Origin of the sequence: Flavobacterium soyae (assembly GCF_021245985.1) — a bacterium.
Taxonomy (GTDB): domain Bacteria; phylum Bacteroidota; class Bacteroidia; order Flavobacteriales; family Flavobacteriaceae; genus Flavobacterium; species Flavobacterium soyae.
This window is the reverse complement of the sequence record NZ_JAJQXA010000012.1, coordinates 1-57671: the sequence shown is the minus strand read 5'-3', so window position 1 is coordinate 57671 and position 57671 is coordinate 1. Positions and strand designations below refer to the sequence as shown.

At 33.8% G+C, this 57671-nt stretch carries 47 protein-coding genes (1 of these 47 running past the window's edge); 38 read left to right on the top strand and 9 right to left on the bottom strand.

Annotated elements, in window-relative coordinates; translation table 11 throughout:
• Together LUU93_RS15600 and LUU93_RS15595 are read right to left on the bottom strand one after the other, a co-directional pair.
• A protein-coding gene (locus LUU93_RS15600) for a GNAT family N-acetyltransferase (protein WP_232682102.1) crosses the window boundary here: on the bottom strand, positions 1-478 show its 5' portion. It extends 71 nt beyond the left edge of the window; the window shows 478 of its 549 coding nt (coding positions 1-478); the start codon lies at positions 476-478; its stop codon lies off the left edge, out of view.
• A gap of 6 nt (positions 479-484) precedes the next feature.
• On the bottom strand, positions 485-1336 hold the full coding sequence (locus LUU93_RS15595) for an aldose 1-epimerase family protein (RefSeq protein ID WP_232682101.1): 852 nt from the start codon (positions 1334-1336) through the stop codon (positions 485-487).
• Positions 1337-1523: 187 nt separating this feature from the next.
• Between LUU93_RS15595 and LUU93_RS15590 the strand changes: the two genes are divergently transcribed.
• The 11 genes from LUU93_RS15590 (at position 1524) to argH (ending at position 15435) form a co-directional block, all read left to right on the top strand.
• Positions 1524-3794 carry a M1 family metallopeptidase gene (locus tag LUU93_RS15590; RefSeq protein ID WP_232682100.1) on the top strand — a complete coding sequence of 757 codons (2271 nt, stop codon included), beginning with the start codon at positions 1524-1526 and terminating at the stop codon, positions 3792-3794.
• Positions 3795-4340: 546 nt separating this feature from the next.
• Complete coding sequence (locus LUU93_RS15585; RefSeq protein WP_232682098.1) at positions 4341-4988, top strand: GNAT family N-acetyltransferase; 648 nt, start codon at positions 4341-4343, stop codon at positions 4986-4988.
• A 55-nt stretch (positions 4989-5043) separates the two neighbouring features.
• Positions 5044-6237 carry an argininosuccinate synthase gene (locus tag LUU93_RS15580; RefSeq protein WP_232682097.1) on the top strand — a complete coding sequence of 398 codons (1194 nt, stop codon included), beginning with the start codon at positions 5044-5046 and terminating at the stop codon, positions 6235-6237.
• Entirely contained in the window at positions 6230-7207 is a 978-nt protein-coding gene (argC, locus tag LUU93_RS15575) for an N-acetyl-gamma-glutamyl-phosphate reductase (RefSeq protein ID WP_232682096.1), read from the top strand. The genes LUU93_RS15580 and argC overlap by 8 nt, the downstream gene beginning before the upstream one ends.
• Positions 7208-7286: 79 nt before the next feature.
• Entirely contained in the window at positions 7287-8420 is a 1134-nt protein-coding gene (locus tag LUU93_RS15570) for an aspartate aminotransferase family protein (protein ID WP_232682095.1), read from the top strand.
• Positions 8421-8517: 97 nt separating this feature from the next.
• Positions 8518-9711, top strand: a complete 1194-nt coding sequence (locus LUU93_RS15565) for a glutamate-5-semialdehyde dehydrogenase (protein WP_232682094.1) — start codon at positions 8518-8520, stop codon at positions 9709-9711.
• A gap of 184 nt (positions 9712-9895) precedes the next feature.
• On the top strand, positions 9896-10657 hold the full coding sequence (gene proB, locus LUU93_RS15560) for a glutamate 5-kinase (protein WP_232682093.1): 762 nt from the start codon (positions 9896-9898) through the stop codon (positions 10655-10657).
• A 131-nt stretch (positions 10658-10788) separates the two neighbouring features.
• Positions 10789-11736, top strand: coding sequence for an N-acetylornithine carbamoyltransferase (locus tag LUU93_RS15555; protein WP_232682092.1), 948 nt, complete (start codon positions 10789-10791; stop codon positions 11734-11736).
• Between the two features lie 102 nt (positions 11737-11838).
• The gene (gene argB / locus LUU93_RS15550; protein WP_232682091.1) at positions 11839-12612 is read left to right on the top strand and encodes an acetylglutamate kinase; all 774 of its coding nucleotides are present in this window, start codon (positions 11839-11841) and stop codon (positions 12610-12612) included.
• 289 nt (positions 12613-12901) lie between these two features.
• Positions 12902-13972, top strand: coding sequence for a M20 family metallo-hydrolase (locus tag LUU93_RS15545; protein WP_232682090.1), 1071 nt, complete (start codon positions 12902-12904; stop codon positions 13970-13972).
• A gap of 182 nt (positions 13973-14154) precedes the next feature.
• Positions 14155-15435, top strand: a complete 1281-nt coding sequence (gene argH / locus LUU93_RS15540; RefSeq protein ID WP_232682089.1) for an argininosuccinate lyase — start codon at positions 14155-14157, stop codon at positions 15433-15435.
• A 64-nt stretch (positions 15436-15499) separates the two neighbouring features.
• Here argH and LUU93_RS15535 read toward each other — a convergent pair whose 3' ends face one another.
• On the bottom strand, positions 15500-16816 hold the full coding sequence (locus tag LUU93_RS15535; protein ID WP_232682088.1) for a T9SS type A sorting domain-containing protein: 1317 nt from the start codon (positions 16814-16816) through the stop codon (positions 15500-15502).
• A gap of 256 nt (positions 16817-17072) precedes the next feature.
• On the opposite strand from LUU93_RS15535, the gene LUU93_RS15530 reads away from it, so the two are divergent.
• Both LUU93_RS15530 and LUU93_RS15525 read left to right on the top strand, forming a co-directional pair.
• Complete coding sequence (locus LUU93_RS15530) at positions 17073-18068, top strand: DUF2157 domain-containing protein (protein ID WP_232682087.1); 996 nt, start codon at positions 17073-17075, stop codon at positions 18066-18068.
• Positions 18068-19240 (top strand): hypothetical protein, encoded by a 1173-nt coding sequence (locus tag LUU93_RS15525; protein WP_232682086.1) that lies wholly within the window; start codon positions 18068-18070, stop codon positions 19238-19240. The genes LUU93_RS15530 and LUU93_RS15525 overlap by 1 nt, the downstream gene beginning before the upstream one ends.
• Positions 19241-19397: 157 nt before the next feature.
• Here LUU93_RS15525 and ytxJ read toward each other — a convergent pair whose 3' ends face one another.
• The gene (ytxJ, locus tag LUU93_RS15520) at positions 19398-19787 is read right to left on the bottom strand and encodes a bacillithiol system redox-active protein YtxJ (protein WP_232682085.1); all 390 of its coding nucleotides are present in this window, start codon (positions 19785-19787) and stop codon (positions 19398-19400) included.
• Positions 19788-19994: 207 nt separating this feature from the next.
• On the opposite strand from ytxJ, the gene clpB reads away from it, so the two are divergent.
• The 6 genes from clpB to LUU93_RS15490 all read left to right on the top strand — a co-directional run bounded on the left by clpB (position 19995) and on the right by LUU93_RS15490 (position 26839).
• The gene (gene clpB / locus LUU93_RS15515) at positions 19995-22598 is read left to right on the top strand and encodes an ATP-dependent chaperone ClpB (RefSeq protein WP_232682084.1); all 2604 of its coding nucleotides are present in this window, start codon (positions 19995-19997) and stop codon (positions 22596-22598) included.
• A gap of 373 nt (positions 22599-22971) precedes the next feature.
• Positions 22972-23853 (top strand): DUF808 domain-containing protein, encoded by an 882-nt coding sequence (locus LUU93_RS15510; protein ID WP_232682083.1) that lies wholly within the window; start codon positions 22972-22974, stop codon positions 23851-23853.
• Positions 23854-23998: 145 nt separating this feature from the next.
• Entirely contained in the window at positions 23999-24412 is a 414-nt protein-coding gene (locus LUU93_RS15505; RefSeq protein WP_232682082.1) for a hypothetical protein, read from the top strand.
• A gap of 362 nt (positions 24413-24774) precedes the next feature.
• Positions 24775-25188 (top strand): hypothetical protein, encoded by a 414-nt coding sequence (locus tag LUU93_RS15500; protein WP_232682080.1) that lies wholly within the window; start codon positions 24775-24777, stop codon positions 25186-25188.
• Positions 25189-25317: 129 nt separating this feature from the next.
• Positions 25318-25563, top strand: a complete 246-nt coding sequence (locus LUU93_RS15495) for a hypothetical protein (RefSeq protein WP_232682079.1) — start codon at positions 25318-25320, stop codon at positions 25561-25563.
• Positions 25564-25948: 385 nt separating this feature from the next.
• Positions 25949-26839, top strand: a complete 891-nt coding sequence (locus tag LUU93_RS15490; protein ID WP_232682078.1) for a carbon-nitrogen hydrolase — start codon at positions 25949-25951, stop codon at positions 26837-26839.
• A gap of 74 nt (positions 26840-26913) precedes the next feature.
• Here the strand turns inward: LUU93_RS15490 and LUU93_RS15485 are convergent, their stop codons facing one another.
• Positions 26914-28434 carry a choice-of-anchor I family protein gene (locus tag LUU93_RS15485; RefSeq protein ID WP_232682077.1) on the bottom strand — a complete coding sequence of 507 codons (1521 nt, stop codon included), beginning with the start codon at positions 28432-28434 and terminating at the stop codon, positions 26914-26916.
• A 187-nt stretch (positions 28435-28621) separates the two neighbouring features.
• On the opposite strand from LUU93_RS15485, the gene LUU93_RS15480 reads away from it, so the two are divergent.
• Complete coding sequence (locus LUU93_RS15480) at positions 28622-29662, top strand: agmatine deiminase family protein (protein ID WP_232682076.1); 1041 nt, start codon at positions 28622-28624, stop codon at positions 29660-29662.
• 370 nt (positions 29663-30032) lie between these two features.
• On the opposite strand, the gene fahA is transcribed toward LUU93_RS15480, so the two are convergent.
• Entirely contained in the window at positions 30033-31316 is a 1284-nt protein-coding gene (gene fahA / locus LUU93_RS15475; protein ID WP_232682075.1) for a fumarylacetoacetase, read from the bottom strand.
• A gap of 109 nt (positions 31317-31425) precedes the next feature.
• On the opposite strand from fahA, the gene glyA reads away from it, so the two are divergent.
• The 4 genes from glyA (at position 31426) to LUU93_RS15455 (ending at position 35260) form a co-directional block, all read left to right on the top strand.
• Entirely contained in the window at positions 31426-32700 is a 1275-nt protein-coding gene (glyA, locus tag LUU93_RS15470) for a serine hydroxymethyltransferase (RefSeq protein ID WP_053472193.1), read from the top strand.
• Between the two features lie 147 nt (positions 32701-32847).
• Entirely contained in the window at positions 32848-33441 is a 594-nt protein-coding gene (locus LUU93_RS15465; protein WP_053472194.1) for a MiaE family protein, read from the top strand.
• 261 nt (positions 33442-33702) lie between these two features.
• Positions 33703-34743: a GMP reductase gene (locus LUU93_RS15460; protein ID WP_232682074.1), complete on the top strand. Its 1041-nt coding sequence runs from the start codon at positions 33703-33705 to the stop codon at positions 34741-34743.
• A gap of 19 nt (positions 34744-34762) precedes the next feature.
• Positions 34763-35260 (top strand): GNAT family N-acetyltransferase, encoded by a 498-nt coding sequence (locus LUU93_RS15455; protein WP_232682072.1) that lies wholly within the window; start codon positions 34763-34765, stop codon positions 35258-35260.
• A 144-nt stretch (positions 35261-35404) separates the two neighbouring features.
• Here LUU93_RS15455 and LUU93_RS15450 read toward each other — a convergent pair whose 3' ends face one another.
• Positions 35405-35983: a pentapeptide repeat-containing protein gene (locus LUU93_RS15450; RefSeq protein ID WP_232682070.1), complete on the bottom strand. Its 579-nt coding sequence runs from the start codon at positions 35981-35983 to the stop codon at positions 35405-35407.
• Positions 35984-36118: 135 nt separating this feature from the next.
• Between LUU93_RS15450 and aspA the strand changes: the two genes are divergently transcribed.
• The 8 genes from aspA (at position 36119) to LUU93_RS15410 (ending at position 45133) form a co-directional block, all read left to right on the top strand.
• Positions 36119-37528 carry an aspartate ammonia-lyase gene (aspA, locus tag LUU93_RS15445; protein ID WP_232682069.1) on the top strand — a complete coding sequence of 470 codons (1410 nt, stop codon included), beginning with the start codon at positions 36119-36121 and terminating at the stop codon, positions 37526-37528.
• Between the two features lie 304 nt (positions 37529-37832).
• Entirely contained in the window at positions 37833-38450 is a 618-nt protein-coding gene (locus tag LUU93_RS15440) for an outer membrane beta-barrel protein (protein ID WP_232682068.1), read from the top strand.
• A 214-nt stretch (positions 38451-38664) separates the two neighbouring features.
• Positions 38665-39942 carry a BamA/TamA family outer membrane protein gene (locus LUU93_RS15435; RefSeq protein ID WP_232682067.1) on the top strand — a complete coding sequence of 426 codons (1278 nt, stop codon included), beginning with the start codon at positions 38665-38667 and terminating at the stop codon, positions 39940-39942.
• A gap of 111 nt (positions 39943-40053) precedes the next feature.
• Positions 40054-40674, top strand: coding sequence for an outer membrane beta-barrel protein (locus LUU93_RS15430; protein WP_232682066.1), 621 nt, complete (start codon positions 40054-40056; stop codon positions 40672-40674).
• A 563-nt stretch (positions 40675-41237) separates the two neighbouring features.
• The gene (locus tag LUU93_RS15425) at positions 41238-41912 is read left to right on the top strand and encodes a response regulator transcription factor (protein WP_232682065.1); all 675 of its coding nucleotides are present in this window, start codon (positions 41238-41240) and stop codon (positions 41910-41912) included.
• A gap of 1 nt (position 41913) precedes the next feature.
• Positions 41914-43317 (top strand): sensor histidine kinase, encoded by a 1404-nt coding sequence (locus tag LUU93_RS15420; protein ID WP_232682064.1) that lies wholly within the window; start codon positions 41914-41916, stop codon positions 43315-43317.
• Between the two features lie 77 nt (positions 43318-43394).
• The gene (locus LUU93_RS15415; protein WP_232682063.1) at positions 43395-44114 is read left to right on the top strand and encodes an adenine nucleotide alpha hydrolase family protein; all 720 of its coding nucleotides are present in this window, start codon (positions 43395-43397) and stop codon (positions 44112-44114) included.
• Between the two features lie 71 nt (positions 44115-44185).
• Positions 44186-45133, top strand: coding sequence for a bestrophin family protein (locus LUU93_RS15410; RefSeq protein WP_311202634.1), 948 nt, complete (start codon positions 44186-44188; stop codon positions 45131-45133).
• A 255-nt stretch (positions 45134-45388) separates the two neighbouring features.
• Here the strand turns inward: LUU93_RS15410 and LUU93_RS15405 are convergent, their stop codons facing one another.
• Positions 45389-46813 (bottom strand): aminotransferase-like domain-containing protein, encoded by a 1425-nt coding sequence (locus LUU93_RS15405; protein ID WP_232682060.1) that lies wholly within the window; start codon positions 46811-46813, stop codon positions 45389-45391.
• Between the two features lie 100 nt (positions 46814-46913).
• Between LUU93_RS15405 and LUU93_RS15400 the strand changes: the two genes are divergently transcribed.
• Together LUU93_RS15400 and LUU93_RS15395 are read left to right on the top strand one after the other, a co-directional pair.
• On the top strand, positions 46914-47831 hold the full coding sequence (locus LUU93_RS15400; protein WP_232682059.1) for an EamA family transporter: 918 nt from the start codon (positions 46914-46916) through the stop codon (positions 47829-47831).
• A gap of 321 nt (positions 47832-48152) precedes the next feature.
• Positions 48153-50411, top strand: coding sequence for an acyl-CoA dehydrogenase family protein (locus LUU93_RS15395; protein ID WP_232682058.1), 2259 nt, complete (start codon positions 48153-48155; stop codon positions 50409-50411).
• A 288-nt stretch (positions 50412-50699) separates the two neighbouring features.
• Here the strand turns inward: LUU93_RS15395 and LUU93_RS15390 are convergent, their stop codons facing one another.
• Positions 50700-51044: a 5-carboxymethyl-2-hydroxymuconate Delta-isomerase gene (locus LUU93_RS15390; RefSeq protein ID WP_232682057.1), complete on the bottom strand. Its 345-nt coding sequence runs from the start codon at positions 51042-51044 to the stop codon at positions 50700-50702.
• A 146-nt stretch (positions 51045-51190) separates the two neighbouring features.
• Between LUU93_RS15390 and susR the strand changes: the two genes are divergently transcribed.
• The 4 genes from susR (at position 51191) to LUU93_RS15370 (ending at position 57231) form a co-directional block, all read left to right on the top strand.
• The gene (gene susR / locus LUU93_RS15385; RefSeq protein WP_232682056.1) at positions 51191-52834 is read left to right on the top strand and encodes a SusR family glycan utilization regulator; all 1644 of its coding nucleotides are present in this window, start codon (positions 51191-51193) and stop codon (positions 52832-52834) included.
• A gap of 206 nt (positions 52835-53040) precedes the next feature.
• Positions 53041-55257, top strand: coding sequence for a glycoside hydrolase family 3 C-terminal domain-containing protein (locus tag LUU93_RS15380; RefSeq protein WP_232682055.1), 2217 nt, complete (start codon positions 53041-53043; stop codon positions 55255-55257).
• Positions 55258-55386: 129 nt separating this feature from the next.
• A complete protein-coding gene (locus tag LUU93_RS15375; protein WP_232682054.1) occupies positions 55387-56031 on the top strand; it encodes a DUF1349 domain-containing protein in 645 nt (214 codons plus the stop codon).
• Positions 56032-56094: 63 nt separating this feature from the next.
• Positions 56095-57231 carry an acyltransferase family protein gene (locus LUU93_RS15370; protein ID WP_232682053.1) on the top strand — a complete coding sequence of 379 codons (1137 nt, stop codon included), beginning with the start codon at positions 56095-56097 and terminating at the stop codon, positions 57229-57231.
• Positions 57232-57671 lie beyond the last annotated feature (440 nt).

The window sequence follows — 57671 nt, the reverse complement described above, 5'->3', positions numbered from 1 at the left end:
GAGCTTCCTTAACAAAACCACATTTTTGTAATACCTTTTCAGATGCATAGTTTTCTGGATCAATTACTGCTTCGATCGAATGCAGTTTTAAATCCTCAAAACCATATTGTATTAATCTATTTACAGCTTCAGGAATAAATCCTTTTCCATGAAAATCAGGCGACAGTATATAACCAATTTCTGCACGATGATTTTCAGGCTGCATTCTGTAATAACCAATAATTCCTAAAAGTTTAGGGTTATCTTTTAGTGTAATTCCCCAATTAATTCCAACATTAGTTTCTATTTTTTCCTCAATCATAGCAATATGTTCTAAAGCATCTTCATTATTTTTAACTAATGGCCTTGGAATATATTTCATAGTTTCAGGATTCGAACGTAATTCAAAAACTTCATTTACATCGTTGTTTGTAATTCTTCTTAATAGTAAACGTTCTGTTTCGATTACCGGAAATGGGTGAAAGTTAAATTCTAACATCTTAAATTAAACTATTTTAATACTAAATTTTGAATGAAATGACTGGTCAACTTCTAAAATCAAAATCCCTTCTTTTTTAAATAAATCGCCAGAATTATCTGCCGTGTCCGAATATCCAAACCAAGGTTCGATACATACAAAAGGAGCCTGGTCTTTTGTCCAGATTCCTAAACTCGGAAAATCTTCAAATTCAACTTGAACATAAGGTTTTGAATTTTCAAGAATGGTTAGCGAATTCGATTCTAAAGTTTTAAAAACCAAAGCATCATTCTCGAAAAGTTTATAATTTAACGGAATTACATTTTCGGTAGTTTTTAAAGTTTCGGTTTTATTCGAAATCAAATCATTTTCAAGAAGATTATATTTTAAAGGTTCTGTTTTTTCAAACTTAAAAGCGTAGTTTTCAAACTTTTCAGGAAGCGCAATCGCCGGATGCGCACCAATTGAAAAAGGCATTTTTGATTCATTTTTATTTATAACCACATATTCTATATTTAATGTAGTATTTTCTAACGTATAAATAAGCTGCAGTTCAAATTCAAACGGATATTTTTTTAAAGTTTCGGCATTTGATTCTAAAGAAAAAACAGCGCTGTTACCTGTTTTTTCAGTCAGTTGAAATTCCATATCTCTTGCAAAACCATGTCTTGGCAATTGATATTCTTTTTTATCAATAGTGTAAGTATTGTTTTTTAATGTGCCGACAATTGGAAAAAGAACAGGAGAGTGTTTGCCCCAAAAATCCGGATTTCCTTCCCAGATATATTCCTTATTTTGATTGTCTTTTAAAGAGAACAATTCTGCCCCGGCATTTTTGATCGAAGCCTTAAGTGTTGAATTTGATATAGTTGTGTTCAAAATGTTATAATTGAAAAGAATTAGTCTTAAATCTTGATGTAAATATATTTTATAAATTTTATTTTTTTAGGAAAATGCTTAGAATTATTTTTTTAATAAAATTTTACTAAAATTAAATTTATCCTTTTCGTTTTCTCTGTAAATAGCTTTTTTTTTCATTAATTTGCTAGATAAACAGCTAAAAAATATGAAAAAACAATCTTCAAAAGCCTTATTGACCATGGCTTTATTTGTTGGGATTTCTTCAGTTTGGGCGCAGCAGACTCCGCCGGCGACGACAGCAAATCCAGTAAATAATTATAATTATCATGATGCATTTGCACCACATTTTTATACTAAAAACGGTACTTCTACCCGTACTGCAAGCGGTCAGCCGGGAGTTGAATACTGGCAGAACAGAGCCGATTATCAAATAACGGCAAAATTAAACGGAACTACAAATGAAATTGTAGGTACAGATGAAATTACATATACAAATAATAGTCCTGACAAACTTGAATTTCTTTGGCTGAATTTAGATCAAAATTTATTTAAAGAAGATTCCAGAGGAAATGCTGTTGTGCCTTTAACGGGAAGCCGTAACGGGGCTCAAGGTCAGGTTTTTGACGGAGGTAATAAAATTAAATCAGTAAAAGTAATTTCTGGCGGAAAAACCAAAACAGAAGTTGAGGCAAAATATATCGTTACAGATACCAGAATGCAGATTTTTCTTCCACAGGAATTAGCGGCAAAAGGAGCTTCTGTAAAAATTAAAATAGAATTTTCATTCATTGCACCATTTGAAGGTTCAGACAGAATGGGAGTTTTAGAAACTAAAAACGGAAAAATATTCACAATTGCACAATGGTATCCGCGTATGTGTGTTTATGATGACGTAAGAGGCTGGAATACGGCGCCATATTTAGGAGCTTCTGAGTTTTATTTAGAATATGGAGATTTTGATGTAAAATTGACAGTTCCTGCAAATCACTATGTTGTAGGTTCTGGAGAATTAGTAAACGGAGCAGAAGTTTTTTCTGCAGAACAATTGAAAAGATACAAAGACGCTTCTCAAAGTGATAAAACCGTTATAATTCGCTCTGCAGACGAAGTAGCGGCAACAGCAAACAGCAATGCTTTGGCACAAAAAACCTGGCATTATAAAATTAAAAATGCACGTGATTTTTCTTGGGCATCTTCTCCGGCTTTTATTTTAGATGGAGCAAAAATAAACTTACCAAGCGGAAAAAAATCATTAGCATTATCTGCATATCCTGTTGAAAGTTCAGGAAATGATGCCTGGGGACGTTCTACAGAATACACTAAAGCGTCTATCGAAAATTATTCTAAAAGATGGTTCGAATATCCTTATCCTGCAGCTACAAACGTAGCAGGAAATGAGGGCGGAATGGAATATCCCGGAATTGTTTTCTGCGGATGGAAATCTAAAGGAGATGATTTATGGGGAGTTACAGATCACGAATTTGGACATATTTGGTTCCCAATGATTGTAGGTTCAAACGAGCGTTATTTTGCCTGGATGGATGAAGGTTTCAATACATTTATCAACTCTGTAAGTTCTTATGATTTTAATAATGGCGAATACAAACAGCCGGCAAGTAATTTGCATGAAGAAGCAGAATATTTTACAGACCCAAAATTAGAAACTATTATGAGTTCTCCTGATAATATGAAGGAAGCTAATATTGGTGTTTTATGTTATGCTAAACCAAGTGCAGGTTTAGTTATTTTAAGAGAGCAGGTTTTAGGACAAGAGCGTTTTGATAAAGCATTGCGTACTTATGTAGAACGCTGGGCTTACAAACATCCAACTCCGGACGATTTCTTTAGAACAATTGAAAATGTTGCCGGCGAAGATTTAAGCTGGTTCTGGAGAAGCTGGTTTGTAAATAACTGGCGTTTTGATCAAGGAATCAATTGGATTAAATATGTGAAAAATGATCCGGCAAAAGGTGTTGTAATCAATGTGGAGAATTTTGACAAAATGCCAATGCCAATTGTATTAGACGTTAAAACAAAAAGCGGAAAAGTAACCAGAGTTAAGCTTCCGGTAGAAATTTGGCAGCGAAATAATGAGTGGTCTTTCAAACACAATTCAACAGAAGAAATTGAAAGTATTACATTAGACCCTGATAATGCATTTCCGGATTATAACGATAGTAATAATGTTTGGAAAGCGGGAAACGGAAAAATTGAAAAAGATATTATTCTGGATGGTTATGTAGGGAATTATGTTACTGCAAGGTCACCTTTAACAATTGAGTTGACAGAGAAAAACAGTATTTTAAACGCAGAACTTCCAAACTATCCAAAATTTACTTTAACTCCTGTAGCAAATGAAAAAGATACATTTGAATCAAAAAGAGCAGGATTAAAATTTAAATTTAATGAAGCCAAAACAGGTTTCGATATGACACTTATAGATAATGGACAAGTAATACCATTTACGAAAAAGTAATAATTCAAAAATAGAAATATTTAAAAACCCGATAATTAGAAATAGTTATCGGGTTTTGTTTTTTGTTTCAAGTTTCAGGTTTCAGTTTTGCGCCCAGATTTAAAACCTTAGTTCCTCAGAGCCTTTGAACCTTTGCAACTTCCTAAAAATAACTTTTCATTAAAAAAATGTTAGAATTTTAATTTTTTGTTTTGTGAATTAAAAAATAGTGTACTTTTGCACCGATGAATAAAATAAGTTTACATACAACTTCTTTGTCACGGACAAACCTGCCAGGTACTTCTCCCGAAGTACGGATGCTATCTCTATAGTATTCACAGAGTTTTTCGCCGTATATTTATTCATATCCATTTTTCATTTTGAAATCACATAATTTGTCCATTGGACAAACATATCCTAAAAGTATTTATTATTTTGTAAATTTTCTTAATCAATCTTTTGATTTTGAAGATGTTACTTCTATTTTGCTTAATTTTATTGGATTCAATTCTGGATTTCAAACTAAACAATATGCTTTAATTTTTAACTTTAACTTCAATTATTGAAATGAAGATCTCTATTGTTGTTACTCAGGAAGAACACTTCAAATTCGCACAAGAAATCTGCGATACGATAGAATCATCTGCCTTGTTAAGAGGTACGGGGATTGCTAAAAGAACTCCTGAGTATATTCAGAAAAAAATGTCGAATGGTGATGCAATGATTGCTCTGGCAGACGGGAAATTTGCAGGTTTTTGTTATATCGAAAGCTGGCAGCACGGAAAATTCGTGGCACATTCCGGATTAATTGTACATCCTGACTACAGAAGTTTAGGTTTGGCTAAAAAGATAAAATCTAAAGTTTTTGATTATTCTTTAAAGAGATTTCCAGATGCTAAAATATTTGGAATCACAACTGGTTTGGCTGTTATGAAAATCAACTCAGAGCTAGGTTACAAACCAGTTCCGTTCTCAGAACTTACAACAGATCCGAGTTTTTGGGCAGGCTGTAAAACCTGTACCAATTATCAAATCCTGCAAAGCAAAGAAAACAAAATGTGCCTTTGTACCGGAATGTTATACGACCCAAAAGAAAAACAAAAAACACCGCCAAGACATCCTTTTAACGAAGCTGTTTTAAGCAGACTTAAAAAAATTAAACAGGCTTTATTCTTGAATAAATTATTGTCATTTATTTTTTTATTTAAAATTTAACCCAAAAGAAATCTCAAACTGCTAAATACGAAAGTATTAGCCAAAATTATAAAAAATGAAAAAAGTAGTATTAGCTTATAGCGGAGGATTAGATACCTCGTATTGTTTGAAATATTTAAAAAATGAAAAAGGATACGAAGTTCACACTGTACTTGTAGATACAGGAGGATTTGACGCAGAAGAATTATCAGCCATTGAAAAAAGAGCTTACGAATTAGGAAGTGCACAGCACGCAAACCTTACAATCGTAGACAAATATTATGATAAAGCTATAAAATATTTGATTTTCGGAAACGTATTAAAAAACAATACATATCCATTATCAGTAAGTGCAGAGCGTGTTTTCCAGGCAATTGAAGCTATAAAATATGCTAAAAAAGTTGGAGCAAGCGCGATCGCACACGGAAGTACAGGTGCAGGAAATGACCAAATTCGTTTTGATTTAATTTTCCAAACGATTGCTCCAGAAATTGAAATTATTACTCCAATTAGAGATTTAAAACTTTCAAGACAAGAAGAAGTAGAATATCTTCAAAAAAACGGCGTAAGTTATTCTTGGGAAAAAGCACAATATTCTATCAATAAAGGGCTTTGGGGAACAAGTGTAGGGGGAAAAGAAACCCTAACTTCCAGCCAGCCGTTACCAAGTGAAGCATATCCTTCTCAATTGAAAAAAGAAGGCGAAGAAAAAGTAACGCTTCATTTTGAGCAAGGAGAATTAGTTGGAATAAATGGTAAAACTGATAAACCATCTAACAATATTGTGGCGTTAGAAAAACTAGCAAATGCTTACGCAATTGGAAGGGATATTCACGTTGGAGATACGATTATCGGAATTAAAGGAAGAGTTGGTTTTGAAGCTGCTGCTCCGTTAATTATCATCAAAGCGCACCATTTATTAGAGAAACATACTCTTGGAAAATGGCAGCAATACTGGAAAGAGCAATTAGGAAACTGGTACGGAATGTTATTTCACGAAGGTCAGTTCTTAGATCCAGTTATGAGAAATATTGAAACTTTCCTCCAAGATACACAGAAAACAGTAAACGGAACTGTAACAGTTTCATTAAAACCATATCATTTCTCACTTGACGGAATCGAATCTAAAAATGATTTGATGAACACAGGTTTTGGTCAATACGGAGAAATGAACAACGCATGGACATCTGATGATGCAAAAGGATTTATCAAAATTCTTGGAAATGCACAAAACATATTTTCATCTGTAAATCAATTAGATCATGATTAATGTCGGAATAATTGGTGGTTCGGGCTACACGGCCGGAGAACTCATCAGAATTTTAATGTATCACCCAAAAGTAAACATCGATTTTGTTTACAGTACAACAAATGCAGGAAAACCACTTTCTGTGGCGCACCACGATTTGATGGGTGACATCGAAATGAATTTTACTGATATAATAAATCCTAACGTAAATGTGGTTTTTTTATGTTTAGGCCACGGAAAATCAATTTCATTTTTACAGGAAAATGCATTTGCAAGCCACACTAAAATCATTGATTTAGGAAATGATTTTAGATTGAATAAAGACGCACATTTTCAAGGAAAAGATTTTATTTACGGTTTACCTGAATTGAATAAAGCAGAAATCAAAAAAGCAAATTGCATCGCTAACCCTGGTTGTTTTGCTACGGCTATTCAATTGGCTTTATTGCCATTAGCTAAAAATAATCTGCTAAACAATGACGTTCATATTAACGCAACAACCGGAAGCACAGGTGCGGGTGTAAGCCTTGCCGAAACATCCCATTTTAGCTGGAGAAACAACAATATGTCACATTATAAAGCTTTTGAACACCAGCATTTGGGTGAAATTTCAGAAAGCTTAGTTCAGCTGCAAGACGATTTTGACAGTGAATTGCTTTTTATTCCGAATAGAGGAGATTTTCCAAGAGGAATTTTCGCAACCTTGTACACATTATGCGATGATAGTTTGGAACAATTGGTTGCTAAATACGAAGATTTCTATAAAAATGAACCCTTCGTAACTGTTACAACCACAAATATCAACCTGAAACAAGTGGTGCAGACGAATAAATGTATTATTAGTTTATTGAAAAAAGGAAACCGGGTTCTCATAACATCAATTATAGATAACTTAACCAAAGGTGCTTCGGGACAAGCAATTCAAAACATGAATTTAATGTTCGGATTAGAAGAAACCACAGGTTTACTTTTGAGACCAAGCGGATTTTAGATTGTTGGTTAACCGTTTAATCGTTAATTCGGTTAATCGATTAAACAAATCAACGATTAAACAATTAAACAAAACAAAAATGAACTTATTCAACGTTTACCCATTATACAACATAACTCCAGTAAAAGCAGTCGACTGTACCATTATTGACGATAAAGGAGTAGAATACTTAGATTTATACAGCGGACATGGTGTGATTTCTATTGGACACACGCAGCCGGATTATGTAGCAAAATTGAAGAATCAGATAGATAATTTAGGTTTTTATTCGAATGCGATTCAGAATCCTTTGCAGGTGGAATTGGCACAGAAATTAGGAAAACTTTCTGGTCTTGAAGATTACGAATTGTTTTTATGCAGTTCTGGAGCTGAAGCAAACGAAAATGCTTTAAAATTAGCCTCTTTTCACAACGGAAAATCAAGAGTTGTTGCTTTTGATAATTCTTTCCACGGAAGAACTTCTGCAGCAGTTGCTGTTACAGATAACAAAAAAATCGTTGCACCAATTAATGCGCAACAAGTCGTTACTTTTTTACCTTTAAACCAAATCGAATTAGTTGAAGTAGAACTAGCTAAAGGTGATGTAACAGCAGTAATTATCGAAGGAATTCAGGGAGTTGGAGGTTTAGACCAAGGAACAACTGAGTTTTTTCAGGCTTTAGAAAAAGCATGTAAAAAACACGATGTTGTATTGATTTTAGACGAAGTACAATCTGGATATGGAAGAAGCGGAAAATTCTTCGCATTCCAACATCACGGAATCAACGCTGATATTATTTCAGTTGCAAAAGGAATGGGGAACGGTTTCCCTGTTGGAGCGATTTTGATTTCTCCAAAATTTGAAGCAAGTTTCGGATTATTAGGAACTACTTTCGGCGGAAGCCATTTGTCTTGTGCAGCGGGAATTGCGGTTCTTGATGTAATTGAAAAACTTGATTTACAAAAGAATGTAAACGAAGTTTATGAGTATTTCTTAGAAAAAATTAAAGAAGTTGACGGAATTAAACAAGTAAAAGGAAAAGGATTAATGCTTGGAGTAGAGTTTGATTTTGACGTAGCAGCTTTGAGAAAGAAATTAATTATCGAAAAACACATTTTTACGGGAAGCGCCAATAATAAAAATCTATTAAGAATTTTACCGCCTTTAACTGTGAAAAAAGCTGACATTGATACGTTTGTAAAAGCATTAAAAGAAAGTTTAGAAGAGCTATAATGTTAATTTGTTTAATCGTTTAACTGATTAATCGATTAAACGAATTAATGGTTAAGCAAATTAACGATTAAACCAACTAACCAATTAAACCAAAAAAATGAATCCATTATCAATTGAAAAACGCAATGCAGTTTTGCGGTCTATGGCAAAGCTGGTCGAGCAGGAGCGGAGTCAGATAATCTTGACCAATCAGGAAGACCTTGCTGATTATGACGGCTCAGATTTAGCGATGGAAGAACGGCTGAAAGTAGATGATAAAAAAGTCGATGAGATGATTTTATCATTAAACCAATTGGCATCTCAGGAAGATCCCGTTGGAGTTGAGCGTTTTCATTTTACTCATGATAATGGAATAAAAGTGGTGAATAAAACCGCTGCTTTTGGAACGATTTTAATTATTTACGAATCCCGTCCCGATGTTACAATCGAAGCTGGAGGAATTGCTTTTAAATCCGGAAATAAGATTTTATTAAAAGGAGGAAAAGAGTCTTTAAAATCAAATTTGAAAATCGTAAGTCTTTGGCATAAAGCTTTAGAAGAAAACGGAGTTTCAAAAGACTGGGTAGAATATCTGAATTATAACCGAGCAGAAACTCAGGCATTTTTAGAAAAACCAACTCAAAAAGTTGATTTAATAGTTCCAAGAGGCGGAGAAAAACTTATTGAGTTTGTAAAAGCGCACGCGACTTGCCCAGTAATAGTAAGCGGACGAGGAAATAATTTTGTTTACGTTCATGAAAAAGCTGATACAGATTTAGCCTTAAAAGTTATTTTAAATGCTAAAACATCTAAAATTTCAGCTTGCAATGCTTTGGATAAAGTTTTAATAGATTCTAAACTGCCCAATTTTGAAGGTTTCACAGCAATGTTAATCGAAGCTTTAGTAGAATCAAAAGTGGAAGTTATTGTCGATAAATCTTTAGAGAATTTCGAAAATACCAAAACAATCGAAAACGAAGATATTTGGTACGAAGAATTTCTGGATTATAAAATTGTAATCGGAACCATAGATTCTCAGAATCATGCAATTGATATGATTAATAAATACTGTGGAGGACATTCTGCAGCAATTATTACAAGAGATAACGAAGCCGCACAACAGTTTATGGAATCAATAGATGCAGCAGCAGTTTATCAAAATGCCTCAACCCGTTTTACAGACGGCGGACAATTTGGCCTGGGCGGAGAATTAGCCATAAGCACAGATAAATTGCATCAGCGCGGTCCAATTGGTCTTCAACATCTTGTTACCAATAAATGGTACGTGTACGGAGAAGGACAAATTAGATAGTTAAACTTCTTAGAATTTTAGATTGATGATTAACGATTTTTGATTTCTTGTTTTTTGGAATTTAACGATAGATAAAGCTTTGCGAACTTAGCGTTTGTAAACACAAAGAATATAAAAAAAACCTGCGCCCTTTGCGTTAAAAATAACTTAGTGCCTTAGCGCCTTCGTGGCAAAAACAAAAGACATGGCAAAAAAACGGATTTTATTAAAAATAGGAAGTAATACTTTAACCAAAGAAACCAATCATATTTCGCGGGGAAAGATTGAAGACCTTGGAATACAGATTGCAGCTTTAAATGACGAATATGAATTTATCATAGTAAGTTCAGGAGCAATTGCAGCAGCAAAGCAGTTTGTGAAGCTGGATAATCAAGATAAAGATGTTTTTGTAAAACAGGCTTTAGCTTCTATCGGTCAGCCACATTTAATGCGGATTTACAATGAAAACTTTAAGGATTTAGGATTAAATACGTCGCAGTGTTTACTTTCTTATTCTGATTTTGAAAAAGAGCAGACCAAAAAGAACATTGTAAATACCATTAATGTATTAGTTAAAAACAATTATATTCCGATCATCAATGAAAATGATACCGTTGCCACAGACGAGATTCGGTTTGGAGATAATGATAAATTAGCGGCTTTAACGGCAGTGCTGCTAAATGTTGATATTCTGATTATTGCCACTAATACAAATGGAATTTATACGAAAGAATCAATTCATGATGAAGTTCCGGAAACAATAAAACTAGTAAATGATTTAAAATCGCTCGAGAAAGAAATCGGAGATTCAAAATCATCACACGGAACAGGAGGGATGCAGTCTAAAATAGAAGCAGCTGCGATTTCAAAAGCGGCCAACATCGAAACCTGGATTGTCAATGGACTGAATGATAATTTTATTCTAAAGGCATTAAAAGATGAAATTCCTTTTACGAAAATCGTTTAATTGTTTAATCGTTAATTCGGTTAATCGATTAAAAACTAAATATAAAAACACAGAAAATGGATAAAAGTTAGATTTGTTTAAGTAGCAAACCGATTAAACAAATTAACGATTAACCGATTAAACAAAAAGACATGAACTACATCTCAATAAAAGACATCAACTCATTATCAAAATGGGTGAAACAAGCGATTAAAATCAAAAAGAATCCACTTAAAAATCAAAGTTTAGGAAAGAATAAAACTCTTGGAATGTTATTCTTCAATCCGAGTTTAAGAACGCGTTTGAGTACTCAAAAAGCGGCTTTAAACTTAGGAATGAACGTTATGGTAATGAATTTTACCAACGAAGGATGGACATTAGAATTTGAAGACGGAGCAGTAATGAATTCTGGTGCATCAGAACATATCAAAGAAGCGGCAGAAGTAGTTTCTCAATACTGTGATATTATCGCAATCCGTGCTTTTGCAGGTTTGGTTGACAAAGAAAAAGATTATCAGGAAACCGTAATTTCAGGATTCTTGAAATACGCTACAGTGCCAATTGTAAATATGGAAAGCGCTGTTCGTCACCCATTGCAGTCTTTAGCAGATGCGATTACAATGGAAGAATTCAAGACAAAACACAAACCAAAAGTAGTGCTTTCATGGGCGCCGCATCCAAAAGCTTTACCACAGGCAGTTGCGAATTCATTTGTAGAAATGATGCAGATGCAGAAAGATATGGATTTTGTAATCACACACCCAGAAGGTTACGAACTAAGCCCAGAAATTACAAAAAACTGTAAAATCGAATACGATCAAAACAAAGCTTTTGAAAATGCCGATTTCGTTTACGTTAAAAACTGGAGTAATTTCAACGATTACGGAAAAGTAACCAACAGCGATCCAAATTGGACAGTTACAGCCGAAAAAATGGCCTTAACCAACAACGGAAAATTCATGCACTGTCTTCCAGTTCGAAGAAATGTAATCGTAAGCGATGAAGTTTTAGACGGAGAAAATTCAATCGTAATCGAACAGGCAAATAATAGAACATATTCAGCACAATTAGTTTTACAAAAGATTCTTAAGAAATTGTAAATTTAGGTGCAAAGGTCCAAAGTGGCAAAGGTTCAGAGGTTTTACAGCCTTGAGAAAAACCTTTGAACCTTTGTACCTCTGCCTCTTTGAACCTTGAAAGAAATGAACGTATCAGTAATAAAAATAGGTGGAAACATCATTGACAATCCAGCAGAATTAGAACAATTCTTAACCGATTTTTCTAAAATTGAAGGATATAAAGTTTTAGTTCACGGCGGAGGAAAATCGGCTACAAAAATGGCGCAGAGTATCGGATTGGTTCCGCAGATGATTGATGGACGCCGAATTACAGATGCTCCAATGCTTGATGTTGTGGTAATGATTTATGCAGGTCAGATCAACAAACATATTGTAGCGCAATTACAAGCGAAAGACAATAATGCAGTTGGTTTTTCTGGAGCAGATGGAAATTTAATTCAGTCCACAAAAAGAAATCACCCAACAATTGATTACGGATTTGTAGGCGATGTAAAACAAGTCAACACCAAGTTACTGGCAACTTTATTAGAAGCTGGAGTTGTTCCTGTTTTCTGTGCCATCACACACGATAAAAATGGACAATTACTAAATACAAATGCTGATACAATTGCAAGCGAATTGTCAATTGCATTATCTGAAGTTTTTGATGTGACGCTGACTTACTGTTTTGAAAAACAAGGTGTTTTAATGGATTCAGAAGACGATTCCTCTGTAATAACAGAAATTAACGAAGCATTATATAATAAACTAAAAGAAGAAAAAGTAATCCATTCTGGTATGATTCCAAAATTGGATAACTGCTTCAATAGTTTATCACGAGGTGTGCAGAAAATCAAAATTGGACATCACAGAATGCTTGAAAATTCAGATATTCCACATACAACGATTACGTTGTAAAGATATAGCCACGAATTGCACGAATTGACACTAATTTTTTCCTGCTTAAAAAAGAGAAAATAGTTTTAAATGGACATTAAAAAGTCTATTTTGATTTTAAATCTAAAACAAAAAGATAATTTGTGAAAACTCGTGCAATTAGTGGCAAAAAAACAGAACTGCGCAGTACTTTTAAATATTATTTTAAGAAATTTGCGCAAATTAAAAATGTCGCATATTATTTAGTTAAGAAAGTAAAAGCTTAAAGAAACTTAGCGACTTAGCGCCTTTGTGGCAAGAGCACAACAAAATGAAAAATATAGATACGCTTACCCAGGAAGCAATTAGTTTATTAAAAAGCTTAATCGAAACTCCTTCATTTTCAAGTGAAGAAGATCAAACGGCTTTGTTAATCGAAAATTGGTTCAATCAAAATGAGATTCCTTTTAAGAGAGAAAACAACAATGTGTGGGCTTTCAACAAGTATTTCGACGAAAATAAACCAACACTTTTACTAAACTCACATCACGATACAGTACGTCCAAATCAAGCTTACACCAACGATCCGTTTAAAGCGATTGAAAAAGATGGAAAATTATTCGGTTTAGGGAGTAATGACGCAGGAGGATGTTTAGTTTCATTGCTAGCAACTTTTGTGCATTTTTATGAAAATCAAAACCTTTCTCACAATATTGTAATTGTGGCTTCCGCGGAAGAAGAAAGCAGTGGAAAAAACGGTTTAAACAGTGTTTTAAAAAGTTTGCCAGAACTGGATTGTGCTATTGTTGGAGAACCAACATTAATGCAGTTAGCAGTTGCCGAAAAAGGTTTATTGGTTCTTGATGTAAAAGTAAAAGGAACCGCAAGTCACGCTGCACATCAAAACGATGATAATGCATTATACAAATCAATTCCGGTAATGGAATGGTTTAAAAACTATAAATTCGACAAAATATCAGACGTTTTAGGTCCGGTAAAAATGACTGTAACACAAATTAGTGCAGGAAAACAACATAATGTGGTACCGTCAGAATGTGATTTGGTTGTTGACATTCGAGTAACAGATTGTTATACAAATGCTGAAATTTTAGAAGTTGTAAAAGCAAATGTAAATGCCGAAGTAACGCCAAGATCAATGCATTTAAATGCTTCGTCTATACCAGTTACACACGGTTTAGTTCAGGCAGGAATTGCTTTAGGAAGAACAACTTATGGTTCGCCAACACTTTCAGATCAATCGGTTTTGAGCTGTCAGTCTTTAAAACTAGGGCCGGGAGAAACGCTGCGGTCACATTCAGCAGACGAATTTATTTTTGTAAATGAAATTGTAGAAGGAATCGACTTGTATATCAAAATACTAACTGATTTCTTTAAATTATAATATTTTTTAGGAGCTAATCCCGCTATCCGTTCCAATCTTTTGTGCCGAACCCCGGCACAAAAGGATTTCCACTACTATCGGGGCTAGGACACTCAGGAACTTAGAAACATTAAGTAAAAAAGAAACTTTGTGAATCTCTGAGAACCTTTGAGTATCTCTGTGAAACAAAAAACATACACCTTATGAAACTTTGGGAAAAAGGAATACCAACAGATAAACAAATCGAACATTTCACAGTAGGGAATGATCGTGAACTTGATTTGGTTTTAGCAAAATACGATGCTTTAGGCTCTATAGCACACGCCAAAATGCTTGGGCAAATTGGTTTATTAACTGCTGAAGAAACAACTTCTTTAGTTGATGCCTTAAACGAAATCATTGCTGATATTGTAGTCGGTAATTTTGAAATCGAAGACAGTTTTGAAGACGTACATTCTAAAATAGAATATTTACTAACCGTAAAACTAGGCGATGCAGGAAAGAAAATCCACACGGCGCGTTCTCGTAACGATCAGGTTTTGGTTGATGTTCATTTGTATTTAAAAGACGAATTAAAAGCAATAAAAGAACAAGTAAAAACTTTGTTTGACTTGTTGATGGAATCTGCAGAAAAACATCAAAATGTTTTATTGCCTGGTTATACGCATTTGCAAATTGCTATGCCATCGTCATTCGGAATGTGGTTTTCTGCTTATGCTGAAAGTTTAATTGATGATATTACAATGTTGAACGCAGCTTCTAAAATTGTAGATCAGAATCCGTTAGGTTCTGCTGCGGGTTACGGAAGTTCATTTCCAATCAACAGAACGTTTACAACAAAAGAATTAGGTTTTGAAACCTTAAAATACAATGCCGTTGCCGCACAAATGAGTCGCGGAAAAGCAGAAAAAACAGTTGCTTTTGCCATGACAAGTGTTGCAGGAACATTGTCAAAATTTGCAATGGACGTTTGTTTGTATATGAGCCAGAATTTTGATTTTATTGGTCTTCCTGCTCATCTTACAACAGGTTCAAGCATTATGCCTCATAAAAAGAACCCAGATGTTTTTGAATTAATCAGAGGGAAATGCAATAAGATTCAGGCGCTTCCGTATGAAATCACTTTAATTACGAATAATCTTCCAAGCGGTTATCACAGAGACTTACAGCTTTTAAAAGAAGGTTTGTTTCCGGCGATTCAAAACTTAAAAGCTTGTTTAGATATCGCTATATTTTCAATAAAAGATATTACAGTTAAAGATCATATTCTGGAAGATAAAAAATACGATTATTTGTTTACGGTTGATACTTTAAACGAAATGGTTGTAGAAGGAATGCCTTTTAGAGATGCTTACAAAGCCGTTGCAGAACAATTGGAAGCTGGGACATACAAATCTCCAAAACAAACAAAACACACGCATGAAGGAAGTATTAATAACTTATGCCTTGATGCGATTAAAGATAAAATGAAAGCAGCTTTTTAAAAATATTTCACTCAATAATAAAAAACCGATTTGCATTTAATGCAAATCGGTTTTTATTTGAAATTTAGTTTTTAATTACTTTAAATGTTTTAATTCTATTTTCAATCTGAATTTTACAGATATAAGTCCCTTTAGCAAGGTTTCCTATATTTAGTTGTAAATTCTCATCTGATACAATACTTTTTGAATTTGCATAGACCTTAGCACCATTTGAAGAAAAGATACTTATAAAAGCACTGCCATTTTCATGGCTTGAAAATTTGATATTTAATATACTATCAATAATTGTTGGATAATATTTAAGATCTAAATCAGCAGTTATATTATTAATTCCTAAATTGCTGCAAGAAGAGCTTATTTTGCCGTCTGCAGCAACTTGAAGTGTTGCACCCGCACCGCATGTGGTATTGGTAATATAGTCAGCAGTTTCTGCCGCTGGAAAAGCAGAGTATGTATAAGAAGGTTTGGTAACCGCATTTCCGTAATCATCCGGAGCTTTAAGACAGTCTGAAAAAGTAACTCCAATGGTTCCTCCATCAGTACTGATATAATTTTTGAAAGCTGTTCCTATTTTTGCAAAATCTGTACCTTCAACATAGCAGGTTGTATTGTTTTGACCTCCTCCTAAACCAATTGCCAGTGAACCGGATACTGAAGTATTGTAATAACAATTAAGAACATGAAGTTCTGCATTTCTTCCACGCGGCATACGTTCTCTGCAGCCTTCTGCCCAATAACAGTTTTTAAAAGTAATGCTGTAATGACCATCAGCAGGAGCATCAGTTTTTGAAGAGCCTACTAAATCTGAAAAACGATGATCATCTGTACCGCCGGATCCTCCTGCTTTAGGCGTTTTTAAATAGGTAAATTTAGACCATGAGACAGTAACATTATCAGCAGTTCCTTTATTATCAAAATTACCATCCATTCCGTCTTGAAATTCACAATGATCTACCCAAATATTGGCAGCTTCAGATGTTAAATTATCATGACCGTCAACATCATAAGCTCCCGGGCCTTCAAAAATCAAATTTCTTATGATAATATTATTTGAGCCGGGTTTTAAATTAAGAATTCCAGATCCAGCTGCGGTTTGATCAGTATTAACTAATCTTGCTCCGGTCAATCCAATAATCGTTTTATCATTAACCAATAAACTTGTATAACTGCAATTTATAGTTCCGGAAATCAGGATTACCTGAGGAGAAGTTAATTTTAGTTTTGCTATTAAATCGGCATAGGTAGAAACGGTTACTGGTGCCGCAGTTCCGCCGCCTGAAGCCGCCGCACCATATCCTTCAGGTGCAGTCATATAATAATTTTGCGAATAAATTGCAGAAAAGCTTAAAAACAAGATTAATAAGAACAGATTTCTTTTCATTTTGAGTAATAATTTAGGTTTATAAAAGTTATTTAGGGCTTGTTGTAATCGATTACTCGAATGTAATTAATTTTGAATATTTTCAATAATCTTTTTCATTTTTTTTAGTGAATTTTAAATTTAACAGGTAATATTTATATGATTTACGGATAGTAACCTCGTTTTTATTTCAATTAAAGGAAGGCTTTGTTTACAAATTAGATTTTATTGATAACAAAAAAGACTATTTTTGGTTAACATTTTTTAAAAGTAAAATATGAATAAATTTAATGCTAAAGCTTCTGAAGCGCTTCTGGATAAAAATCTAATCACCGAAAATCAGTTTCAGGAAATTAAAGAGTATAGAAGTCTGAATATTTTCTCTTTAAATGTAGAGCTGAAACTATTGCTTTCGATTTCGGTTTTAATGTTTACTTCCGGAATTGGAATTCTCATTTACGATAATATTGACAGTATTGGACACATTGCGCTGCTATCTATTTTGTTTGCCATTACCTGCGGTTGTTTTTATTACTGTTTTAAAAACTCTAAAGGTTTTCAGAAAACAGAAGCTGCAACAGAAAGTCATTTTCTGGAATATGTGGTTATAACAGCAAATGTTCTCACCTGCATTTTTATTGGATATCTTCAATTTCAATATGAAGCATTTGGAACGCATTATGGTTTAGCAACTTTAATTCCAACCATTGTCAGCTTTGTTTGTGCTTATTATTTTGACAATAAAAGTGTTTTAACAATTGCTGTAACCGGCTTGGCCGCTTATATAGGATTTTCGGTAACGCCGCAGGAGATTTTCAACGATAACAATAACTTTTATGCTAATGAGAGTTTAAGTTATTCGGCTGTTATGTTTGGGATTTTATTGATATTATGGACAATTTACAGTTTCAGGATTAATTTAAAAACTCATTTTGCTTTCATCTATCTTACTTTTGCGCTCCATATTATTAGTATTGCGTCAATAAGTAATCTATATCGTTATGACATAATCTGGTTTCTTTTTGCCGTTGTTTTAGCTGTTTCATCTTACTATTTTTATAAAATAAGTCATCAGCTTAAAGCGATTTCCCTTTATGTTTTTATGATTATTTACGCCTATATTGGAATTAATATTTTTTTGTTCAGAATTTTTGAGAATATCGATTTCTCTGACATTTGGGAGCTTTTTATTCTTTTATTGCCGGCATATTTTATTGGCTCGATTATATTATTTATAAAACTGATTAAAAATTTTAATAAAGAAACAGCGTAATGATAGTACACGATAAAAATTTATTAAACAATTTAGCTTTAATTGAAGAAGCAGATTTGCTGGAAAATGCAGGTTTTATAAGTAAAGAACAAAAAAAGATAATTAAGAACGAATTACCTTCTTTTAAAGTTCAAAATAATATCTTAGTTCGTTTAGGATTCTTTTTACTGGGAGCATTTTTGTATTTATCGATTTGTGGTGTTATCTCATTAATGGGGTTAACATCTTCTGAAAGTGCTTTTTTAAACATATGCTGTTATCTTTTTGCGGTTGTAGGTATTGTTGGCGCTGAACTATTATCAAATCAAACGTACTATAGACATGGCTTAGACGATGCATTTATTTTAGGAATACTTTTAAACATTGGGGTTGGCGTTTTTATTTCTACAGAAAATTTTGAGACAGGATTAATACCGGCTGTTTTTGTGGCGATTGCTTCTTTCTTAACTTACAGAAGATATTTACATTTATTATCTGTACTTGTTTTTTGTATGGCTTGTTCAGCAGTTTTATTTTTCGGGATGTTTGAAATTGGAGATATTGGTAAAACAATTTTACCATTTGCTGGAATGCTGGTTTCGGCAGGATTTTATTTCTTTACTAAAAAAAGAATTAAGAGCCTAAAAGAGGTTTATTATTATAACGGATTGTTATTAGCCAATAGTTTCTGCTTGATTTTATTTTATCTCTCTTGTAATTATTTAGTTGTAAGAGAACTTTCTTCAGAACTTTTAGGAGCTGAGATACAGCCGGGACAGGATATTCCGTTTGCTTATTTCTTTTACGCTTTTACATTTATAGTTCCGGTTGTGTATTTGGTTCAGGCTTTAAAAACCAAAGACAGAATCATGCTTTGGATAAGTTTTGCTGTAATAGCTTTTACTGTTTTCACAATCCGATTTTATTATTCAGTCTTACCAATTGAAGCAGCGTTAACGATTGGGGGTTTAGTAATGTCTGCAATTGCTTATTTTTCAATTCAGAAATTAAAAAACAAAGAATCAGGATTGACTTTTAAACCAGACAGAATCAATAATTCAACAGCATTTTTAGATGCTCAGACTTTAATCGCAGCTTCAGCTTTTGGCATGAAACCAGAAGTTAAAACTGAGTCGCCAATGGATTTTGGAGGAGGAGGATTTAGCGGCGGCGGATCTGGAGAGAATTTTTAGATTGATATATTAGCCGCAGATTATAATGATTAAAATGATTTTCTAATCTTTGTCAAGCCGCCACGAATTACACGAATTTACACAAATCAATTCGTGAAAATTCGTGTAATTCGTGGCAGAAAAAATCATTTTAATCATTATAATCTGTGGCAAAAAACTATACTTTACTTTTTAGTGCTTCTGCATCGATATCACTATGCGAAACATTATAAACTGCTTTTCCGTTTTTGACTAAAATCAATTGTGGAGACTCATGATAAACATCAAATCTGTCTGCAATTTCATTAGAAATGTCTCTATACGTAATTAGATCAAGAAAATAAGCATCGACAGCTTCTTCAAGATCAAACTCTCTTTCAAATTGTTTCAGCGCCATTCGGCTGATACTGCATCTTGTACTATGCTTAAAAATTACGACAGGTTTTTCGTTAGATACTGCTTCGATTTCCATTAATTGATGAATATCGGTCAATTCAGTCCAGTTAACTTTACTTTTTGGAGAATCTGAGTTCTCTGAACTCCCGAAGATTGAATTAAAAAAACTCATAATTTGGCTTGTTTTATGACTTTTTGACATTTAAAACTGATTAAAATCAGAGTTTTTGCGTCATTTTGTCTTTGTTTTTACTGTGGAATATAATTTGAATATTCGACAGCAAAGTTAAATCTTTTGAGTTAAAAATTTATCTCGATAAGTTGTAACTTTAATGTAACCAAAATATTTAAAACAAAAAATCAATCAAATCATAAAAATATGAATATAAATAAATTTACCATTAAATCGCAGGAAGCCATTCAGTTGTCGCAACAATTAGCACAGCGTTATGGCCAGCAGCAAATTGAAAATGAACACATTTTTAAAGCAATCTTTGAAGTTGATGAAAATGTAGCGCCATTTATTTTAAAGAAATTAAATGTAAATGTGCCCTTGTTTTTACAAATTTTAGACAGTACAATTCAGAGTTTTCCAAAAGTTTCAGGAGGCGATATTCTGCTTTCAAGAGACGCAAACAAAGCTTTGAACGAAGCCGAGATCATTGCACAAAAAATGAACGACGAATATGTTTCGATCGAGCATTTAATTTTAGCAATTTTTGATTCAAAAAGTAAAGTTTCACAAATTTTAAAAGATCAGGGTGTTACCGGAAAAGGTTTAAAAGCTGCAATCGAAGAACTTCGCAAAGGAGAAAGAGTAACATCGGCTTCTGCCGAAGAAACGTATAATTCATTGAATAAATATGCTAAAAATTTAAATGAATTAGCACGTACCGGTAAACTAGACCCAGTAATTGGCCGTGATGAAGAAATCCGCCGTGTATTGCAGATTTTGACGCGCAGAACAAAAAATAACCCAATGCTTATTGGTGAACCCGGAGTTGGTAAAACTGCAATTGCAGAAGGTTTAGCGCATAGAATTGTTGACGGAGATGTTCCTGAAAACTTAAAAGAAAAAATTGTTTTCTCATTAGATATGGGTGCATTGATTGCCGGAGCAAAATTCAAAGGAGAATTTGAAGAGCGTTTAAAATCGGTTGTAAAAGAAGTTACTTCTGCCGAAGGTGATATCGTATTGTTTATTGATGAAATTCACACACTTGTAGGAGCGGGTGGAGGAGAAGGTGCAATGGATGCAGCTAATATCCTGAAACCAGCTTTGGCCCGTGGAGAATTAAGAGCAATTGGTGCTACGACTTTAGATGAATATCAAAAATATTTTGAAAAAGATAAAGCCCTCGAAAGACGTTTTCAAAAAGTGCTGATCGATGAGCCGGATACTGAAAGTGCGATTTCAATTTTACGTGGGATCAAAGAAAAATACGAAACGCATCATAAAGTGCAGATTAAAGATGAGGCTATTATTGCCGCCGTTGAACTTTCACAGCGTTATATTACAAATCGTTTTTTACCAGATAAAGCGATTGACTTAATGGACGAAGCGGCCTCTAAACTGCGTATGGAAATCAATTCAAAACCAGAAGAATTAGATGTTTTGGATCGTAAAATCATGCAGTTGGAAATTGAGATTGAAGCTATCAAACGTGAGAAAGAAGAAAGCAAACTTAAAATTTTGCATTTAGATTTAGCGAACTTGAAAGAAGAACGAAACGAAATTTATGCAAGATGGAAATCTGAAAAAGATATTGTTGATGGAATTCAGGCTGTAAAATTAGAAATCGAAGATTTTAAATACGAAGCTGAACGTGCAGAACGTGACGGAGATTACGGAAAAGTAGCCGAAATTCGTTACGGAAAAATAAAAGAAGCACAAGAACGCCAGGATGCATTGCAAAAACAATTGCTGGAATTTCAATCAGGCCATTCTTTAATTAAAGAAGAAGTAACTCGTGAAGATATTGCTGAGGTTGTAGCAAAATGGACTGGAATTCCGGTTATGAAAATGCTTCAGACAGAAAGAGAAAAACTATTGCATCTTGAAGATGAATTGCATAAACGTGTTGTTGGTCAGGAAGAAGCTATAGAAGCTGTGAGTGATGCCGTTCGCAGAAGCCGTGCCGGTTTACAGGACATGAAAAAACCAGTTGGAACATTCTTGTTTTTAGGAACAACTGGAGTTGGTAAAACGGAATTAGCAAAAGCCTTGGCAGAATATCTTTTTGATGATGAAAATGCCATGACGCGTATCGATATGAGTGAGTATCAGGAACGTCACAGTGTGAGCCGTTTGGTTGGGGCGCCTCCGGGATATGTAGGTTATGATGAGGGAGGTCAATTGACTGAAGCCGTTCGTAGAAAACCGTATTCTGTAATTTTGTTAGACGAGATCGAAAAAGCACATCCGGACACTTTCAATATTTTATTGCAGGTTTTAGATGAAGGACGATTAACAGATAACAAAGGCCGTCTTGCCGATTTCAAAAACACGATTATTATTATGACCTCAAATATGGGAAGTCATATTATTCAGGAAAAGTTTGAAAATCTAAAAGGAAGCGTTGAAGCAGCGACAGAAGCTGCTAAAAATGAAGTTTTAGGATTGTTGAAACAAACCGTTCGTCCTGAATTTATAAACCGTATTGATGAAATCGTAATGTTTACACCGCTTACAGTTGATAATATTTCAAAAATTGTGAGCCTGCAATTGAAGAGTGTTACAAAAATGCTGGCTTTGCAAGGTATTACGATGGATGCGACGCCAGAAGCAATTGATTACCTGTCAGATAAAGGTTATGATCCTCATTTTGGTGCAAGACCTGTTAAACGTGTAGTTCAGAGAGAAGTTTTAAATCAATTGTCAAAAGAAATCCTGGCAGGAAATATAACAACAGACAGTATCATCTTGCTGGATGCCTTCGATGGGAAATTGGTTTTTAGAAACCAAACCCAGGAAGTAAAATAATTGTAGAGACACACTATGTAGAGGCACATAGCAGTGCGTCTTTCCTAGTAAAAAGAAAACATCAGCAGAAATGCTGGTGTTTTTTGTTTATATCAGTAAATAATGAAACTTTTTTCAAAAGTCATATAAACAGAAATTCTGATTTAGTTCTCAAATTTACTATAACACAAAATTAATTATCATGAACAATATATTTAGAGGATTAATAGCCGGATACGGTGCGAAAAAATTAGGCAGCGGATGTTTTGGCACTATACTGGTGTTTGTAATTATCTGGCTGTTACTAGGTCAGTGCAGCTAAAAATTAAATACCAGTAATCATTAAAAACATCAGGATAAAAAGTCTTAAATTCGCACAATTAAATAAAATATAATGGCATCAGGTTTTTTCGTACTACTAGACGACATAGCAGCAATTATGGACGACGTTGCGGTAATGAGTAAAGTTGCAGCAAAAAAAACGGCAGGTATTCTGGGCGATGATTTAGCGGTTAATGCCGAGAAAGCTTCTGGATTCGCTTCATCGAGAGAACTTCCTGTATTGTGGGCAATAAGTAAAGGTTCACTTCTTAACAAAATCATTATTTTACCTGTTGCTTTTTTATTAAGTGCATTTTTTCCTATTGCAATTATTGTAATTCTGGTTCTTGGCGGACTTTTTCTTGCCTATGAAGGAGCCGAAAAAATTTACGAATTTATTTTTCCTCATGCACACGAAGAATCAGAAGGAATTACCGAAGAAACCCTTACAGAAGAGCAAATCTTGGAAGTCGAAAAAGACAAAATAAAATCAGCAATCGTAACCGATTTTATATTATCTGTCGAAATAGTAATTATAGCGCTGGGAACAGTCATAGGAAAACCTATTATGCAGCAAATTATTGTAACTTCAATAATAGCCTTAATAGCAACCATAGGAGTGTATGGTATTGTAGCTCTTATTGTAAGGATGGATGAAGCAGGTTATAAACTTATTAAATTTAGTAAAAGAGATAAAAGCATCTCAAAATTCATTGGAAACATTTTGGTTAAAGCCCTTCCATTGGTCATAAAAAGTTTAACCGTAATTGGTACAATAGCTTTAATATTAGTTGCCGGAGGTATCTTTGTGCACTACATTCCATATTTTCATCATTTAGCTGCTGAAATTAATATTCCATCAATTATAAAAGAATTTGTAATTGGACTTGCTTTAGGACTTATCGTTTTATTACTTGTGAATCTTTTCAAAAAATTATTCAGAAAAAAATCATAACAAGACATACTTTTTTGGCATTTTTTTTGTTAAGATATTTATTTATAACTAATTAGTGATTTGTTTGAAAAAATTTAACATTTTTAGAAGCAACTATAATCATTTATTAGTATCTATGTACAAATAAGAACAAATTAATTATTCTATGAAAAACTTTAAATTACAATCAATTGCATTAATGTTATTATTCATTACAGCATTAACTTCTTGCAGCAGCGATAATGATTCTCCAACTGAAGATGTTGTTTACAAAAGTGCTTATGCAACAGAAGTTTCAGGACCATTAACTGGAAAAGTAGGACAGGAACTTAGCTACGCCATCACTTTTCAAGTAGAAAACGGGTGCGGTGAATTTAATAAATTAGTAGATGTTGAATTTAATAAAGTGCCGGGATACCAGGTAGAAGTAAAATATCCAAAAGCGACTTGTAATAGACCAGATCCTGAAAACAGAGTAACGATATACAAAATTACTACGTCTAAAGCAGGAACTTATTACTTAAGACTTGCTAAATCTGAAACAGAGTATATAGTAACAGAAGTAGTTATAACAGATTAATTTTAATCTTTTTAAATATTCAAAGCCGTTTTACAATCGTAAAGCGGTTTTTTTATTTTGTAATATATCGAAACTTTGTTTCCTGGAGTACGAAATCAAAATTTAAAATTACGATTAGTCCCGCTATCCGCTATATCTTTTGCCTGCTAAAGAAGCAGACAAAAGGATGCCGTTTCTATCGGGGCTGCACGAGAAAAAATTATTTTCATAAGATATTACGGTTCTTTTTGAAATTATTTTTATCGAATAAGTTTCTCAATTACAAAAGATTAATCTTTTTATTGTCCAAATTAACATTTAAACAAAGCAACCATTTTATTTATCCCGCATCTTCATATTATAACAATTAATTATTATTTTATATGAAAAGTTTTAAATTAAAATCAGTTTTAGTAGTTTTATTCTTGTCAATTGTATTTATTTCATGCAATAATGACGACGACGAGAAACCAGTAGATAATCCAGTTTCAAAAGCAGCATTGGTAACAGAAATTAAAGGACCTTCGACAGGAAAAGTAAACGTAGAACTTAGTTACGATGTAACTTTTGTAGTAGACAATGCTTGCGGAGAATTTGATAAAATAAGCGATGTAACGATTAATTCAGTAAAAGGACTGCAGGTTGTGGCAAAATACCCTTCAGGAGTTTGTACACAGCAAGTTCCAGATCCTAAAAAGACAGTTTACAAATTCAAATCAGCAGTAAAAGGAACTTTTGAAATCAAATTCAAAAAATCAGAAACTGAATTTCTGATTCAGAAAGTGATTATAGATTAATACTCTTTAAGTGATATATTTTTAGGTCAAAACCATTTTGCAGATGTTTAAGTTTTAAGCTGATGTGAAATGGTTTTTTATTAAATAAGCAGAAATAGTTATCTTTGAATAATTAAAAAGAAATATGATATGGGAGCCTTGGAATTGAGAGATAGTGTTTTAGAATATATCAATACTGCTGATGAACGTCTTTTAAAAGTCGTTAAGGCGGTTATTGAAAGTTATCAAGAGGAAGAAATAGTTGCTTTTTATGTTGATGGAAAACCTATTACAAGAGCTGCTAATAAAACTGAATTAGCAAATGCTGAATTAGAGATTAAAAACGGTAAGATAATTTCGCAGGAAGATTTAGAAAAAGAATCTGAGAACTGGTAATGGGTGAAGTTCAAAAAAATGTCTGGACTAATACAGCCAAGATCAACTAAAAACGATCTATAATTATTACAAAGAAAAATCTGTTCAAGGAGCAAATAATGTAAAAGGATGATATTTTGAATGCTGCTAAAAAAATAAATTTTAGTGAACAATTTCAAAGAGATGAGATAGAATCTGAGTATAGAAGAATTATTATAAGAGATTACAAATTACTGTACAAAGAAGAAAATCAAGTAGTTTTTATTGTAAAGATATTTTCTCTTAAACGAGATTCTTCCGCACAATTATAGAAGAGCTGTTTAGCTCTTTTTTTATGCATTGTTAAAAGAGTATACTTTTGCCATTCCTCTAAAAATTACTATTTTTGCACTCTAAATTTTATGTCATGTCGAAAAGAAAATATAAAATATCGGTAATTCAGTTAAACCTGAATGATGTAGCCGAAAATAATCTTAAAAAATGTATCAGCTGGGTAAGAGATGCTGCAAGCCAAGGTGCAGAAGTTATTTTACTTCCAGAATTATATAGCAGTCATTATTTCTGCCAAAGCGAAGATGTAGAAAATTTTGCATTAGCAGAACCGCTTTACAGCACTTCATTTATTGCTTTCAGCGAATTGGCAAAAGAACTTGGAGTAGTAATTATTGTTCCTTTCTTCGAAAAAAGAATGGCAGGAATTTACCATAACAGCGCTTATATCATTGATACAGATGGTACAGAAGCTGGTTTATATCGTAAAATGCACATTCCGGATGATCCGCATTTCTACGAAAAATTCTATTTCACTCCAGGTGATTTAGGTTTTCAGGCAATAAAAACTAAAAAAGGAACTGTTGGAACATTAATCTGCTGGGATCAATGGTATCCTGAAGCAGCTCGTATTACAGCATTAAAAGGAGCCGAGGTTTTGTTTTATCCAACAGCAATAGGATGGCATCCAAAAGAAAAAGAACAATACGGAGAAAACCAATACGGAGCATGGATGAATGTAATGAAAGGCCATGCAGTTGCAAATGGTATTTTCGTTGCCGCAGCAAATAGAATTGGTCTTGAAAAATATATTGAAGGAACAGAAGGAATTCAATTTTGGGGAGCATCATTTATTGCTGGGCCGCAAGGAGAAATTTTAGCTCAGGCTTCTCACGATAAAGAAGAAATTTTAATTGCCGAAGTTGATTTGGATTTACAAGAAAATGTGCGTCAGAACTGGCCATTTTTCAGAGACAGAAGAATTGATGCTTTTGGAGACATTACAAAAAGAGCCATTGATAGATAATTAAATTTCTATTTATAAAGTAAAAGGCGGTTTCAATAATTTGAAACTGCCTTTTTTATTATTTAAAATACTGGTTATTTTAAATTTGGCTGAAAGATTTTTATAGTTCCGTCACCTTCGCTGCTTACTACTAATAAACTTCTTTTAGTAGGGCTTTTTGCAGCCGGAATAAAAAGAACACCTTCTGGAGCGTCTCCTGTTTTTACTGTTTGTAAATATTGTGGCGAAGCAGGATTGGTAACATCATAAGTCATAAAAGCATCAGATCTTTCAAGACCAACAAACAAAATATTTTGAGTTCCCATTTTAACAGCAACTACAGCTTCTGGTTCAGAACCTTTATCATCACTGCGTTTGTCATCATAAGTACCTAATTCATTTGTTTTTTTGTCAACATCATTTTTACTGTCATAAACAATTTTGCCAGTGTTTCCATTCCAAATAGCGAATGACCTTGCACCAAAACTTACCATTTCGTCTAAATCTCCATCACCATCAGTATCTCCCATATCAGTAATAAGGTTAAGCCTTCCTAAATTAGCGTCTAGCTTTAAAGTAGTAGCATCAGGAAAAACTGTTGCATCAAGATTCAGGCTTTTCATGCGTTTAATGTCGGTATAGGCAGTATATTCTCTTGCATCCCCTTCATTTGCAGTTACAAAATATGGAACATTATTAGAAGAAAAATGACTGATAGCATCCGGCATATACAATCCTTTTACTTTCCAAGGATTAAAAGCTATTTTAGTGTCACTATCGCTTACATCAATAGCATTTTCAGCAGTATTGTAGTCTTTTAATCCTAAAGGATAAATAGCAGTAATGGTTTTTGAAGTTAAATCAACTTTTGCAACACCATTATTTTCCTGCAAAGTTACCCATGCCGTTTTTGAATCGTCAGAAATTGTAACATATTCTGGTTCAATATCCTGAACAAAGCTTTTTGCAAACTTAGAAATTCTGACCCCATCTTTAGCCAATGCCGCCGCCTGATTGCTAAAAGAAGCAAAATCAAGAGTTGTAACAGCATAAGTACTTGTTTCAATTATAGAAATAGTTCCGTTTGGATCTTGTGAATAATCTGCATTAGGCTCACCTTCGTTAGCAGTCATAATATATTTTCCATCAGCAGAAAATGTAATCATGTCTGGCAATGCACCAACTGTGACTTGCTTTATTAAGCTGTAATCGCTGGTATTAAAAACAACAACTTTTCCATTTCCTTGTTTATTAACAGTTGATTCTAAAGCTGCTGCCAGTTTCCCATCATAAACAGAAACGCTGTTTGATGCACCTTCATAAGCAGCTAAATCAATTTTACCAATTTTTACCGGTTTTGTCGGGTCAGCTAAATCAATAACATCAATTTGATTAGTTCCACTGTTATTTACCGTAAAAAGTCTTTTTGTTTTTTCGCAGTAAGCAGAGATTTCTGCAGCAGCTTCTCCGCCAATTGTAATCGAACCAATTTCTTTAAAAGCGGCAGGATCTTCATTTACAACAACTTCTGGTTCTTCGTTGTTTGGATTTTCATCGTTATTACAGCTTACCATTAAAAATAAAGCTGCTAATAATGAAAGAGTTACTTTTTTCATTTGTTAGTTTTTTAGTTTTACCAAATGTAATTACCTCATTTTGGTAAAATATTAAGCCTTTATTATTTAATCTTTAACTTAATTTTTGGAAGATATTATTTGTGAAATTACAGATGATTTTGAATCAGATGTTTTAAAATCCTGATGAATGCTTATCTTTGTACACTTTTAAAAATTAGAACCTTTTATGGCAGCAAATAATAGAAGATTTCCGGCAGAGTGGGAAAAACAACAAGGAATTGTATTATGTTTTCCGCATAATGGTAACGACTGGCCGGGAAAATATGAAGCAATTCAATGGGCTTTTGTAGAATTTATAAAAAAAGCAGCCGCTTTTGAAACTGTTTTTTTGGTCGTAGCCGATGAGAAACTAAAAGAAAAAGTAGCCGAAATGCTTGAAAGAGCCCGTGTAAATATCAAAAATGTTTCCTATATAATACATAAAACCAACAGAAGCTGGATGCGTGATTCCGGGCCGATTATTGTAAAAAATGGCTCTAAAAGAGAAGCATTAAACTTTAATTTTAACGGCTGGGCAAAATATAAAAACTATCAATTAGATAAATTTGTTCCGGGTAAAGTGGCTGATTTTATTGATGTGCCGTTAACTCAGGTTACTTATAAAGGAAAACCGGTAATTGTTGAAGGCGGTGCAATTGACGTAAACGGAAAAGGAACTTTATTGACTTCTGAAGAATGTTTAATGCACCCAGCAGTTCAGGTTAGAAATCAAGGTTTTACTAAAGAAGATTACGAAGCAGTTTTTAAAGAATACCTTGGGGTTACCAATGTTATCTGGCTTGGAGACGGAATTGAAGGTGATGATACGCACGGACACATCGATGATTTATGCCGATTTGTAAACGAAGATACTATCGTAACTATTGTGGAAACAGATAAAAACGATTCAAACTATAAACCTTTGCAGGATAATTTGAAACGTTTGCAAAATGCAAAACTAGAAAACGGAAAATCGCCTGTTATTGTAGCATTGCCGATGCCAAAACGTGTAGATTTTGAAGATTTAAGATTACCGGCAAGCTATGCTAATTTCTTAATTCTGAATAATTGTGTTTTAGTACCGACATTTAATGACAGTAACGATCGCGTAGCTTTAAATATACTTTCAGAATGTTTCCCTGACAGAGAAGTAATTGGAATTAGCTGTATAGATTTTATCTGGGGATTTGGAACACTGCATTGCTTAAGCCAGCAGATTCCTGCTTAATTTTTTAATCTCGTAAAGTTGCTAAGACACAAAGTTTTTTAGTTGCCTCCAGTTTTAACTGGAGGTATTTATTTGCTATAACGAAAAAAGGCTTTAGCCAAACTCTATTTTTGGCTAAAGCCCTCGATAGTAACTTTATTTTTCCTCCAGTTAAAACTGGCGGCTACTAATAAATTTAAATTTTAAAAACTTTGTGTCTTAGCAACTTTACGAGATTAAAAACACTCAGAGATAAACTAAACTTAAAAAACGAAATAAAAAAAAAATAAAAAAAATCCCTTTCTATATCAAAAAAAATGCATAAAAAAACCTTGGGACGTTAACCAAGGTTTTTTGTTTTTTATATTTCTTCAAATACTTTATCTGCTCTTCATTGTCTGATAAACGGAGGTAAAAGCTGACTTGCAACTTCTCCGAAACCAATACGAACTTCTGCATTTTCACAGAAACCTCTAATGATTACAGTATCATTATCTTCGATAAATTTACGTTCGCTTCCGTCATTTAATTTAAGCGGATTTTTTCCTCCCCAGGTCAATTCTAACATAGAACCAAAACTATCAGGAGTTGGCCCCGAAATAGTTCCAGATCCCATCATGTCGCCAGAATTTACACGACATCCGTTTGAAGTATGATGTGCTAATTGCTGTGTCATTGACCAGTATAAATATTTAAAATTAGACTTTGAAACCACAGTTTCTTCAGCATTTTCGGGTTTTATCGAAACTTCTAAATGAATATCAAAAGCTTTTTTTCCTTTTGTTTGTAAATAAGGAAGCGGAGTTGGATCCTGTTTTGGACCTTTTGTTCTAAAAGGTTCTAAAGCATCCATTGTTACAATCCAAGGAGAAATTGAAGAAGCAAAGTTTTTAGCTAAGAATGGTCCAAGCGGTACATATTCCCATTTTTGAATATCGCGCGCGCTCCAGTCATTCAGTAAAACCATTCCAAAAATATAATCTTCGGCTTCATAAGTCGAAATATTTTCGCCCATTACATTTACATCTGTAGTAATAAAAGCAGTTTCTAATTCAAAATCTACTAAACGAGACGGGCCAAAAACGGGATATTTTTCGCCTGCCGGTAAGGTTTGTCCCATTGGTCTGTGTACCGGAATTCCTGACGGAACGATAGTAGAACTTCTTCCGTGATATCCAACCGGAATATGTAACCAGTTTGGCAGAAGCGCATTTTCAGGATCACGAAACATTTTACCTACGTTTGTAGCATGTTCTCTACTAGAATAAAAGTCGGTATAATCGCCAATTAAAACAGGCAGCTGCATTTCTATATCGTCAATATTAAAAATAACAATATCGCGGTCTTTTGTTGAATCTCTAAGTTGAGGATTGTTTTCGTCGAAAATATCAGAGATACGGTTTCGTACCAAACGCCATGTTTTTTTTCCATCAGAAATAAAATCATTAAGCGTGTCCTGCATAAACATATCATCAGTTAAATCTATTCCTTCAAAATAGTTTAATTGTTGTAAAGCCCCTAAATCTATAGCATAATCGCCAATTCTAGTTCCTACTGTAACGACATTTTCTTTGGTAAGAAATACACCGAATGGGATGTTTTGAATAGGGAAGTCGCTATTTTCTGGTACTTCTAACCATGATTTTCTTTTAGTATCGTTGGCGGTTATTGGCATGTGAGATGTTAATTATTTGTTGAAAAATTACATGTCAAATATATCATAATCTAACAGTATCACAAACGTTTTTTTGTATTTTTGCAGGAAATTAACGAAAAACGAAGAAATGCAACGCGACGAACAAATTTTTGATCTTATTCTAGAAGAAAAAGATAGACAAATTCACGGATTAGAACTAATTGCTTCAGAAAATTTTGTAAGTGATCAGGTAATGGAAGCAGCCGGGTCTGTTTTGACTAACAAATATGCTGAGGGGTATCCAGGCAAAAGATACTACGGCGGTTGCGAAGTAGTTGACGTTATCGAGCAGATTGCTATTGACAGAGCTAAAGAATTATTTGGTGCTGAATACGCAAACGTACAGCCTCACTCTGGTTCTCAGGCAAATACTGCTGTTTACCATGCTTGTTTAAATCCAGGAGATACTATTTTAGGTTTTGATTTATCTCACGGAGGCCACTTAACTCACGGTTCACCTGTAAACTTTTCAGGACGTTTATACCGTCCGGTTTTTTATGGTGTAGATGCAGAAACTGGCCGTTTAGATTATGATAAAATTCAGGAAATTGCAACTAAAGAACAGCCAAAATTAATCATTGCAGGAGCTTCGGCTTATTCTCGAGATATGGATTTTGCTCGTTTCAGACAAATCGCTGACAGCGTAGGAGCAATTTTATTTGCTGATATTTCTCACCCTGCAGGTCTTATTGCAAAAGGATTATTAAATGACCCAATTCCGCATTGTCATATCGTTTCTACAACGACTCACAAAACATTACGCGGACCCCGCGGCGGTTTGATCTTAATGGGGAAAGATTTCGAAAACCCACAAGGTTTAAAAACTCCAAAAGGAGAAATCAGAATGATGTCTTCATTATTAGATTTAGCTGTTTTCCCAGGAAATCAAGGCGGGCCTTTAATGCACATTATTGCTGCTAAAGCAGTTGCTTTTGGAGAAGCATTAAAAGACGAATTCTTTTCTTACGCAATGCAATTACAGAAAAATGCAAACGCAATGGCAGATGCTTTTGTAAAAAGAGGATACAACATTATCTCTGGCGGAACTGATAACCACATGATGCTTATTGACTTAAGAAATAAAAATATTTCTGGTAAAGAAGCTGAAAATGCATTAGTAAAAGCAGAAATTACAGTAAACAAAAATATGGTTCCTTTTGACGATAAATCACCATTTATCACGTCTGGAATTCGTGTTGGAACAGCTGCAATCACAACTCGTGGTTTAGTAGAAAAAGATATGGAAACTATCGTAGCTTTAATCGATAAAGTTCTTACAGATCATACAAACGAAGATGTTATCGAAGAAGTTGCTGAACAAGTAAATGAATTAATGAGCGAAAGACCGATTTTTGCATATTAAAAATTAGTTGTAAAGTCATAAAGTCGAAGGTCGAAAGTCTAAAATGGAATGCGAATTTCTGTGTTTAGTTTTTGATCTTCGATTTTCTTTTTAGTTTTTCTAAATGACTTTATAATATTCGACTTTCAAACTTTAAGACTTAAAAAAATGGGCGTATTAAGACTACAATTGCCAACCGACCCAAGATGGGTAAATATCGTTGAGAAAAACATAGAAGAAATCTTAACAGATCATGCTTGGTGCGAGCAAAAAGCAGCAACAAATGCGATTACGATTATCACCAATAATTCTGAACATCAGGATTTAGTGAAAGATTTACTGGCTTTAGCCAAAGAAGAAATCGATCATTTTGAGCAGGTTCATAATATCATCATCAAAAGAGGATTGAAATTAGGACGTGAACGTAAAGATGAATACGTAAACGAATTGTACCAATACATGAAAAAAAGCGGCGACGGAAGCCGTGTTTCTGGCCTTGTAGAAAGATTATTATTCTCAGCGATGATAGAAGCAAGAAGCTGCGAACGTTTCAAAGTTTTATCTGAAAATATTCAGGACGAAGAATTGGCCGTTTTCTACAGAGAATTAATGGAAAGCGAAGCCGGGCATTACACCACATTTATAACCTACGCAAGAAAATACGGAACAGGAATTGATGTTGAAAAACGCTGGAGAGAATGGCTGGAGTTTGAAGAATCGATTATTAAAAATTACGGAAAAAATGAGACTATTCACGGATAGTTTTAGTTTTGCTTAAAGTTTAAGGTTTCAAGTTTCAAGTTTTTCATTGGAGCGAGTTTCGACTTCGCTCAACGTGACAAACGTGAAACTTGAAACAAAACATAACAAAAATAAAAATCCGCATCAAATCCGCGCTTTCGCGAAAGCGAATCCGTGTCATCCGTGTACCAATTAAGCACAAAGTTTAGCAATCTAAAATCTAAATTCTTAAATCTGCAATCTAAAAATTCCTATCTTTGAAAGTAACCAAAATTCAAAGCCATGAGAATAGAAACCGATCTGAAATTAGGATTTAAAGACGTAATGATTCGCCCAAAAAGATCAACGCTCAAAAGCAGATCTGAAGTTTCATTAGAACGAAATTTTAAGTTTTTACACAGTACTTCAGATTGGACAGGAATTCCTATAATGGCCGCCAATATGGATACAGTTGGTACTTTTGAAATGGCTCAGGTTTTGGCAAAAGAAAAGCTTTTCACCGCCATTCATAAACATTACACTTTAGAAGAATGGAATAATTTCCTGAAAAATGTAACGCCGGATTTCTACAATTATATAGCCATAAGTACCGGAACCGGAAAAGAAGATTTTGACAAAATAGGCAAAGTTATTACTTCAAATCCGTTATTGCGATTTATTTGTATTGACGTTGCAAACGGTTATTCAGAACACTTTGTTCAGTTTTTAAAACAAACCCGAAAACAATATCCCGATAAAGTAATTATTGCCGGAAACGTCGTAACTGGCGAAATGGTCGAAGAATTACTTTTGGCAGGAGCCGATATCGTAAAAGTCGGAATTGGACCGGGTTCTGTCTGCACCACACGTGTAAAAACTGGTGTTGGTTATCCGCAGCTTTCTGCCATTATCGAATGTGCCGATGCTGCACACGGCTTAGGCGGCCATATTATAAGTGATGGCGGCTGTTCAACTCCGGGTGATATTGCAAAAGCTTTTGGTGCAGGTTCTGATTTTGTAATGCTGGGCGGAATGCTTGCCGGACATACCGAAAGCGGAGGAAATTTAATCGAAATAAACGGTGAAAAGTTCAAACAATTTTACGGAATGAGTTCAGCAACTGCAATGGAAAAACATGTAGGAGGCGTTGCAGAATACAGGGCAAGCGAAGGTAAAACAGTAAAAGTTCCGTTTAAAGGAAATGTTATCGCTACAGTTTTAGACATTTTAGGCGGATTACGAAGCACTTGTACTTATGTTGGTGCCTCAAAATTGAAAGAACTTACCAAACGAACGACTTTCATCCGTGTAAGCGAACAGGAAAATCAGGTTTTTACAAATTAAAAATATCTCAAAATACAATATGATTACTATTTCAGAAGCAGGGGTAAGTGATATTAAAACAATTCAGAAAATCACAAATATTACCTGGCCCATTACTTATGGCGAAATTTTATCGCAAACGCAGTTAGATTATATGTTAGGTTTATTTTATTCTGAAGAAGCTTTAACGAAGCAAATAGAGAATAAAGAACAATTATTTTATCTGATTTCAGACTCAGAATCAACAATTGGATTTATCGGAATTGAGCATAATTATAAAAATGAAGCCATAACCAAAATTCATAAAATCTATCTTTTGCCGGAAACGCAAGGAAAAGGTTACGGAAAAATAGTTTTTGAATCGATTGAAAAACTGGCTTTAGAAAACAATTCAACAGCTCTTTTATTAAACGTAAACCGTTTTAATACAGCATTGAATTTCTATAAAAAACTAGGTTTCGAAATTAAGGAAACTGTTGATATAGAAATTGGAAATGGTTATTTAATGGAAGATTATGTGATGGGGAAAAAGTTTTAATAGAATTGAACACAGATGACACGGATTTGCTCCGCAAAAGCGCAGATGAAACTGATTTTTTTATCATAATTTGAAAATTAAATCCGTTTAAATCCGTGTCTTTGCAAAGCAAATCCGTGTCATCTGTGTTCTATTTATTAGAAATTACGTTACAATAACATCATGTTTAAACAACAAACCTTTCAGCTCTTTCAAAGCAAAAACAGCCTTTTTTAGTTTAGTTTTAGATGGATCGATCGTATAATTATAACTCGTTTTAAAATCGGTTTTGTTGGCGATGGCTTTGTCGAATTCGGAACGGTATAAATCACAGTTATCAAAAAGAACACCTGTAAGATCCGCAGCCATAAAATCGACGGCAATTAAACTGCAATTGGTAAATGGCGTTCCTTTTATTTTTAAAGTATAGAATTTTGAAAAGTCCAGAATGCAGTCATTAAAGCGAACTTCAAAAATCAATTTATCGCACATGGCGAAATTGACTTCTTTAATTTCGCATCCGTTAAAAGTTACGGTTCTAAAAGCAACATAATTAATTTTGGCTTCGGTGAAAATACAGTCATTAAAAACACAGTCGATAAAAGTAACTGCTAAAAAAGTGCAGGCAGAAAAGTTACAATTATTAAAAACGCAGCATTCGAAATCTTTAAAATTAAGATCGTCTTTGGCATAAATAATCGTATTATATTCTTTATCAAGAAAATATTCGCTCTCTTTTTTCAAGTTTATTTTAAAATTTTTTAAGAGCGAAAAGGTACTAATTTAAGCCAAAATATTAAGTAAAAGTTGTGAACAAAATTTAGAAATTGATGTAGCTTTACGTTTATTTTTTACGTTAAAAACATCAATTTTAATTATATGGAATCAACAAGAAAGGAGCATGATTTTTTAGGGGAATTAGAAATTCCGAATCATCTGTACTACGGAATCCAAACTTTTAGAGCGGTAGAAAACTTCAATATTACCGGAATTCCTATTTCAAAAGAACCTTTATTTATTAAAGCTTTAGGTTACGTAAAAAAAGCCGCAGCCTTAGCCAATAAAGATTGTAATGCAATCGATCCAAAAATTGCCGAAGCTATTTGTTACGGAAGCGATCAGGTTATTGCGGGAAAATTTAATGATGAATTTGTAAGTGATTTAATTCAGGGCGGCGCAGGAACTTCTGTAAACATGAATGCCAATGAAGTAATTGCCAATATTGGACTCGAATATCTGGGACATAAAAAAGGCGAATATAACTTTTTGCACCCAAACAATCACGTTAACTGTTCGCAGTCTACAAACGATGCCTATCCCTCGGCATTTAGAATTGCGTTGTATTTAAAAATGGAAAGCTTTATTAAAACTTTTGCCGGTTTAGAAGTAGCTTTTGCAAAGAAAGGAGAAGAGTTTAAAGAAGTTTTAAAAATGGGAAGAACACAGCTGCAAGATGCTGTACCGATGACTTTAGGACAAGAATTTAAATCATACGCCACTACAATTGGCGAAGATATTCAGCGTTTAAAAAATGCTCAGGAATTATTGTTAGAAATCAATATGGGTGCAACAGCCATTGGAACAAAAGTAAATGCTCCGGAAGGTTATCCTGAAATTTGTGTGGCTTATTTAGCTAAAGAAGTTGGAATCCCGCTTACACTTTCACCAGATTTAATCGAAGCAACGGTCGATACCGGAGCGTATGTGCAGATTATGGGAACCTTAAAACGTTCTGCAGTTAAAATTTCTAAAATATGTAACGATTTACGATTGTTAAGCTCGGGACCAAGAACAGGTTTAAACGAAATTAATTTACCGGCACGCCAGCCAGGTTCATCGATTATGCCGGGAAAAGTAAATCCGGTAATTCCCGAAGTTGTAAACCAAACTTGTTTTTATGTAATTGGTCAGGATTTAACCGTTACAATGGCGGCAGAAGCAGGACAATTACAATTGAATGTAATGGAACCTGTAATTGCTTTTGCAATGTTTACCTCTTTAGATTACCTTTCAAATGCTATTCAAACTTTAATAGATAAATGTATTAACGGAATCACAGCAAATGTGGATCACTGTTATAATATGGTCATGAACAGCATAGGAATCGTGACGCAGTTAAACCCAATTATTGGTTACGAAGAAAGCGCCAGTATTGCGGGCGAAGCTTTAAAAACAAACAAAAGTGTACATCAAATTGCGGTTTTAGAAAGAAAGCTGATTACGCAGGAAAAATGGAATGAAATCTATTCTTTAGAAAATTTAATACATCCAAAATTTATCACAAAGTAAAATTGCTATAAAAAATCTAATAACAAGCCGTCAATTTACTGACGGCTTTTTTTATGATGTTTTATGTTTTGTTTGATTTAAGTTGTTGTAAAATGGGATAATGTTGCTTTAGTTTTTATAATTTTTTTATGGTTGAATTGTTCTGAGCGATCTGAGTTTTATGTTGATAAAGAAATTAAAAAACATAAAATGGTTATTTAGAGGTTGTTATTATTATGTAAGATAATTAATATTTTTAAATGTTATTATTATAAGAAAATACATATATTTGTAATATAAATTAAACTTTTAAAAAATTAAAATTATGAAAAAATGCGGTTTATTATTAGTAGTTTTTATGTCTGCAATTATGATGAAAGCTCAAGAGGCAAAATCTGTTTCTCTTAATTTATATGGGAGTTACAATTTTGCAGATACTATTGATTATGATGGTTACTCTGCAAAAATTGAAGATGGTTTTCAATATGGAGCTGGTGTAGAATACTTTTTTTTGACAAATAACTCTATCGAATTAAAGTATTTAAGAAACGATACTAAAATTCCATTTTATGGCCCTCTTGGTAATCAATTAAATGCTGGTGATGAAAAAGCGGCATTTAACTATATTTTTCTAGATGGAACTCATTATTTTGAGACTGGTGGAAAAATGTTACCTTATTTAGGTGGTGGAATTGGTGTAGGAATTACAGAAATGCCTCAAGATAACGGAGGAACTTATTTTGCATGGAATATTAAAGGAGGTGTAAAAATCAAAACAGCTTCTGCAGTATCTGTAAATCTTAATGCATACCTTCAATCAATGTCTGCAGCTGTAGGTAACAGTTATTACTGGACTTACTACGGACCTGTTGGAGTACAAGATTACGTAAGTACATACCAATTTGGATTAGGGGCAGTTTTTAGCTTTAATTTTAAAAACTAAGCAAACCTAAATTTATTTTTAGCAAGAAAAAAAAGTCGTCAGTTTTATTGACGGCTTTTTTATTGTAAAAAAAATTGCAATAAAAAAAGATTAGCAGCAAATTAGCCTTAGTTAGTGTAAATCAAATAATGCAGCACATCGTTTTGTAAAATATTGAAAATAAGAGTTATATTTACAATAGGATTGGGTAGTAATTAAAAAGCTTAACTTGATAATGGTGAAATTCTTCAGAAATACAAGTTTTCAGCATAAAATTAAAATCGCAGTTCTGCTTTTTCTATTTCCATTATTTCTAGCAGCCCAAAGTGAAACAAATTCTCAAAACAAAGAAATTTGTCCTCCTAAAACTATTTTAGAAATCTTTAAAAAAAAGGATTCTACATTAGTTGTTAAACCTACAAAAAACAATTTTTTTCTTGTAATTCCTGCAATTGGTTCACAACCCGCAACCGGATTCTTTTTTGGTGCCGTTGCGCAATATACTTTCAAAGGAAAACAAGAATCAGATAAATATTCAGTAGCTAATTTGGGTATAACCTATACCGTAAAAAAGCAATGGCTGATTAATGTCAAAAACAATATTCTGCTAAAAAATAACCAAATATTTTTAAGCGGCGATTACAGGCTTTATATATTCTCACAGCCAAACTACGGACTCGGAACAGATATAATTCCGCCTCATCGCGATCAGCAACCCGGTTTTAGTATCGATTCATTGGCTCAGGAAATGGATTATAATTATTTCAAATTTCATCAAACTGCTTCTTTTGAAGTAAGAAAGAATTTTTATGTAGGTGCAGGAATCAATATTGATTGGTACACCAATATAAAAGATAAAGAACTGGATGTTGAAAACGGAAATCTAACTTATCACTACAATTATAATCAGGAACATGGTTTTGATAATTCAGAATATTTTTTAACCGGAGTAAGTTTTAATATGGTTTACGATTCGAGAGACAATCAGGTAAATTCTTCACGGGGCTGGTTTGCCAATATCAATTATCGTTTTAATCCGGTATTTTTTGATAATCAAAAATACAGCAACGTTTTATATGCAGAATATCGAAATTTTATTCCGCTTTCGCAGAAAAATCCTCGATACATCCTCGGAATCTGGGCTTACGGACAGTTTGTAACAAGAGGAGATGTTCCGTATTTAAATCTGCCCGCAATTGGCTGGGACCAGCGAAGCAGGAGTGGAGAAGGTTATACACAGGGATTATTTAGAGGAAACGGACTTGTATATCTTTCAACAGAATTTCGGTTTCCTATAACCTGTAATCAAATGTTTAGCGGCACCGTTTTTACCAATTTTGTAACCGCAAGTAATGACGATAATAATGTATCTCTTTTTCATGCCATTCAACCTGCAGCCGGCCTTGGTCTTAGAATACTAATTGATAAAAAAACACGTACCAACTTGATTGTTGATAACGCGTGGGGAAATAATTCTAAAGGATTTTATCTAAATGCTGGAGAAACTTTTTGATGTTTGTTTTGTTAAGTATTTGATATGATGAATTTTATGTTTTGAAAATGTAAGAATTTACAAGAAAAAACTTAAATTTGACGTACAATTTAACTTTCAAATATGTGATTTATGAAACAGTACAGTTTATTATTAGTTGTATTCCTGTCGGCGATAGGAATGCAGGCTCAGGATGCAAGGTCTTTTTCGCTTAATTTGTATGGCGGCTATAATTTTTCAGACGAGCTGGATTATGACGGTTATTCTGCAACAATTGAAGATGGTTTTCAATATGGAGCAGGATTTGAGTATTTCTTTTCAACAAATAATTCAGTTGAGTTAAAGTATTTAAGATCAGATGTAAAAATACCTTTTTATGGTCCGGCAGGGAATCAATTAAATGCCGGAAATGATAAAGGTGCCTTTAATTTTATCTTAGCAGATTTTACTCATTATTTTGATACAGGATCAAATTTATTACCTTATTTGGGAGCTGGAGCAGGAGTTAGTATTTTAGAAACACCTCAGGGCGGAAGCGGTACTTATTTTGCCTGGGATGTAAAAGGCGGGGTAAAGATTAAAACTGCTTCGACCGTTTCTGTAAATATTAACGCTTATCTACAATCGATGTCGGCAGCCGTTGGAGAGAGTTATTATTGGAGTTATTATTTCGGTCCGGTTGCGGTTGATGATTATGTTTCGACTTTTCAATTTGGACTTGGAGCAGTATTGAGTTTTAACTTTAAAAATTAGAAAGAATAATATTTAACACATAGAAACATAGATTCATGTATTAATTGAATAAAGAATAAAATAAATGACAAATCATTTTACACATAGCCTATGTTTGTTAATACAAGTGAAACGCCTTTAAGCAGCCGCTAAATCTATCTCGAGGCTTCGGGCAATGTCATTAAGTTAAGCTTTTAGAAAATAAAATTATTGCAAATCAAATCCGTGTTTATCAGCGTTTTTACGAAGTAAATCTGTTTTATCCGCGTCACAATTATCCGCTGATTTTACTGATTCGCTAAAGCGAAAACGCGGATAAAAACTGATTTTTTCTAATTACTTTCTTAATTAAACTGTTAAGTAATTTTATAGATTTCCTCTTAACTTAATGACATTGCCCGGAGGGACTATGTGTTTAATTATAAGACATAATAAGTGTAACTTTATAAGTAAAAATTGGCAGCTAGATAAAGCTGCTTTTTTTATGCTTCAATATAAATGTTCATAATTAAATCATAATTTATAACTATTATGAATAAGATTTTTGAACTCAATCCTTATTTTTGTTGTATATACAAATTAATATGAAGTTACTAATAGTCGAAGACGAACCCAATCTTTTATCGATTTTAAGGAAAGGATTTGCCGAAAACAACAACGAAGTAAGTGTGGCTCTAGATGGCAAAACTGCCCTTGAAATGATTCACAATTATAACTTTGATGTTGTTATTTTAGACGTTATGTTACCGGATATTAACGGAATCGAGATTTGCCGCAGACTTCGCGCCGGCAAAAATTTTGTTCCCATTTTACTTTTAACAGCGCTTGGAACTTCAGAAAACATTGTAACCGGTCTTAATTCCGGTGCCGATGATTATTTGGTAAAGCCTTTTAAATTTGGTGAACTTGATGCAAGAGTAAATGCTTTACACCGAAGAGCACATCAGGAAACCGATAAAATTGATGTAATTACAATTGGCGATTTAGAAATAAACGGCCGTGCCAAAACGGTAAAAAGAGATGGAGAATCGATAATTTTAACGGCAAAAGAGTTTAAATTACTGTATTATCTGGGAAAAAATGCCGGAAGAATTGTTTCTCGAGACCAAATTTTAGATAACGTTTGGGATATTAATTTTGATATGAATACCAATGTTGTTGATGTATATATTACATATTTAAGAAAGAAAGTTGATAAACCTTTTAAAACCAAACTTATTCATACCATGAAAGGTTTAGGTTATGTTATAAAGCCATAGAATGGATATTAGAAAAAAAATTACTTTTACCTATGTAGCACTTTCTACTTTTAGTACATTGCTGCTGAGTATCATAGTATTCGTTTTATTTAGAGAAAATAACCGTTACCATTTCTTAAAAAGGTTAGAAGACCGTGCAAAAATTGTAGCTTCAATTCACTTTCAGCACGATCCCGAAAAAATCAAATACTATAGAAATTTAAAGAAAAACGGACTGGAAGAACTTATTGAAGAAGAAGAATATGTTCTTAAAATAAACAGCGCCAATAGTTTTGATTACAACACAAAACTAAATCTCCCTAACAAGTTTTATTCTAATATTCTCGCAACAGGAAAAGATTACTTTGAAGTAAACAGTAAATATTATCTAGGTCAGGTTTTTACAGAAAGCAGTCAAAAGTACATTGTAATTATTGGTGCACGTGATCGTCGCGGAAAAACAACGTCTATATATATTATAAAAATATTACTTTTTGGAGGCATAGGTTTTATACTTCTGGCTTTCTTTTTAGGTCGTTTTCTGGCAAAAAAAGTTATAAATCCGGTAGCAAGAATTACCAAAGAAGTTAACAGAATCAGTGCATCAAATCTTCACAATAGATTACCGGCCGTTAAAAACTCTGATGAAATTTCAGATTTGACAAAGACTTTCAATCATATGTTAGACCGGCTGGAAACATCATTTGAAATTCAGGCAAACTTCATAAATAATGCTTCGCACGAGTTAAAAACACCAATAACAACCATAATTGCCGAGGCAGAAATTATGCTTCTAAAAGAACGTGAAGTAGCAGAATATGTAGAATCATTGCAAAATATTTACAGTCAGGCATCAAGATTAGGAAACCTGACCGAAAGCTTATTAAAATTGACACAAACCGGTTACGACGGAAATAAACAAGTTCTGGATATTGCCAGGATCGACGAACTGTTATTAGAGGTAAAATCAGATCTAGATAAAATTTATCCTGATAATCGAGTCAGCATCAAAATGAATTTTGCACCAAAAGATTCTAATTTGCTTTTAATTCCGTGTAATAAACCGCTTTTAGAACTGGCGATCAACAACATTATTACCAACGGCGTAAAATATTCAGATAATAATGAAGTATTTGTAGCTCTTTCTGCCAATCAGGATGCGATTAAAATTTCGATTAACGATATCGGTATTGGTATTCCGCCAGAAGATATTCCGCATTTGTACGAACCTTTCTTTAGAGGAAAAATTGCGGCCAAATATATTGGTTACGGTTTAGGATTGCCGCTGGCTTCTAAAATCATTCGTATGCACGATGGCGAAATACAAGTACAGTCTGAACAAAACAAAGGAACAATCGTAACGATCATCTTTAAAAAGATAAACCCTAAAAAGGCCAACATTAAAAAATCTAATGTTGAATCTTAGAAAATTCTAATTTAAGATTAATACCCTTCTAATTTACAGCCCCTTATTTTGTATGTATAAACTAAAAGATTATACATATGAAAAATTTCCTAATACCCACAACTTTAAAAGATGATACAATTTCTGCTGTAAAATCAGCAATTTGTCAGGCAAAAGAAGCTGACTGTGAAATTGTTTTAATGATGGTTTCTGATGCTCCGGATGCATTTTCATCATCTAATTTTTTACGCGAAATGAGAGCTGGACTTACCAAAAGTCAGGAAGAAGTTCTCGAAACCTGCAGATATATGATTGATCATACAAAAAACTGCAAAATTAAAATTCACAATCAATACGGGCTTTCGTCTCCAATTTTTAGAGGAATAATTGAACATTTTGCTGTAAAATTAGTCGTTTTAACGCATTCTTATAAACAGGAAACAAAACGTATTCATCAATATTTAGTGCAATTATCGGCAAATCAAAAATGCCCGATTCTGCATTTAGGAAACGATTTTAAAGAAGATTTTACAAAAGCACTTTATATAGAAAACAGCGCTGCAAATGTTCATGTAAAAGATGTACAGCAGTTTTTAAATGAAAATTTCTCATATGAAATTGTAAGCCAGACTTCAAGAGTGGATGATAATTACGAAGCAGCTGCACCTTATTTGACCGAAGCTATTTCAAAATATGAAATTGACCTTTTGGTAGAAACCCGAAAAGGAGAAAAAATCAAATTTAAAAAAGTAAAAAAACAAAATATTAATGAAAAACTGGGGCTTCCGGTACTTTCATTGTATGAAGAAACAGTTTAAGTAATTGATAATTGATTCTAAGACTAATTACTATTCACTAAGGACTAAAAAAATAATTTAAAACCGAAAATATGTTATTAAAGAAAAGAATACCAATGAAATACGTTCTCGGGAAAATTAAAATAGAAATTGCTCTCGTACTGGCTTATACCATATTATTTGAAATATTTCATCATTATTTTATCAACCTTCCTGTAGATATCCCAATTGCGATTCCAACCATGATTGGAACCATTATTTCCTTATTATTAGCCTTTAAGTCTAATCAGGCTTACGACCGCTGGTGGGAAGCACGAATTGTTTGGGGAGCAGTTGTAAACGATTCAAGAACCTTAATACGTCAGGTACTGACATTTTATAAAGACCCTGATTTTTCTGTCGAAGCAAGCGAATTCAAAGAGAACTTTGCAAAAAGACAAATCGCATGGTGTTATAGTTTAGGTCAGGCACTTCGAAATAAAGATGCCATAAAACCCTTAAAAGGTTTAATGAGTGTAGATGAAATTAAATACATCAAGAACCATCAAAATGTTCCAAATGCCATTTTAATGCTTCACGCACGTGACCTTAGAAATGCTAAAAACGAGAAAAAAATCAACATGTACCAGCAAGTTGAAATCGATAATACATTATCGCGATTATGTGATGAAATGGGTAAATGTGAGAGAATCAAGAACACGATTTTTCCAACGACTTACAGTATGTATATTAGATTAACCCTGTGTTTGTTTATTTTCTTACTGCCTTTTGGGTTAACAAGTGTATTAAGCTGGTTTGCAATTCCGTTGATTACTGCAATTGCAGCTGCTTTCTTTTTGATCGAAAGAATGGCGATACATTTGCAAGATCCGTTTGAAAACAGGCCAACAGATACGCCGGTTACATCAATTGCAAACACAATTGAAAAAAATATCAAACAAATGCTGAACGAATATCAAAGCGAATTTGATATCCTGAAAGAATTTCACTTAGACGACGAACCTAAGAAAGTCGAAAAAGACGCTTATTTCGTGTTATAAGACTTTAATTTTGGTCATCTTTAATTGTTGGCTGGACAGTGTATTGGTTAGCGCTGTCCAGTCTTTTTTTTGAAGTTGCTAAGATTCTAAGCTGCTAAGGTTCTGAGTTTTTTTTATTTTAAAAACACATAGTTTGTCATTTCGAGGAACGAGAAATCGCACTCGTAAATCGACAAAGATTAGCAAATATCTGTGCGGAGTTTCTAGTGTGATTTCTCGTTCCTCGAAATGACAAACTAATCGTGAAGACAAACTTTACAACTGTTTCGCAGCCAATCTCCCCAAAGTTCGAATAGATTCCCGCAATTCATTACTCCACGGAAGCCCAAAACTCAAACGCATACAATTCGAAAACTGATTTTGAAAAGAGAAAATCCTTCCCGGCGCAATGCTGATATTATGTTTTAAAGCCAAATGGTAAAAAGCAGCCGTATCAATTTTTTGATCTAATTCGACCCAAAGAAAAAATCCGCCTTGTGGTTGACTTACTTTTGTTCCTGCCGGAAAAGATTCTAAAACCGTATTGATATAATTATTGCAGTTGCGGTTAAGGATTTGACGAATTTTACGAAGATGATTTTCATAACGTCCGTTTTTCAAAAAATCACCCACAACTTCGTGCGTAATAGTAGGTGAGGAGATCGTATGATATAATTTTGTCCTTAAAACTTCTTTTTTAAATTTCCCAGGAGAAACCCAGCCAACACGATATCCCGGTGCCAAAGATTTAGAAACCGAACTGCAGCAAAGCACAATGCCGCTTTCATCATATGTTTTGCAATTCGTTGGCCGGCTTGCGCCAAAGTACAAATCGCCGTGAATATCATCTTCGATTAACGGAACATTATAAAAATCCATTAAGCGAACAATTTCTTTTTTATGTTCATTTGGCATCATGCTTCCAGACGGATTGCTGAAATTACTCATCAAAACACAGGCTTTTACCTTATTGGCTGCAAGTGTTTTTTTAACCGCTTCCAGTTCAATTCCCGTTGTCATGTTCGTTGGAAGTTCCATCACATACAAGCCTAAAGAACTGGCCAATTGCAGAATTCCAAAATAAACCGGACTTTCGGTAATAATCGTATCTCCCGGTTTTGTCAGAGTCAATAAACAATCAGAAATAGCCGAAATACAACCCGGAGTGGTAATAATATGCTCTTCGGTCAAAGAACCGCCCCAGGTAAAAGACCAGCGTGCGATTTCTTTTCGCAAATTGCTGTTTCCCTGAATTTCCTCATAACTCGTACCGCTGTTTGGTAATTGCCGCATCGCCTGAACCATTCCTTTATTTAGTTTAGCAATAGGAAGTAATTCATTTGAAGGAAAACCAAGCGAAAGCATCGTTAAGTTTTTTTTGCGCATATCGCCATAAACCAAATCGACTAAATCTTCGCGTTCAATGTTTTCAACGGTTAAAATTGGCGTACTTGCAGAAGGTTCTGCAATTATTCGTGCCGAAATATTACTCACATAATAACCAGACTGCGGGCGGGATTCAATCAGCGATCTACTTTCAACTTCATAATACGCTTTACTAACCGTACTCATGCTGTAACCCGTTTCTGCACAGACTTCCCGTATCGAAGGCAGTTTGTCTCCAACACTTAAAAGCCCTGATTTTATCTGATTTTCGATAACATCGGCAAACTGTAAATACAAGTAATTTGAACTCTTCATAAAAACAAACTGTTATGCTGCAATTTACAAAAACTGTATCTGTATTGCTGTTTTATTTTTTAGAAATTTGTTTCATCAAAAAAGTAAAAAAGATACTGTCGTGAAAACAACAAAATATTATATTGCTGCCATTACCTGTTTTGTAATCTGGGGATTTTTCAGTTTGGTTTTAAAGCCAATACATGACTACCCTTCATTAGATATTTTATTCTATCGTGTTTTCAGCTGCAGCATTTTAATGCTCCTGATTTCTGTTACATTTAGACGAAAAAAAGTCAAAGAAGCGATAGCAGTTTTTAAAGCAATGCCAAAAGCTGAAAAAAGAAAATCGACTCTGCTAAACATTGGCGGAAGCGTTTTTTTAATGGCCAATTGGTTCACGTTTATTTACGTTATGAATCATGTCAGCGTAAAAGCCACATCTTTGGCTTATTTAGTCTGTCCAATTTTAACCACATTGCTTGCTTATTTTATTTTGCACGAAAAACTAAGTAAAACACAATGGATTGCAGTTGGATTAAGTATTTCCGGCTGTCTGCTTTTGTCTTATGCAAACATAATGGATATGTTTTTCAGCATCATAATTGGTTTTACGTATGCATCTTATTTAGTAAGCCAGCGTGTTAACAAAGGGTTTGATAAATTTATAGTCCTGACGTTTCATATTACTTTGGCAGCTTTATTTTTAGTGCCTTTTTTCCCAGCTTACAGCGGACCAATTCCAACAGAATTTAGGTTTTATTTCTGTATCGAAACTATTGCTATTTTGTTTACCATTTTTCCCTTGTTTCTTAATTTATATGCGCTTTCAGGAATAAATTCTTCAACCGTTGGAATGCTTTTAAACATCAATCCAATGATTGCTTTTCTTCTGGCCATGTTTTTTTATAAAGAACCATTTGGTATTGTACAAATTATAGCATACGGCATTATTTTTATTGCAGTCTTAGTTTTTAATTCACATCATATTTTTGCCATAAAACAAAAATATATCCTGTCGTCTAAAGATTCTCAATAAAGTAACTCTTGTATTTTTATTGGTTTAAATGTAAAATTACGAGAATCTTAACAGGGGTTTAAAACAGGAATGAGTATTTTTCATTCCTGTTTTTTTATGCAGTAAAATGAAATATTGGCCACAGATTATACGGATTAAAAGGATTATTTTCTTTGTGTAGAAAGTTTGCCACGAATTACACGAATTTTCACGAATTCAATTGATTAAAGAATCACTATAAAAAAAATAAATTCGTGAAAATTCGTGTAATTCGTGGCTAAAAAAAAAACTTTAATCCTTTTAATCTGTGGCAAAAAAAATTAAAAACCGAATCTCTATTATATGAAACCAGCAAAACTTCAAGCTTTTACTCCATTGTTTTATTTAGTGTGGTCTGATGATCTTTTAACTCAAAAAGAATTTGCCACATTACAAGAATTTATAAAATCTCAAAAGGCCCTTTCACTTGAAGAACAGGAATATCTTCTCTCTAAAGTTGATATTTCAAATCCGCCATTGCGAAATGAATTGGCACAATGGAAACTGGATATTGAAAAAAGTATTCAGGATAAATCATCCATAAAATCAATTTTTGATATTGCTGCAGCACTTTCAGATAAAGATCTGGACATTTCATCATTAGAATCAGATTTTACAAAACTCGAAAATGACCTTGGAATTTTAGGTGAAGAAGCACTTCAAAACTTTAAAACAAAAGCAGATTCTTTTACCGCAAATTCGCAGACAACAAGCAATTTTGATATCCAAAAAGTAACCGAATTTTTGGACGGAAAAGAAGCTCACATCATAAAAAAAGTAAAATCAATTATTTCAAGACCTGAATTTGCTTACGAAACTTCGACAGATATTAATGTTTTTCGTCAAAAGGTTTACAACTGGTGTAAAATTTTAGCCGATGAAAACCTGGGAAACATGGCCTATCCGAAGGAATACGGCGGAGGAGGAAATGTAGAAGATTATTTTGCAATTATGGAAACGCTGAGTTATCACGATTTAAGTTTGGTGATAAAATTTGGCGTTCAGTTTGGACTTTGGGGAATGAGCGTTCAGTCTCTCGGAACCGAAAAACATTATGCAAAATATTTAAAAGATATTGGTTCTTTAAAACTTCCGGGTTGTTTCGCCATGACCGAAACACATCACGGATCTAACGTAAAAGGTTTAGAAACTACAGCAACATACAATCATAATAATAAAACGTTTACAATTCATACGCCAGACAAAAATGCTCAAAAAGAATATATCGGGAATGCAGCAGTTCACGGACAAATGGCAACTGTTTTTGCTAAACTAATTATCGACGATCATGATTATGGCGTAAACGCTTTTGTAGTTCCGTTAAGAGATACAAACGGAAATACAATAAATGGCGTTACAATTGGTGACTGCGGGCATAAAATGGGATTAAACGGTGTAGATAACGGAACTATCAGCTTTGATAATGTTGTGATTCCGAAAGAAAATATGCTGGATCGTTTCGCATCTGTTAATGATAAAGGAGAATTCGAAAGTCCAATTCCGAGTGACAACAGAAGGTTTTTTACCATGTTAGGAACTTTGGTAGGAGGAAGAATCGGGATTCCGCGTTCGGCATTGGCAGCAGCCAAATCGGGATTAACCATTGCCATTCGCTACAGCGACCAGCGCCGGCAATTTGGCCCTGAAGGAGGATCTGAAGTTCCAATTTTAAATTACAGAATGCACCAACGCAGATTATTACCACATTTAGCAAAAACTTACGCTGTTCATTTTGCGCTTCAATACCTAACCAAAAGATTTTTGAATAGGACAGAAACCGAAATGCAGGAAATAGAAGCTCTTGCAGCCGGAATGAAATCGTACTCAACATGGAGTACAAGAGATATTTTGCAGGAATGCCGTGAAGCTTGCGGTGGTAAAGGTTATTTATCTGAAAACCGAATCAATGCTTTAAAAAATGATACCGAAATTTATACCACTTTTGAAGGTGATAATACTGTTTTAATGCAGTTGGTAGCCAAAAACCGTTTATCTGAATTTAGAAAAGCTTTTGGAAAAATGGGCTCTTTGGGAATTATCAACTATGTGTATGAAAATGCCAAAACGGCTATTACAGAAAAAAATCCAATTGCGACAAGAAGAACTGATGAAGAACATTTGCTTGATGGCGAATTTCATCTGCAGGCTTTTGTACACAGAGAAAAAACAATTCTGGCTTCGGCAGCAAGACGTATCAAAAAACTGGTTGATGGCGGTTTAGAAGCTTATGATGCTTTTAATGTTGTTCAGCATCAAATGATAGATGTTGCGCAGGCTTATTTGGAGCGTATTGTTTTAGAACAATTTCAGGAAGCAATTAAGGAAATCAAAGATGAAAATTCAAAACTAATATTGACCAAATTATATCAATTATATGCGCTTTCGCAGATAGAAAAAAACAAAGGATGGTATCTTGAAGATGGTTATATGGAAGCGGTAAAAACTAAAGCGGTTCGTAAACTGGTTAATCAGCTTTGCTGGGATATTCGTCCGGATGCTGTGGCATTGGTAAACGCTTTTGATATTCCGGAGAGTTGTTTGGCGGCGCCAATTGCGGTGTGATTTTTTAAACATTTTTTAAATCATATAAGTGATATAAGGTTTATAATTTTTTAGAAGAACTTTGTCAAAGTTTTAAACTTTGACAAAGTTTGTTTTTCTTTTGATAAGGCTTAACGCAAAGTTTTGTCATTCCGAGGAACGAGGAATCACACTGGAAATTCCACACAGCAGATCGCCAATCTTTGTCGAGTTTCGAGTGCGATTCCTCGTTCCTCGGAATGACAAAATTACGGGTAATATTATAATACTTGTTATTTGTGATAAATTAATTTATATCATATAAGTCAATCAAATCATCTTACTATTGAAATAACCAGCCTTTTGAAAATCGTCTATATTCATAGAAATCGACTTCACTTCAGGAAGACAATTTTTTAGTTTCGTTACAATTGCTTTTGATAAATTGTTTTTTTGTTCCTCATTTCGGCCTTCCATTATATAACCAAAAACATGAATAAAATCACTCAAAGTATTACCATTATTATAATGTGAAAAAGGATTTATACGAACTTTAATTTCTGGTGCGGTAAAAAGATTTGTTGATAAAGCAGAATTAAAAACTTCCTGCATGATGTCATCTGCAGATTTTAATCTTAATACATTTTCAGAGCAGTCGATAATAAAATTTGGCATTTGATAGTAGTTTAGGTTATAAATTCACTTCAATCAAAATTATAAAAACATTATCAGTTTTCGTTTATTTTATCGGATATATAAATAATTCATTTTTCTGTTTACACTTTATTATATTTGTACGTTTCATTTATTTTTAACGCAGTTTGAAAAATCCACTTTTGTTACTTTTTGTCGTTCTGATGAGCTTTCCGGTTTTGGCTTCGGAAAGTACAGATGACATTATAGACAAGTTAAATCTTGCTTTAAAAAACAAGCAGCATTACGTTCGGTTAAAAGAAGAACGAATTCTCAACTTCAAGAAAATTAAATCTGATGATTTAACAAAAGAACAGGAATACAATTACAATAAAACTTTATATACAGAATACCAGAAATTCAATTCAGATTCGGCTATTTTATACGTAAAAAAGAACCTAAAAATTGCCGATGAACTTCACAATAAAGATTTAGCAGATTTAGCCAGTCTGCAATTGGTCACACTTTATTCATCTTCAGGGAAATACCGCGAATCTGAAGCCATTTTAAAAAGTATCGACAAAAATAAATTGTCAAAATCACTGCTTCCCAATTATTATACTTCTTATCGTGAATTTTTTGAGCATTACGCCGCCAATAGTTTCAGCAGACAATATTTAGAACAGATTCAAAAATACCGCGATTCATTATTGATGGTTTTAGACCCAAAATCTATTAATTATCAAATCAATAAAATTCAGCAGGATATTTATCACCAAAAGCTTGTGATTGCTCAAAAAAAATTAATGAACCTGTTGAAAAATGCCAGCGAAGATAATCCGCAATATGCTATGATTACCTATTTGCTGGGAAGCATTTATGAGAACACACATCAGTTGGAATTACGAAAAAAATATTATGCGCTTTCGGCAACAGCCGATATTAAAAATGCCAATAAAGACAATGCTTCACTGCAGGAACTGGCTTTGGTTTTTTACGAAATTGAAGATGTCGATATGGCCTATAAACTCACACAATCGGCAATTGAAGATGCGCTTTATTGCAATGTGCAGTTTCGTACACTTTTAATGTCAGAAGTTTATTCGATCATTAATACCGTTTATTTAGAAAAAGAAGCAAAGCGGAAAACAGAATTACAGCTTTATTTAATTTGTATCAGTCTGCTTTCTGTATTTTTGATTGTTGCTGTTATTTACGTTTATAAACAAATGAAAAAGGTTTCAAGAATTCGTGGAGAACTCTATGAAACCAGTCAAAAACTGGCCGAATTAAATCAGGATATTACCAAAACCAATAATCAGCTGCAGGAGCGTAACGCACAATTATCAGAATCGAATCATATCAAGGAAGAATATATTGCGCATTTTTTCAGTCTTTGCTCAACCTACATCAATAAACTGGAGAATTACCGAATCATGTTAAATAAAAAAGCAGCGGCAAAACAATTCGACGAAATCTATAAAATGCTAAAATCAACTACCTTGGTTGATACAGAATTAGAAGAATTGTATAAAAACTTCGATATCATTTTCCTGAACCTATATCCTACTTTTGTAAAAGACTTTAATGCGCTTTTAATTAAAGAAGAACAAATTGTTTTAAAGCAGGGAGAATTGCTAAATACTGAACTTCGAATTTTTGCTTTGATTCGTTTAGGAATTAACGACAGTGTAAAAATTGCAGCCTTTCTTCGTTACTCTTTAAGTACAATTTACAATTATCGAACGCGAGCGCGAAATAAAGCGGCAGTTTCGAGAAACGATTTTGAAGAAATGGTGATGAAAATAGGTTTAATTACGTTGAAAATATAAAGATTTATTTTAAGATCACTACTTTTTTTGCTCTATATTTTTTATTAAAAAATTGATAATCAGTATTTTAATTTTTTTATTCACTACTTTTTTTCGTTTAAAAATTCAAAATATACTATAACGTTTTAGCTTTACAATATTATTAAAAGGTACATTTGACCACTAGTACCTTTAACTAAATTGAATGCTTAAATAAATTAATAGTTATGTTTAAAAACGTTAAAACAATTGTTGTTTTAGTTTTATTGAGTTCATTCGGATTGAATGCACAAAATAAGGTTCCGGTTTATCTTGATGATAAAAAGCCAATTAGTGAGCGTGTAGAAGATGCGCTTTCAAGAATGACAACCGAGGAGAAAATTGCCATGATTCATGCGCAGTCAAAATTTAGTTCACCTGGTGTAAAACGCCTTGGAATTCCGGAAAACTGGATGACCGACGGACCGCACGGAATTCGTACCGAAGTAAAATGGGACGAATGGGACCAAGCAGGCTGGACAAATGATTCTTGTATTGCATTTCCGGCTTTAACCGTACTTTCTTCAACATGGAATAAAGAATTAGCTTCTTTATACGGAAAATCAATTGGTGAAGAAGCGCGTTACCGAAACAAAAATGTACTATTAGGTCCTGGAGTAAACATTTACAGAAGCCCGTTAAACGGCCGTAACTTCGAATATATGGGAGAAGATCCGTTTTTAGCTTCAAAAATGGTGGTTCCCTATATTAAAGGAGTTCAGTCTAATGGAGTTGCTGCCTGTGTAAAACACTTCGCTTTAAACAATCAGGAAACAAACCGTAACTCAGTAAACGTAGTGGTGGATGACCGTGCGTTGTACGAAATTTATCTTCCGGCTTTTAAAGCGGCTGTGCAGGATGGTGAAGTATGGGCAATTATGGGTTCTTATAACAAATACAAAGGACAGCAATGCTGCCACAACGAATACTTATTAAACGATATTCTTCGTGGAGAATGGGGCTTTAAAGGTGTTGTAGTTTCTGACTGGGGAGGTGTAAACGATACCAAACAAGCGATTCATAATGGTTTGGATATGGAATTTGGTTCCTGGACAAACGGACTTACCTGGGGAACAAGTAATGCTTATGATAATTATTACTTAGCAAAACCATACTCTGAAATGATTAGAAAAGGGGAAATAGGAACGAAAGAATTAGATGAAAAAGTACGTCGTATTTTACGTTTAACTTTCCTGACTACAATGGATAGAAACCGTCCTTTTGGATCTTTTGGAACTGAAGAACATGCTAAAGCAGGTTTAAAAATTGCTCAGGAAGGAATTGTTTTATTACAAAACAATAACAACATTTTACCAATTGACCTTTCTAAAACTAAAAAGATTGCTGTAATTGGAGAAAATGCTATTAAAATGATGACTGTAGGAGGAGGAAGTTCTTCTCTAAAAGCAAGATATGAAATTACGCCTCTTGAAGGTTTAAAGAAAAGAATTGGCAGTCAGGCTGAAATAGTGTACGCCCGCGGTTATGTTGGTGACCCAACAAGTAATTATAACGGAGTGGTGGCAAAAGTAAGTTTAGAAGAAAAGCGTTCTCCAGCTGAATTAACTGCTGAGGCTTTAAAAGTGGCTAAAGATGCTGATATTGTTCTTTTTATTGGAGGTTTGAATAAAAGCCCAAATCAGGATGATGAAGGACACGATCGCAAAGAATTAGGATTGCCATACGGTCAGGATAAGTTAATCAGCGAATTAGCAAAAGTAAATAAGAATATTATTTACGTAAATATTTCTGGAAATGCGGTTGCAATGCCGTGGGTAAAAGAAGTTCCGGGAATTGTTCAGGGATGGTTTTTAGGTACTGAAGCTGGAAATGCTTTGGCCTCGGTTTTAGTTGGAGATGTAAACCCTTCCGGAAAATTATCTTTCACTTTCCCTGTAAAATTGTCTGATAACGGAGCACACGCTTTAGGAGAATTTCCTGGTGGAGACGAAGTAAAATATAACGAAGGAATTTTTGTTGGATACCGCTGGGCAGACAAACAAAAAATAAAACCATTATTCTCTTTTGGACATGGATTAAGCTACACCACTTTTGCATACGGAAAAGTAACTGCTGATAAAAAACAAATTTCAAGCAGCGACAAAATCACGTTTTCTGTTACTGTAAAAAATACAGGAAGCAGAGAAGGTTCTGAAGTGGTACAGCTTTATATCAGTGATTTAAAATCTTCATTGCCTCGTCCGATTAAGGAATTAAAAGGATTTGAGAAAGTTTCGCTAAAAGCGGGAGAAGAAAAAACAGTTACGTTTACAATCGATAAAACTGCTTTGAGTTTCTTTGATGATAAAAAACACGACTGGGTTGCAGAACCGGGTACTTTTGAAGCAATCATTGGTGCATCTTCGGCAGATATAAAATCTAAAGTGGGTTTCTCACTTCAATAATTTCATTATTTCTAAATTGGTTGGTTGTAAAGCTGCAGGTGTAAAAAGTTGCAGCTTTGCTTTATATTTTTAGTTATAAATGAAATGTTATAAGTTAGAAGTTTTTTTAATCCTAATTAAATTTATAAAATGAAACAAATATTATTCGCTGCAGTTTTTATTTTATTCCAAAAGCTTTCGGCGCAAAGCCTGGAAAAAATGCAGTGGTTTAATGAACCTGAAAAATGGGAAATTAAAAATAATGCACTTATTATGAATGTAACCGCAAACAGCGATTACTGGCGAATTTCTCATTACGGATTTACCGTTGATGATGCACCTTTTTATTATGCAGCATACGGCGGCGAATTTGAAGCCAAAGTAAAAATTTCCGGAAATTATATCGCACGTTTTGACCAAATGGGCTTAATGATTCGCATTGATGAAAAAAATTACATAAAAACAGGAGTAGAATTTGTTGATGGAAAATTCAATATCAGTACGGTTGTAACACACGACAAAAGCGATTGGAGTGTAACCACTCTTGAAAAAGCACCGCCATTTGTCTGGATTAAAGCAGTTAGAAGATTAGATGCTGTTGAGGTATTTTACTCTTTTGATGATAAAAATTACATTATGACCAGAAATGCTCCTTTACAAGACAACACACCCGTAATGGTTGGATTAATGGCCGCTTCTCCTGATGGAAAAGGTTTTGAAGCTAAATTCGAAAACTTCTCTGTAAAACATTTACCAGATCAAAGAAGATTAGAGTGGCTGAAAAACCATCAATAAACTAAATTCCAAATACCAAAAAACTGAACCTATAAATCATAATTTAACTTAAACCAAATACAAATGAGTTCAATTTCATCTGATATTAAACCAAAAAAGCATTACGAAATTCTCGACGGTTTGCGTGGGGTTGCAGCTATTTTAGTTGTTGCTTTTCACATTTTTGAAACCTTTAGCGGCGGAAACCGTTTTATACAAATTATCAATCACGGATATTTAGCCGTTGACTTCTTTTTCCTTTTATCTGGATTTGTTGTGGCGTATGCTTATGACGACCGCTGGGGGAACATGACGCAATGGGAATTCTACAAACGCCGATTAATTCGTTTACAGCCCATGGTAATTATGGGAATGATCATTGGTGCTGTATTTTATTATTTCCAAGCCTCAGATATATTGTTTCCGCAAATTGCAGGAATGCCGGTGTGGAAATTAATTTTAACAATGTTTATTGGTTTTACCTTACTGCCAATTCCTCCTTCAATGGAAATTAGAGGCTGGGGAGAAATGCATCCTTTAAATGGTCCGGCTTGGTCACTTTTTTTCGAATATATCGCAAACATCTTGTACGCCCTGATTTTTCGCAGATTTTCGAATAAAGTACTGTCAGTTTTTGTGCTGATATTTGCCGGACTGTTAATTAATTATACCGTTTTTGGCCCAAAAGGTGACGTAATTGGCGGATGGTCATTAAACCTGGAACAAATGAATGTTGGTTTCACCCGATTATTATACCCGTTTTTTGCCGGAATTTTACTTTCCCGTTTAGGAAAATTAATTCACATAAAAGGCGCATTTTGGGTTTGCAGTATTTTGATCACAATTATTTTGGCATTACCAAGATTTGGTGATGAAAACAGTATATGGCTGAATGGTTTATACGAATCTTTCGTTATCATTTTAATCTTCCCGGTTATTGTTGCAATTGGAGCAGGCGGGCAGATTAAAAGTGCTTTTTCAACAAAAATATGCAAGCTTCTAGGCGATATTTCGTATCCAATTTACATTACCCATTATCCGTTAATTTATTGGTACACAGCTTGGGTTGTCGATAATAAAGTTTCAATTCAGGATGGTTATGCTTTAGGAATTGGTGTTTTAATTGCCAGCATTCTAATCGCATATTTATGTTTAAAATTATACGATGAGCCGGTTAGAAATTGGCTTCAGAATAAGTTTCAAAAACGTAAAATAGCGTAAAATGTACAAGGTAGAGATGCACTGCAGTGCATCTACGCAACGTATATAAAATCTTGAAGTTCTAATTTTGTTAGTTATAGATATTCAAAAAAGGGATGAAATTTCATGTTTTCATCCCTTTATTTTTTTGTTTTTATGTAGAGACGCACAGCAGTGCGTCTTTTTTTTGCCACAGATTAAAAGGATTAAAAATGATTTTATTTTGTATGAATTTGCAAAAATGCGTTAAAATATTGTGTCAATACTTTGCGGAGACGCACTGCTGTGCGTCTCTACGGATATGCATTTCGAAAAATTGTAAAATAGATTAATGAAGAGGCTGTCTCAAAAGTGAGGCAGCTTTTTTTGTGGCATAAAAAAAGGAAAGCTTTCGCTTTCCTAATTCTTGCAATTTGATTAAATTGCGGTGTGTGTATAGCTTCAAAAGTAGTCTTTAAAGA

Coding starts and splice junctions, on each gene's coding strand:
- LUU93_RS15590 (WP_232682100.1), top strand. CDS start 1,524: ATGAAAAAACAATCTTCAAAAGCCTTATTGACCATGGCTTTATTTGTT.
- LUU93_RS15585 (WP_232682098.1), top strand. CDS start 4,341: ATGAAGATCTCTATTGTTGTTACTCAGGAAGAACACTTCAAATTCGCA.
- LUU93_RS15580 (WP_232682097.1), top strand. CDS start 5,044: ATGAAAAAAGTAGTATTAGCTTATAGCGGAGGATTAGATACCTCGTAT.
- argC (WP_232682096.1), top strand. CDS start 6,230: ATGATTAATGTCGGAATAATTGGTGGTTCGGGCTACACGGCCGGAGAA.
- LUU93_RS15570 (WP_232682095.1), top strand. CDS start 7,287: ATGAACTTATTCAACGTTTACCCATTATACAACATAACTCCAGTAAAA.
- LUU93_RS15565 (WP_232682094.1), top strand. CDS start 8,518: ATGAATCCATTATCAATTGAAAAACGCAATGCAGTTTTGCGGTCTATG.
- proB (WP_232682093.1), top strand. CDS start 9,896: ATGGCAAAAAAACGGATTTTATTAAAAATAGGAAGTAATACTTTAACC.
- LUU93_RS15555 (WP_232682092.1), top strand. CDS start 10,789: ATGAACTACATCTCAATAAAAGACATCAACTCATTATCAAAATGGGTG.
- argB (WP_232682091.1), top strand. CDS start 11,839: ATGAACGTATCAGTAATAAAAATAGGTGGAAACATCATTGACAATCCA.
- LUU93_RS15545 (WP_232682090.1), top strand. CDS start 12,902: ATGAAAAATATAGATACGCTTACCCAGGAAGCAATTAGTTTATTAAAA.
- argH (WP_232682089.1), top strand. CDS start 14,155: ATGAAACTTTGGGAAAAAGGAATACCAACAGATAAACAAATCGAACAT.
- LUU93_RS15535 (WP_232682088.1), bottom strand. CDS start 16,816: ATGAAAAGAAATCTGTTCTTATTAATCTTGTTTTTAAGCTTTTCTGCA.
- LUU93_RS15530 (WP_232682087.1), top strand. CDS start 17,073: ATGAATAAATTTAATGCTAAAGCTTCTGAAGCGCTTCTGGATAAAAAT.
- LUU93_RS15525 (WP_232682086.1), top strand. CDS start 18,068: ATGATAGTACACGATAAAAATTTATTAAACAATTTAGCTTTAATTGAA.
- ytxJ (WP_232682085.1), bottom strand. CDS start 19,787: ATGAGTTTTTTTAATTCAATCTTCGGGAGTTCAGAGAACTCAGATTCT.
- clpB (WP_232682084.1), top strand. CDS start 19,995: ATGAATATAAATAAATTTACCATTAAATCGCAGGAAGCCATTCAGTTG.
- LUU93_RS15510 (WP_232682083.1), top strand. CDS start 22,972: ATGGCATCAGGTTTTTTCGTACTACTAGACGACATAGCAGCAATTATG.
- LUU93_RS15505 (WP_232682082.1), top strand. CDS start 23,999: ATGAAAAACTTTAAATTACAATCAATTGCATTAATGTTATTATTCATT.
- LUU93_RS15500 (WP_232682080.1), top strand. CDS start 24,775: ATGAAAAGTTTTAAATTAAAATCAGTTTTAGTAGTTTTATTCTTGTCA.
- LUU93_RS15495 (WP_232682079.1), top strand. CDS start 25,318: ATGGGAGCCTTGGAATTGAGAGATAGTGTTTTAGAATATATCAATACT.
- LUU93_RS15490 (WP_232682078.1), top strand. CDS start 25,949: ATGTCGAAAAGAAAATATAAAATATCGGTAATTCAGTTAAACCTGAAT.
- LUU93_RS15485 (WP_232682077.1), bottom strand. CDS start 28,434: ATGAAAAAAGTAACTCTTTCATTATTAGCAGCTTTATTTTTAATGGTA.
- LUU93_RS15480 (WP_232682076.1), top strand. CDS start 28,622: ATGGCAGCAAATAATAGAAGATTTCCGGCAGAGTGGGAAAAACAACAA.
- fahA (WP_232682075.1), bottom strand. CDS start 31,316: ATGCCAATAACCGCCAACGATACTAAAAGAAAATCATGGTTAGAAGTA.
- glyA (WP_053472193.1), top strand. CDS start 31,426: ATGCAACGCGACGAACAAATTTTTGATCTTATTCTAGAAGAAAAAGAT.
- LUU93_RS15465 (WP_053472194.1), top strand. CDS start 32,848: ATGGGCGTATTAAGACTACAATTGCCAACCGACCCAAGATGGGTAAAT.
- LUU93_RS15460 (WP_232682074.1), top strand. CDS start 33,703: ATGAGAATAGAAACCGATCTGAAATTAGGATTTAAAGACGTAATGATT.
- LUU93_RS15455 (WP_232682072.1), top strand. CDS start 34,763: ATGATTACTATTTCAGAAGCAGGGGTAAGTGATATTAAAACAATTCAG.
- aspA (WP_232682069.1), top strand. CDS start 36,119: ATGGAATCAACAAGAAAGGAGCATGATTTTTTAGGGGAATTAGAAATT.
- LUU93_RS15440 (WP_232682068.1), top strand. CDS start 37,833: ATGAAAAAATGCGGTTTATTATTAGTAGTTTTTATGTCTGCAATTATG.
- LUU93_RS15435 (WP_232682067.1), top strand. CDS start 38,665: ATGGTGAAATTCTTCAGAAATACAAGTTTTCAGCATAAAATTAAAATC.
- LUU93_RS15430 (WP_232682066.1), top strand. CDS start 40,054: ATGAAACAGTACAGTTTATTATTAGTTGTATTCCTGTCGGCGATAGGA.
- LUU93_RS15425 (WP_232682065.1), top strand. CDS start 41,238: ATGAAGTTACTAATAGTCGAAGACGAACCCAATCTTTTATCGATTTTA.
- LUU93_RS15420 (WP_232682064.1), top strand. CDS start 41,914: ATGGATATTAGAAAAAAAATTACTTTTACCTATGTAGCACTTTCTACT.
- LUU93_RS15415 (WP_232682063.1), top strand. CDS start 43,395: ATGAAAAATTTCCTAATACCCACAACTTTAAAAGATGATACAATTTCT.
- LUU93_RS15410 (WP_311202634.1), top strand. CDS start 44,186: ATGTTATTAAAGAAAAGAATACCAATGAAATACGTTCTCGGGAAAATT.
- LUU93_RS15405 (WP_232682060.1), bottom strand. CDS start 46,813: ATGAAGAGTTCAAATTACTTGTATTTACAGTTTGCCGATGTTATCGAA.
- LUU93_RS15395 (WP_232682058.1), top strand. CDS start 48,153: ATGAAACCAGCAAAACTTCAAGCTTTTACTCCATTGTTTTATTTAGTG.
- LUU93_RS15390 (WP_232682057.1), bottom strand. CDS start 51,044: ATGCCAAATTTTATTATCGACTGCTCTGAAAATGTATTAAGATTAAAA.
- LUU93_RS15380 (WP_232682055.1), top strand. CDS start 53,041: ATGTTTAAAAACGTTAAAACAATTGTTGTTTTAGTTTTATTGAGTTCA.
- LUU93_RS15375 (WP_232682054.1), top strand. CDS start 55,387: ATGAAACAAATATTATTCGCTGCAGTTTTTATTTTATTCCAAAAGCTT.
- LUU93_RS15370 (WP_232682053.1), top strand. CDS start 56,095: ATGAGTTCAATTTCATCTGATATTAAACCAAAAAAGCATTACGAAATT.